The 57,671-nt window shown below is 43.5% G+C and carries 45 protein-coding genes and 1 other RNA gene (2 of these 46 running past the window's edge); 18 read left to right on the top strand and 28 right to left on the bottom strand.

Annotation, left to right across the window (positions count from 1 at the left end):
- From ccoS to ilvA, 8 genes are all read right to left on the bottom strand, one after another.
- Positions 1-217, bottom strand: the 5' portion of a protein-coding gene (ccoS, locus tag AAJP47_RS07315) for a cbb3-type cytochrome oxidase assembly protein CcoS (RefSeq protein ID WP_346717252.1). It extends 95 nt beyond the left edge of the window; the window shows 217 of its 312 coding nt (coding positions 1-217); it begins with the start codon at positions 215-217; its stop codon lies off the left edge, out of view.
- 127 nt (positions 218-344) lie between these two features.
- Positions 345-1,055, bottom strand: coding sequence for a YdcF family protein (locus AAJP47_RS07320; protein ID WP_346717253.1), 711 nt, complete (start codon positions 1,053-1,055; stop codon positions 345-347).
- A gap of 85 nt (positions 1,056-1,140) precedes the next feature.
- Complete coding sequence (gene murB, locus AAJP47_RS07325; RefSeq protein ID WP_346717463.1) at positions 1,141-2,247, bottom strand: UDP-N-acetylmuramate dehydrogenase; 1,107 nt, start codon at positions 2,245-2,247, stop codon at positions 1,141-1,143.
- Positions 2,248-2,382: 135 nt separating this feature from the next.
- Positions 2,383-2,880, bottom strand: coding sequence for a low molecular weight protein-tyrosine-phosphatase (locus AAJP47_RS07330; protein ID WP_346717254.1), 498 nt, complete (start codon positions 2,878-2,880; stop codon positions 2,383-2,385).
- A 179-nt stretch (positions 2,881-3,059) separates the two neighbouring features.
- Positions 3,060-3,470: an RNA-binding S4 domain-containing protein gene (locus AAJP47_RS07335; RefSeq protein WP_346717464.1), complete on the bottom strand. Its 411-nt coding sequence runs from the start codon at positions 3,468-3,470 to the stop codon at positions 3,060-3,062.
- Between the two features lie 148 nt (positions 3,471-3,618).
- The gene (locus AAJP47_RS07340; protein WP_346717255.1) at positions 3,619-4,269 is read right to left on the bottom strand and encodes an FMN-binding negative transcriptional regulator; all 651 of its coding nucleotides are present in this window, start codon (positions 4,267-4,269) and stop codon (positions 3,619-3,621) included.
- A gap of 28 nt (positions 4,270-4,297) precedes the next feature.
- Positions 4,298-4,678 carry an excalibur calcium-binding domain-containing protein gene (locus AAJP47_RS07345; RefSeq protein WP_346717256.1) on the bottom strand — a complete coding sequence of 127 codons (381 nt, stop codon included), beginning with the start codon at positions 4,676-4,678 and terminating at the stop codon, positions 4,298-4,300.
- A 118-nt stretch (positions 4,679-4,796) separates the two neighbouring features.
- Entirely contained in the window at positions 4,797-6,350 is a 1,554-nt protein-coding gene (gene ilvA, locus AAJP47_RS07350; protein ID WP_346717257.1) for a threonine ammonia-lyase, biosynthetic, read from the bottom strand.
- Positions 6,351-6,580: 230 nt separating this feature from the next.
- On the opposite strand from ilvA, the gene AAJP47_RS07355 reads away from it, so the two are divergent.
- The 4 genes from AAJP47_RS07355 to rpiA all read left to right on the top strand — a co-directional run bounded on the left by AAJP47_RS07355 (position 6,581) and on the right by rpiA (position 9,788).
- A complete protein-coding gene (locus AAJP47_RS07355; RefSeq protein ID WP_346717258.1) occupies positions 6,581-6,928 on the top strand; it encodes an ArsR/SmtB family transcription factor in 348 nt (115 codons plus the stop codon).
- 43 nt (positions 6,929-6,971) lie between these two features.
- Positions 6,972-7,409: an arsenate reductase (glutaredoxin) gene (gene arsC, locus AAJP47_RS07360; protein ID WP_346717259.1), complete on the top strand. Its 438-nt coding sequence runs from the start codon at positions 6,972-6,974 to the stop codon at positions 7,407-7,409.
- A gap of 41 nt (positions 7,410-7,450) precedes the next feature.
- The gene (locus AAJP47_RS07365; RefSeq protein ID WP_346717260.1) at positions 7,451-8,764 is read left to right on the top strand and encodes an arsenic transporter; all 1,314 of its coding nucleotides are present in this window, start codon (positions 7,451-7,453) and stop codon (positions 8,762-8,764) included.
- A 364-nt stretch (positions 8,765-9,128) separates the two neighbouring features.
- Positions 9,129-9,788 carry a ribose-5-phosphate isomerase RpiA gene (rpiA, locus tag AAJP47_RS07370; protein ID WP_346717261.1) on the top strand — a complete coding sequence of 220 codons (660 nt, stop codon included), beginning with the start codon at positions 9,129-9,131 and terminating at the stop codon, positions 9,786-9,788.
- A 247-nt stretch (positions 9,789-10,035) separates the two neighbouring features.
- Here rpiA and argF read toward each other — a convergent pair whose 3' ends face one another.
- From argF to dnaB, 3 genes are all read right to left on the bottom strand, one after another.
- Positions 10,036-10,959 carry an ornithine carbamoyltransferase gene (gene argF / locus AAJP47_RS07375; protein ID WP_087040565.1) on the bottom strand — a complete coding sequence of 308 codons (924 nt, stop codon included), beginning with the start codon at positions 10,957-10,959 and terminating at the stop codon, positions 10,036-10,038.
- Between the two features lie 186 nt (positions 10,960-11,145).
- Positions 11,146-12,264: an alanine racemase gene (alr, locus tag AAJP47_RS07380; RefSeq protein WP_346717262.1), complete on the bottom strand. Its 1,119-nt coding sequence runs from the start codon at positions 12,262-12,264 to the stop codon at positions 11,146-11,148.
- A gap of 336 nt (positions 12,265-12,600) precedes the next feature.
- Positions 12,601-14,004, bottom strand: coding sequence for a replicative DNA helicase (gene dnaB, locus AAJP47_RS07385; protein WP_346717263.1), 1,404 nt, complete (start codon positions 14,002-14,004; stop codon positions 12,601-12,603).
- Positions 14,005-14,317: 313 nt separating this feature from the next.
- Between dnaB and pdxA the strand changes: the two genes are divergently transcribed.
- Positions 14,318-15,433 (top strand): 4-hydroxythreonine-4-phosphate dehydrogenase PdxA, encoded by a 1,116-nt coding sequence (gene pdxA, locus AAJP47_RS07390; RefSeq protein ID WP_346717264.1) that lies wholly within the window; start codon positions 14,318-14,320, stop codon positions 15,431-15,433.
- 302 nt (positions 15,434-15,735) lie between these two features.
- On the opposite strand, the gene AAJP47_RS07395 is transcribed toward pdxA, so the two are convergent.
- From AAJP47_RS07395 to AAJP47_RS07405, 3 genes are all read right to left on the bottom strand, one after another.
- A complete protein-coding gene (locus AAJP47_RS07395; protein WP_346717265.1) occupies positions 15,736-16,161 on the bottom strand; it encodes a VOC family protein in 426 nt (141 codons plus the stop codon).
- 252 nt (positions 16,162-16,413) lie between these two features.
- Entirely contained in the window at positions 16,414-17,277 is an 864-nt protein-coding gene (locus AAJP47_RS07400) for a LysR substrate-binding domain-containing protein (protein ID WP_346717266.1), read from the bottom strand.
- Entirely contained in the window at positions 17,274-17,774 is a 501-nt protein-coding gene (locus AAJP47_RS07405; RefSeq protein WP_346717267.1) for a hypothetical protein, read from the bottom strand. Before AAJP47_RS07405 ends, AAJP47_RS07400 begins: the two co-directional genes overlap by 4 nt.
- A gap of 278 nt (positions 17,775-18,052) precedes the next feature.
- Between AAJP47_RS07405 and rsmA the strand changes: the two genes are divergently transcribed.
- Both rsmA and AAJP47_RS07415 read left to right on the top strand, forming a co-directional pair.
- A complete protein-coding gene (rsmA, locus tag AAJP47_RS07410; protein WP_346717268.1) occupies positions 18,053-18,916 on the top strand; it encodes a 16S rRNA (adenine(1518)-N(6)/adenine(1519)-N(6))-dimethyltransferase RsmA in 864 nt (287 codons plus the stop codon).
- 108 nt (positions 18,917-19,024) lie between these two features.
- Positions 19,025-19,861 (top strand): symmetrical bis(5'-nucleosyl)-tetraphosphatase, encoded by an 837-nt coding sequence (locus AAJP47_RS07415; protein WP_346717269.1) that lies wholly within the window; start codon positions 19,025-19,027, stop codon positions 19,859-19,861.
- Between the two features lie 82 nt (positions 19,862-19,943).
- Here AAJP47_RS07415 and AAJP47_RS07420 read toward each other — a convergent pair whose 3' ends face one another.
- The 8 genes from AAJP47_RS07420 to AAJP47_RS07455 form a co-directional block, all read right to left on the bottom strand.
- Positions 19,944-22,397 carry a site-specific recombinase gene (locus AAJP47_RS07420; protein WP_346717270.1) on the bottom strand — a complete coding sequence of 818 codons (2,454 nt, stop codon included), beginning with the start codon at positions 22,395-22,397 and terminating at the stop codon, positions 19,944-19,946.
- Positions 22,398-22,743: 346 nt separating this feature from the next.
- Positions 22,744-24,528, bottom strand: a complete 1,785-nt coding sequence (locus AAJP47_RS07425; RefSeq protein ID WP_346717271.1) for an acyl-CoA dehydrogenase C-terminal domain-containing protein — start codon at positions 24,526-24,528, stop codon at positions 22,744-22,746.
- Between the two features lie 369 nt (positions 24,529-24,897).
- Positions 24,898-26,691, bottom strand: coding sequence for an acyl-CoA dehydrogenase C-terminal domain-containing protein (locus AAJP47_RS07430; RefSeq protein ID WP_346717272.1), 1,794 nt, complete (start codon positions 26,689-26,691; stop codon positions 24,898-24,900).
- A gap of 391 nt (positions 26,692-27,082) precedes the next feature.
- Positions 27,083-28,798, bottom strand: coding sequence for a putative bifunctional diguanylate cyclase/phosphodiesterase (locus AAJP47_RS07435; protein ID WP_346717273.1), 1,716 nt, complete (start codon positions 28,796-28,798; stop codon positions 27,083-27,085).
- A 63-nt stretch (positions 28,799-28,861) separates the two neighbouring features.
- Positions 28,862-29,737: a 16S rRNA (uracil(1498)-N(3))-methyltransferase gene (locus AAJP47_RS07440; RefSeq protein ID WP_346717274.1), complete on the bottom strand. Its 876-nt coding sequence runs from the start codon at positions 29,735-29,737 to the stop codon at positions 28,862-28,864.
- A gap of 204 nt (positions 29,738-29,941) precedes the next feature.
- Entirely contained in the window at positions 29,942-30,790 is an 849-nt protein-coding gene (locus AAJP47_RS07445; RefSeq protein ID WP_346717275.1) for a methylenetetrahydrofolate reductase, read from the bottom strand.
- Between the two features lie 23 nt (positions 30,791-30,813).
- A complete protein-coding gene (gene ahcY, locus AAJP47_RS07450; RefSeq protein WP_346717276.1) occupies positions 30,814-32,238 on the bottom strand; it encodes an adenosylhomocysteinase in 1,425 nt (474 codons plus the stop codon).
- Positions 32,239-32,582: 344 nt separating this feature from the next.
- Positions 32,583-34,490: a TonB-dependent receptor domain-containing protein gene (locus AAJP47_RS07455; protein ID WP_346717277.1), complete on the bottom strand. Its 1,908-nt coding sequence runs from the start codon at positions 34,488-34,490 to the stop codon at positions 32,583-32,585.
- 389 nt (positions 34,491-34,879) lie between these two features.
- Here AAJP47_RS07455 and AAJP47_RS07460 point away from each other — a divergent pair, with 389 nt between their 5' ends.
- On the top strand, positions 34,880-36,835 hold the full coding sequence (locus AAJP47_RS07460; protein ID WP_346717278.1) for a mechanosensitive ion channel family protein: 1,956 nt from the start codon (positions 34,880-34,882) through the stop codon (positions 36,833-36,835).
- A 54-nt stretch (positions 36,836-36,889) separates the two neighbouring features.
- Here AAJP47_RS07460 and AAJP47_RS07465 read toward each other — a convergent pair whose 3' ends face one another.
- The 5 genes from AAJP47_RS07465 to AAJP47_RS07485 all read right to left on the bottom strand — a co-directional run bounded on the left by AAJP47_RS07465 (position 36,890) and on the right by AAJP47_RS07485 (position 41,428).
- Positions 36,890-37,588, bottom strand: a complete 699-nt coding sequence (locus AAJP47_RS07465) for a DNA-3-methyladenine glycosylase family protein (protein WP_346717279.1) — start codon at positions 37,586-37,588, stop codon at positions 36,890-36,892.
- A gap of 146 nt (positions 37,589-37,734) precedes the next feature.
- A complete protein-coding gene (locus tag AAJP47_RS07470; protein WP_346717280.1) occupies positions 37,735-38,466 on the bottom strand; it encodes a Smr/MutS family protein in 732 nt (243 codons plus the stop codon).
- Positions 38,467-38,577: 111 nt separating this feature from the next.
- Entirely contained in the window at positions 38,578-39,435 is an 858-nt protein-coding gene (gene trpC / locus AAJP47_RS07475; RefSeq protein WP_346717281.1) for an indole-3-glycerol phosphate synthase TrpC, read from the bottom strand.
- A gap of 72 nt (positions 39,436-39,507) precedes the next feature.
- Positions 39,508-40,641, bottom strand: coding sequence for an anthranilate phosphoribosyltransferase (gene trpD / locus AAJP47_RS07480; protein WP_346717282.1), 1,134 nt, complete (start codon positions 40,639-40,641; stop codon positions 39,508-39,510).
- Positions 40,642-40,804: 163 nt separating this feature from the next.
- On the bottom strand, positions 40,805-41,428 hold the full coding sequence (locus tag AAJP47_RS07485; protein ID WP_346717283.1) for an anthranilate synthase component II: 624 nt from the start codon (positions 41,426-41,428) through the stop codon (positions 40,805-40,807).
- A 989-nt stretch (positions 41,429-42,417) separates the two neighbouring features.
- Between AAJP47_RS07485 and AAJP47_RS07490 the strand changes: the two genes are divergently transcribed.
- The 3 genes from AAJP47_RS07490 (at position 42,418) to AAJP47_RS07500 (ending at position 47,260) form a co-directional block, all read left to right on the top strand.
- Positions 42,418-43,707, top strand: coding sequence for a cellulase family glycosylhydrolase (locus tag AAJP47_RS07490; protein WP_346717284.1), 1,290 nt, complete (start codon positions 42,418-42,420; stop codon positions 43,705-43,707).
- A gap of 1,195 nt (positions 43,708-44,902) precedes the next feature.
- Positions 44,903-46,312, top strand: a complete 1,410-nt coding sequence (gene glnA, locus AAJP47_RS07495) for a type I glutamate--ammonia ligase (protein WP_346717285.1) — start codon at positions 44,903-44,905, stop codon at positions 46,310-46,312.
- A gap of 228 nt (positions 46,313-46,540) precedes the next feature.
- Positions 46,541-47,260, top strand: a complete 720-nt coding sequence (locus AAJP47_RS07500; protein ID WP_346717286.1) for a DUF4124 domain-containing protein — start codon at positions 46,541-46,543, stop codon at positions 47,258-47,260.
- A gap of 167 nt (positions 47,261-47,427) precedes the next feature.
- Here the strand turns inward: AAJP47_RS07500 and AAJP47_RS07505 are convergent, their stop codons facing one another.
- Positions 47,428-48,141, bottom strand: coding sequence for an SIMPL domain-containing protein (locus AAJP47_RS07505; RefSeq protein WP_346717287.1), 714 nt, complete (start codon positions 48,139-48,141; stop codon positions 47,428-47,430).
- 273 nt (positions 48,142-48,414) lie between these two features.
- On the opposite strand from AAJP47_RS07505, the gene ffs reads away from it, so the two are divergent.
- The 7 genes from ffs to gloB all read left to right on the top strand — a co-directional run.
- An RNA gene (gene ffs, locus AAJP47_RS07510) (signal recognition particle sRNA small type) lies at positions 48,415-48,511 on the top strand.
- Between the two features lie 195 nt (positions 48,512-48,706).
- On the top strand, positions 48,707-49,303 hold the full coding sequence (locus AAJP47_RS07515; protein WP_346717288.1) for a LemA family protein: 597 nt from the start codon (positions 48,707-48,709) through the stop codon (positions 49,301-49,303).
- Positions 49,304-49,335: 32 nt separating this feature from the next.
- A complete protein-coding gene (locus tag AAJP47_RS07520; RefSeq protein ID WP_346717289.1) occupies positions 49,336-52,320 on the top strand; it encodes a M48 family metalloprotease in 2,985 nt (994 codons plus the stop codon).
- A gap of 183 nt (positions 52,321-52,503) precedes the next feature.
- Positions 52,504-53,442: a hypothetical protein gene (locus AAJP47_RS07525; RefSeq protein WP_346717290.1), complete on the top strand. Its 939-nt coding sequence runs from the start codon at positions 52,504-52,506 to the stop codon at positions 53,440-53,442.
- A 131-nt stretch (positions 53,443-53,573) separates the two neighbouring features.
- Entirely contained in the window at positions 53,574-54,716 is a 1,143-nt protein-coding gene (serC, locus tag AAJP47_RS07530; protein WP_346717291.1) for a 3-phosphoserine/phosphohydroxythreonine transaminase, read from the top strand.
- A gap of 438 nt (positions 54,717-55,154) precedes the next feature.
- Positions 55,155-56,987 carry an extracellular solute-binding protein gene (locus tag AAJP47_RS07535; protein WP_346717292.1) on the top strand — a complete coding sequence of 611 codons (1,833 nt, stop codon included), beginning with the start codon at positions 55,155-55,157 and terminating at the stop codon, positions 56,985-56,987.
- Positions 56,988-57,061: 74 nt separating this feature from the next.
- A protein-coding gene (gene gloB, locus AAJP47_RS07540) for a hydroxyacylglutathione hydrolase (RefSeq protein WP_346717293.1) crosses the window boundary here: on the top strand, positions 57,062-57,671 show its 5' portion. 170 nt of this gene lie beyond the right edge of the window; only the first 610 of its 780 coding nucleotides appear in the window; its start codon is at positions 57,062-57,064; its stop codon lies beyond the right edge, outside the window.

Consider the following 57,671-nt stretch of genomic DNA (forward strand, 5'->3'; position numbering starts at 1 on the left):
GCAAAGTTTCAGGCAGATCGTTTGTCTGTGACGTGGGGGCTGAATGTGCATGAGCCTGCATCGTCTGTCTGCGCTCTTGACGATCATCCAGTATGATGCGCTGGGATGCATTGTCCAAATCTTCAAACTGGTTTGATTTTACTGCGTATCGTACTGCCCAAATGGCCACCACAAACAGCATAAGACTTAAGGGAATTAATAAAAAGATACTGAGCATGATAACTCTCTTGAATAGCTGTTTCCTTTATTATTATACACCCATTACTGTTATAACGAGGGCTTGTGGCGATAAAAGTGAGATAGAAGAGCACTTGACAGGGTTTCTGTCAGAAACAGCTTTACCCTCATTCATCCTCTGTTTTTTTGGCGTTACCTCTTGGGGTCAGTAACTGCTGAGAAGTTACCTCTTCGGCATTGCGACAGTCATTCTGCGGGCGTATTACGTCGCGTAAGTAAGCTGCGACTTCATAAACGGCACGTCTCGAATGACTTAAGTTTTGAGCGGGTTTCATCCAGTCACGATTGACAGGCAAAGGCGCATTAATTGGTGTGCTATTGATACCATTTAAGGCAAATTGTCTGCGCGCGCGTGCCATATGATAGCTATCGGTAATCAGATAAACATGATATAGCGGAACGCGTTTGGCTGTAAAACGAGCGTTTTCGCAGGTATTCATGCTGGCGTTTTCGCTAATCAATCCATCAATACCGTGTTCGATGAGCCATTGTCCCAGCCAAGGCGCTTCAGCCCCGCTTAACACAATAGGCAAGGGTAAGTCGTGATAGGCACTAGCAGCGGTGCGAGCACGGTTAAGACTATAATCATTGAGGACAATGTGATTGTTATTGTCATTGGTAAGCCCGCCGCCCAATACCACATACGCGGTAGGTGGTGCGCTTTTAGCAGCAGCAGGCACGTGAGGTAACGGCAGTAAGGTAAACAGATAAACGATCGCTTGGGAGAACAATGGCGTAAACAAGCTAATAAGGACTAAAATAACGATCGTTGAGCCAAGTAAAAAGGTAATGTTAATGATATGCAGTAACCTCATCATGCGCTCGGCTGACCGCAAATAGTACTGCCACAGCCGCCTAGATAATGGTCGTTTAGACCGTGACCCTGACTTTGCTTTTGACGGTTTACGCCACATGCTCGTTATATCCAATAGAGCCGTCAGTATTTACCCAAACTGGCTCACGCGATAGCTGAATGGCAAATTTTTTATAGACGGCATCAGCAATATATTTTTGCGCGTCGGCCACATCGTTTTGGGTGGATTGATAAGGGGCGTGGTTAGTGAGCACCAAGGCTTGCTGCTGATGCGTGACAATGGGTGCAATACCGCTACCTTTTAAACCTGCCTGCTCAATGAGCCAGCCTGCGGCAACCTTTGTTTTATCATCAGCCATGGCGTAGCCAACGATAGTGGGATAGGTAGTTTGTAAAGTCGTGAACTGTTCTTGAGGGATAATAGGATTTTGAAAAAAACTGCCGCAGTTAGGGAGTTGTTTGGGATCAGGCAGTTTTTGTTGACGGATATCGATAATGGCTTGCATGACATCAGCTGGAACCGCTTGTGTACGTCCTTGCTGCTCAGCATAGCGCTGTGCCACGGTTTGCACATCGCCATAGCTGGCTAAGATTTTGGTTGCATCGGTATGTAACCGAAACCCAACGCCGCTAATGAGCCAAGTATTGGGTGCTTGTTTAAAAATACTATCGCGATAACCAAACTGACAGTCTGACGCGGTTAAATGGTGCCAAGTTTTAGTAGGTAAATGATAAGCTCGCACATATTGTAAGCAGTCTTCTAATTGAACCCCATAAGCACCGATGTTTTGTACAGGCGCCGCCCCTGTCAGACCGGGAATCAAGGCGAGATTTTCCAGACCATACCAGCCTTGATTGACCGTATACACCACCAATTCATGCCAGTTTTCTCCCGCCATGACCTCGATATCGACGTATTCTTCCGTTTTTGCCACTACGCTAATACCGCGCATTTTCGGTTGTAATACGATTGCTTTTAGCTGCGCAGGCAGCAACACGTTGCTACCACCCGATAGCACGAACAACGGCAAATGATCCTCTGTTCCTTCTCCATAACCTGCCATAAAAGTATCAAGCTGTGCTTCGTCAGTCAGTGTCACCACAGACTCAGCCATACAGGCCAATGCCATGGTATTGCCATGTGACAAATCCACGCACTGATTGGACAATAAGCGCTTTGGTAAATCGCTATCCATGGTGGATTGAGCATTAAAATCAAAGGGTAGAGTTGAAGTCATAACACAGCCTATATGGCAAATAAATAGCAAATCACGCGGCGTTTATTATAAAGGATAAGCACTATAAAGGTATCAGAAATATCGCCTTTATCCCTAGCAAGCTTTCCAACTTTCAATCCAAGCTTGAGCGCTTGACTCAATACGCTCAATCACGTCTTCGAAGTCATCATTATCGCCTGTATAAGGATCTGGTACGTCATCACCACTATAGGTAGGATCTTCTTCACTAAACAATGCCAGCTTCGCCAAACCCTCTTCTGAGCCTACCAAGCCGTCTTTGATGGCTTGCAAATCCGCCAAATTCTGCGCATCCATGGCCAAAATTAAGTCAAAATTGCGAAAGTCATCAGCATTTACCTGACGCGCGACCAATTTGTTAATTTTATAACCGTGTGATTTGGCATGTCGCTGCGAGCGCGCATCAGGGGCTGAGCCTACATGACCGTCACTTGTGCCTGCTGAATCTACTTTAATCGATAAGCCAGCAATTGCTGCTTGCTGACGAAAAATCTCTTCAGCAGTGGGAGAACGGCAAATATTTCCTAAGCAAACCAACAGGACAGATGATGGTGTACAAGTTTTTAACAGCATAATATGACCTTTCATAACAAAAAAAACATGCCATAAGAAACCCACGTAATGTGTGTGGCTCTTATTAACATGCAATCGATTAAAAACAGCTATCAGCGTAACGGTTAATGCCTTGAATGGCAAGGGCAGAGGCTGAACAATTGGGTCATCTGATAGCGTGAGGTGAGGTTTGGATGGTTTTAATCCTGCTTGCTTTTAAAACGCTGAAGGTCACGGCGCTCTTTTTTGTTGGGTTTGTTATCAGGACGGGCAAGATTGGCGAGTTTACGCTGCTCGGCATAATAGGCGCGGCGTGTCTCACTTTCCTCAGTTTCTGAATATAGTACTTGAGCGGCGGCCGCATTACCACGCTGCGCTGACAGTGCTTCCACAATAACGGTTTTTTCAGTCATGGCAGTGGCTGAACCTTGACGAATCGTTAACTCATCTCCCACCGCAATCTCTTTACTGGTTTTTACTCGGCTGCCGCCATAATGTACCCGTCCACTTTCGATGGCCTCTTTGGCAAGCGTGCGCGTCCGATAAAAACGCGCCGCCCACAGCCATTTATCAAGACGAATCTTGGCTAAGGCTTGATGTTTATTATCCATATTGTTTTTCATAATAGCCCCTCTGTATTGATTTTTATATCTATCTAAAACGAGACAATATCAATAATATTAGGGCAAATTTTATTTTTGCAAATGAATTTCCCTATTAATTACAATAAGGTAGCTGTTTTAATGGGGTCGTTTTGAGTTAAGGTTTATTATGATTGGCGACCTGTATAGCCATGCTTATTGCTTGATCCGTATTAAGCTTTTTTAGGCCGTCTATCACACCTGTAATGTTTTCTGCGGGTTTGTTTTGACTCAATTTGAATTGGGCTTGTATGGAGTCGATCGTAAGTTTAAAACCAATAATACCTCGGCACATCGCCTCGATATAGGCAACAGGTGCCTCATCCAATGACCAAGGACGATCTGAGATAGTTTCTTGTCGCTCGGTCATTGTGCTTAATAGCCACTTAAGCTTATCAGGTTCTTCAATCAATTCTATTTGAGACTGAATATGGACACTTTGGTAATTCCAAGTGGGTACTTCTTTGTGCGTTTTGGCTTTGGTGGGATACCAATTGGGACTGATATAGTGTCCTGACTCTTGAAAAATGATTAACCATGAAGTAGTTGGCAGCGCGTGCTGATAAATAGGATTTTTACGAGCAAAATGACCATAAAGACAGCCGCGCTCTTTATCAGAATCGCTGCTTTCGTTATACCAGAATAAAGGTATATGACAAGCTTCTATACCATTAGACGTTTGCGCGACTAAGGTCGTTAAAGGGTTTGACGCTATAAAGTCAAGGATACTGTCCATGTTTTCTTCGGCGAAAATTTCAGGAATGTGCATCAGGTTCTCGGTTTTTATTCGTCTACAGTTAATTACACCACTGCTTTTCGCAAGGTATACCATCATGGTTGCCATCCATCTTTGTATTAGGACAGTGATTACTAAAGTAGGTCGCTTCTGCGCAAGAGGTCATCTGTGAGCAATGCTGTCTGCCATCACACGCAAAACTTGGCGTTGCCGCTTGTGTACTGAGTATTGGCTCGACGACTGAGGTTGATGTTATAGATGAGTCTGAATCAACGTACGTTGGTGGTATGTCGTCAACATCAGAAGATGACAAAATATTAACAGTTGACGTATCAGTCGCAGCCTCAACTATAGAGCTACTTACGGCGCTTTCAGGTTGAAAAATTTTATAAGCCAAAAGTGCTAAAGTTAATAAAACGATGACCATCAATATGTTTTTCATCACGACCCACTGTTAATTAATGAGTGTTAAACGCCAACGGTTACGATCATATTATCGTGGCAGTTTTTTAATCGATTAAGAAACTGCCACGATAGAGGGTACTTTAAACTTATTTTGGCTACTTTAAAAACAAGTGATAAGCGATATTGTCATTAAGCATGGTGCAGTCATAGCCGATATCGAGAAGGGCGTCTTGTAATTGGCGCGAATTGCTTTCGGTGGCTTGCAAGCCGACCAATACGCGACCTTCAGCAGCGCCGTGATTGCGATAATGGAACAAGGTGATATTAAAGTCGTCGCCCAGTTTTTCTAAAAAAGTTAATAGGGCGCCTGGACGTTCTGGGAACTCTACTTTTAATAACTGCTCGTTTTCGATACCAGCATGACCACCAATCAAATAACGGATATGAGTCTTGGCAATATCATCATCTGTCAGATCATGCGTCTCATAACCATCAGCTGTTAATTGATTGCTAATGATCTGTCGCTCTTTTTCGCCTTCTTTTAGGGCGATACCAACGAAGATTGAGGCCGGCTCCATTGAGTCTGGTGATTTTTTGCTATTGGCACGGTAGTTAAATTCAGTGATATTGCGTCCATGTAGGCTACGGCAGAAGTTTAAAAAAGCACCCGTTTGCTCTGGAATGGTCACACCGAATACGGCCTCTTTTTTCTCACCAATCTCGGTACGCTCAGCAATATAACGCAGGCGATCAAAGTTCATGTTGGCACCGCAAATGATGCCAACGCAATTTTTGCCCTGTACATTGTGTTCTTCAATGTATTTTTTCATGCCAGCCACCGCCAAAGCGCCAGCGGGCTCAACGATGCTACGGTTTTCTTCAAAAATATCTTTGACAGCAGCGCAGACTTCATCATTGGTACAGGTAACAACGTCAGGTTCAACCACAGGCCCCGATTGATCGCTTTTTTGCATGCGTATCACATCAAAAGGTAACTCACCAATCTGAGCCACAGCCACGCCATCAACGAACAATCCCACTTGTTCAAGTTTCACGCGTTCACCTGTTTCAAGCGCTGCCTTTAAGCAGGCGGATTGATCGGCTTCTACCGCGATGACTTTGACATGCGGCGCGACTTCTCCTAAGAATACGGCAACCCCTGAGATAAGACCGCCGCCGCCCACAGCCACAAAAACGTAATCCATATTGCGCCATTGCTGCGTCAGCTCCAGACCAATGGTACCTTGGCCAGCAATCACCAGTTCATCATCATAGGGCGGAATAAAGGTCAAGCCTTCGCGCTCAGCACGATCGATGGCGTAACGGTTGGCTTGATCAAAGCTGTCGCCATGTAAATCGACGTTGCCGCCCAGTGCGCGCACCGCGTTGACTTTGATATCAGGTGTGGTGGTTGGCATGACGATGATGTTGTTCAGCGCTAACTCGCGGGCAGAGTAGGCAACGCCTTGTGCATGATTGCCCGCTGAGGCACAAATCACACCGCGCGCTTTTTGATCATCGCTCAACTGACTGATACGGTTATAAGCACCGCGCAGTTTAAAGGATTTGACCGGTTGCAAGTCTTCACGTTTGAATCGAATGTCATTGGCAAAACGTTGGGTCAGTTTGGGCGCCGCTTCCAGTGGTGTTTGAATGGCAACGTCATAGACGGTGGCTTGCAAAATGGCTCGTACCCAACGTGACAGCATAGTAATTCCTAAACAAAAGATAGATGAATGTAAAAAGTATCAATTAATATAAAAAATGAAATAGATTAGCCTATGCTGATTTTGATTGTCTTGCAAGACACAATTGCATTTTTTGCCGTGATTTATGGTTTTGATGGCGTGCCAGTAAAAACGAGCTACGTATTTTAAGAAAGATTCTGTATTAAATACTTGAAGTGTTTTCACATGTCTCTATTTTTGGACATATGGAAATGACTACTGCTATCGCCAGCTTTGCTGCGCTCTCTCAAGACACTCGTCTCAAAGCTTTTCGGTTACTTGTCAATCAAGAGCCGAATGGTTTGCCTGCGGGTGAAATAGCCCGCCAACTGGACGTGCCCCATAATGCAATGTCAGCGCACTTGTCTGTGCTGGCACGAGCGGGCTGGGTGGTCTCAAAAAGACACAGCCGTCAGATAGTGTATAGGGCCTCGTTGTCGCATATGGAAGCGGTCGTTCAGTTTTTACTACAAGACTGCTGTGCAGGGCATCCTGAGTTGTGTGCGTCGCTTATAGACAGTTTAAGTGGATGCGAAACCGGTAAAGCAGACAATTATTAATACATATTTTTATAAATAGTTCCGTAAAACAGACGAGGTTACTATGAAACCATCCGAAGCATCAAAACCATTCATTTTTCATAATCCTAACTGCGGTACTTCGCGCAATACATTGGCTATTATGAAAGCATCAGGTGAGCAGCCAGACATAGTGGAGTACCTTAAAACACCACCCACGCGTGACTACTTGGTTGAGCTATTGGCAAAAATGGAAATCTCTCCGCAAGAGTTACTACGTAGCAAAGAGCCGATTAGTGAGGAGCTGGCTTTGCATAATCCAGACGTCTCCGATGATCAAATTATCGATGCCATGATGGCGCATCCTATTTTGATCAACCGTCCTATTGTTGTCACTGATAAGGGCGCAGCATTATGCCGACCTTCAGAGCGCGTATTTGAATTATTAGAAAATCCGGTCAGCAGTTTTACGAAAGAGGATGGAGAGGTTATTCATAATAGCCAGCCCTTTTCTCATAATTAAATGGATTGTCTAGACTGACTTTGCTCAAATAAGGCTGTTCAATGCTTGCACTCATTATATTTATTGTGACTTTGGTTTTGGTAATCTGGCAGCCAAAAGGATTGGGTATTGGTTGGAGCGCATTGGGTGGAGCATTGATTGCCTTGGTCTTTGGGGTAGTGCAATGGTCTGATGTTGGGATCGTTTGGGATATTGTGTGGGATGCAACCTTTACCTTTGTAGCACTCATCATTATCTCGCTTATCTTAGATAAGGCAGGGTTTTTTGGTTGGGCTGCGCTACACGTGGCAAGACTGGGCAATGGGCAAGGGCGTTTGCTGTTTCCCATGATTGTGATCTTGGGTGCGTTTATATCGGCATTTTTTGCCAATGACGGTGCAGCGTTACTCTTGACACCCATTGTGATTGTCATTTTGCTAAGACTGAATTTCTCTCCGCCCTCTGCTTTGGCTTTTATTATTGCGACAGGCTTTATTGCCGATACTGCCAGTCTGCCATTGGTGACGTCTAACTTGGTCAATATTGTCAGCGCCAATTATTTTGATATTGGTTTTGGGCGTTATGCAGCGGTCATGGTACCAGTAAATATCGTCTCTGTGATTGCAACGCTTGGCGTGCTATGGCTGGTATACGCTCGCCATATTCCAAGGCATTATTCAATTGCCAATCTGAGCAAGCCTGCGTCCGCTATCGAAGACCCTTTGGTGTTCAAGGCGGCTTTCCCATTGCTGGCATTGTTGCTGATGGCTTATTTTGCCACTGAGTCGTTAGGGCTGCATATCTCTTTGGTCACGGGTGCCGCGGCCTTACTACTGATGGCAATCGCCAGTCGTTTTTGGCAAGGCGGTCGCGGAGTGGTGGTTTCTGTACGGGATGTCTTGCGTAACGCGCCTTGGCAAATTGTATTGTTTTCAATCGGTATGTATTTGGTTGTCTATGGCTTAGGTAATGCGGGGCTAACAGATTATGGCGCGCAAGTTTTAAATTGGTTAGGGCAGCAAGGGACTATTATTGCAACGTTGGGTACAGGGTTTTTGTCTGCCATTGTGGCCTCTATTATGAATAATATGCCATCGACGTTGGTCGGCGCTCTAGCTATTGATAGCGCCCAAGTACCCGCAGCGACTCGAGAGTTGATGATATACGCCAATGTAATTGGCAATGATTTGGGGCCAAAATTCACGCCCATCGGTAGTCTTGCGACCTTATTGTGGTTACATGTATTGGCAGAAAAAGACTATAAAATCAGTTGGGGTCAGTATATGAAAATTGGGCTGCTTATCACGCCGCCTGTATTGTTAGCGACGCTACTGGCTCTGGTCTTTTGGTTGCCTTATTTGTCAAACTCGTACTAATGGAATAATTTTTTTTGTTTGTCGTTCGCAGACGTAACAGAGGCTGCAAAAACCTTATGTCATGAGCGCTTTGTATTGGGTTTAAATAGAATAGACGCTATTAGAATGGGCTTTACGCTAACATTCTCTAAAGTCATCGGTTATAATAGCCGCGCATTTTAGCCTTTTGTAATGGCTTTTTATAACGGGTTTCTATGATGTTATCGTCAATTCACTTTAATAGCGATAGAATGCGGCAAGGATGAGTTTTACGTAGCCGCTGTATTAGCAGCACGCCAGTAAAATTTATACCAGTCGCACCTGATGATTGACGTCTCTATTTCATTTCAAACCGCCTGTACGTTTATTTTACCAAGGATTTATGATGAGTGACCAGCAAGCACAAAAGCAAGCCGCAGCCAACGCGGCTCTAAGTTACATCGAAGACGATATGATACTTGGGGTAGGAACGGGCAGTACGGTCAACTGTTTGATTGAGCTGTTGCCGACACTAAAGCTTGCTGGCGCGGTTGCAAGCTCGCAGGTGACGGAAGATAAACTACGTGCGCTTGGCATTGATATCATAGATTTGAACTTCGCTGGTACGCTTGACGTTTATATCGATGGTGCTGATGAAGTCAATGAGCATCTGCAACTGATAAAGGGCGGCGGCGGCGCACTCACTCGTGAAAAAATCGTGGCAGCGGCGTCAAATAAGTTTGTGTGCATGGTTGATGCCAGTAAAAGTGTCGAAACACTAGGCCGCGCGTTTCCGGTACCGATTGAAGTATTGCCGCAAGCTCGCTCCTATGTCGCGCGCCAGTTGGCTAAATTGGGCGGTGAGCCGGTCTATCGTGAAGACTTTGTCACTGATTATGGTAACGTGATTCTTGATACCTATGATTTGGATGTTAGCGATCCAGCAGCGCTTGAGCAGACGCTTAATAATATCGTCGGCGTCGTCTGTAATGGTATCTTTGCCGCCAATCAAGCAGATGTGCTACTAAAAGCGAGTAGTAATGGGGTGGAAACACTCATTCGTTAGTAGGTTATTGACTGTTTGACTAAAACGTAAAAAGGCAGAACACATTTACCGTGGTCTGCCTTTTTTATTTGCGACTATTTATTTTTTATATATTTCATAGCCAGTTTAAACTAAAGAAGCCACGTTTGATAAGCCACTACTGGTAACATTTTTCTTGCTTGCCGTTCGCAAGCGTGACAGAGACTGCAAAAAATGAATACCAGTAGCACTGTTTTCTTTTTAAAATAGATTGATGATGATCATTAGGTTAAGCGGGTAGCTTAATCTTGTCTTTTAATAAGAACTCCATTAAAGCTTTTTGCGCATGTAGACGGTTTTCTGCTTCGTCCCACACTACTGAACGGGGATCATCTAGCATGTCATGAGAGATCTCTTCGCCGCGATGCGCAGGCAAGCAATGCATAAACACCACTTCAGGATCCGCTTTATCTAACAATGAGGGCGTCACTTGATAGGGCGCAAAACGGCGAGCGCGGGTATTTTGTTCAGATTCTTGTCCCATGCTTGCCCACACATCGGTGACGATCAAGTTAGAATCCTTTGCCGCATCTTGTACGTTTTCGACTAGGCTTACACAATGAGAGAAGCGTTCCATCAGTTTTGGGTCTGGCTCAAAGCCGTAAGGCGCGGCTACTCTTAGCTCAAAACCAAACTGGTTGGCCGCTTGCATAAACGACGAGCACATGTTGTTACCATCACCGACCCAAGTGACGATTTTGTTTTCGATACTGCCGCGATGCTCATAGTAAGTTTGCATGTCAGCAAGTAACTGGCACGGATGAAATTCATCCGTCAACGCATTGATAATAGGAACGCTCGAGTATTCAGCAAAGGTCTCGACCTTTTCGTGACCAAAGGTACGAATCATAATGATATCGACCATACTAGAGATGACACGGGCGGAGTCTTCTAACGGCTCACCGCGCCCAAGCTGAGTATCATTTGGTGATAAAAAGATCGCATTACCGCCAAATTGACCCATACCTGTTTCAAAAGAGATGCGCGTGCGGGTAGAGGATTTTTCAAAAATCATACCAAGCGTACGACCAACAAAAGGCTGATAAATCTCGCCTGCGTGTTGCATCTTACGTAACTCGCTGGCACGTTTGATAAGGGTTTCTAGTTCTTGTTTGGTTAAATCAGATAAGGTCAAAAAATGGCGCAAACTCATAGTAATCCTAGCAATCAATCGCAGTCAGTGAAATGTTATCAATCTTCAATAGCATCGCATTAGTGCGCATACTGGCGTGACAACAAACTTTTAGTATAGCGCAATTACTTCCAATGTAAATGTTCAATTTATGAAGATTGATAAGTCGCTCGGGCAGTTAGTTCATTGATTGTATGCTTATAGTGGTTAGGCTTGTGTTCGCGCTGGCCGTATGCTCAAACGACATAATAACTCATAGCTAATGGTATTGGCATGGCTGGCTATTTCGTCAACATGCGGTGCTTCGCCCCATAGGATGACTTTACGGTTCAATAAAGGCAGCTCTTTGGGTATCTTGCTGACATCGATGACAATCATATCCATTGCCACGCGTCCAATCACAGCGCATGGGTAGCTTTGAGTACTGTCAGTATTGTCAGCATCTATGACAGATACATAAGCATCGTTACTGACCACACGTGGATAGCCATCGCCATAGCCGACGCTCACCAAAGCCGTTCTGGTATCTTGCTGTGCGATCCAGCGACTGCCATAACCGATCGCGTCATTGGCATTAACGGTTTGTAGGGCGATAATCTGGGCGCTAAAGTCCATAGCGGGTTGTAAGTCTAATTCTTGCGCACTTTTATCAATAACAGGAGAGCTGCCATACAAGATGATACCGGGGCGTACCCAATCATAATGATACTCTGAGAAATTAACGGTGCCAGCTGAGTTGCACAGTGACCCCTTAACCTCGGCGCTGACCGTTTCTCGTAGCAAGGTTAATACGTCGGTAAAACGCTGTATCTGTCTCGCATTTAGTGGATGGTCGCGGTTATCTGCGTTGGCAAAATGCGTGGTTAAAATCAGCTGATATCCTGCTTCGTGCAACTGTTTGGCGGCGCTCATAACCCCTTCAGCATTGAAACCCAAGCGATTCATGCCGGTATTGTATTTCAGCCACACCACACGGGTCGCGCTGTCAGCTGGCGGAACGTTGTCTAAAGCCCAGTGTAATTGCGGCGTATGGTGAATCACGCAGCTGATATCATGCTCAATGGCTTGTTGCCATTCATCCGCGGTAAACGCGCCTTCTACCAAACCAATCGTTTTGTCCCAGCCCAGTTGTCTCGCTTCTAGCGCTTCTGTCAAAGTGGCAACGCCGATACCATCTGCTTGATGCAGTGCTGGCAAGACAGCGGCAACCCCATGACCATAAGCATTGGATTTGACCATCGCAAGAACTTTGGATTGTGGCGCCAGTTTTTTGACTTGATTGAGATTGTGGGTAATGGCTTTTGGTTTGATAGTAATGGTGCGCATAATCGCCTTCTTTATTAGCAAAATGTCGAAATTAGCAGAACGATGGAATGAACGTATAAAGCCAGCGACACATCAATGAGGTTGATGCAACGCTGGCTGTTTTTGTAAATCACTTTCTCATTGGTATTCTTGGTTTGGCTCGGACGTGATCGTTGCCGCTGATTGGGTATATCCTGATTGTATATATATAGTCGATTTACTTTAAAAACGAGACAGTGCGCCTGGGATGAATTTTTCGTAGCCTCTGTGTTAGCAGCATGCAAGGAAGATTTATACCAGTCGCACGTAGCCTTTAATGACTGTATTCTATGTTGAACTGGCTATATATTCATCATATTATTCATCGTTCTCAAAACTGACGCTTTGATAATACTCTGGCGTTAGATTGATAAAGCGCGTAAATTGACCTTCAAAGCCCAAACGTATGGTACCAATGGGACCGTTACGCTGTTTACCGATGATAATTTCAGCCACCCCTTTGTGATCTGAGTTCTCATTATAGACCTCATCACGATAGATGAACATAATCAAATCCGCATCCTGCTCAATCGCACCAGATTCACGCAAATCTGACATAATCGGACGCTTGTTGGGTCGGTTTTCTAGACTGCGGTTAAGCTGGGACAAAGCAATCACGGGACACTCAAGCTCACGTGCCAGCGCTTTTAAGCTACGAGAAATCTCTGAGATCTCACCCACACGGTTGCCATCTAGGCTGGGTACTTTCATCAACTGGAGGTAATCGACCACGATAGCGCCCAGACGCCCATCATGGTTTTTGGCGATACGGCGGCAGCGCGAGCGCATCTCAGATGGCGGCAGGGCTGTACTGTCATCAATGTATAAATGCTTAGATTGCAGATGCTGAATGGCGTTCATCATTTTTGCCCATTCATCTTCGTTCATTTGCCCAGAGCGTAGATGTGTCTGGTTGATCGCGCCCCATGAAGATAGCAAACGCATGACGATAGATTCGGCTGGCATCTCCATCGAAAATACCACGACTGGCAAATCTTCATTGAATAAAATACCTTCTGCTAAGTTCATGGCAAAAGTGGTTTTACCCATAGAAGGGCGGGCCGCGACAATGATTAAATCACCTGCTTGCAAGCCCTGTGTTTTGTTGTTCAATTCAACAAAGGGCGTTTGTAGACCAATCATGCCATCAGGGTTTGATTTTAGCTCTTGAATTTTATCAATGACATTGGTCAATACCGCGGTAATGCCAACGGGACCACGCTGCTCAGCGCGTTTGTTATGCTGCTCATTGATACTAAATATCTTGCCCTCGACATTGTCCAAAATATCGCTCACCGTCTGATCTTTTGGATTGTAGGCAAGCGTCAGCATCTCGTTACCCGTGGTAATAAGCTGGCGCAAGGTAGATAGCTCACGTACGCGCTGAGCATAAGCGGTAAGGTTAAATAATGTGGCAGGACTTTGGCTCAAGATATCTGCCAAATAACTGTCGCCGCCTGCGCTTTTTAGAATTTTTTGAGCTTCCAGCCAGTCGTGTACCATGACCGTATCATAAGGCTCATTGACCGCTGCCAAATGCGCAATGGCATCGAAAATATACTGATGTCGGCCTGCATAAAAATCATCTTTGGTGACGATATCTGCAATTTTATCGTACGCCTCTTCGATACTCATCAAAGACGCAAGCAAAGCCTTTTCAATATCGATATTGTGCGGCGGTGTCTGATTGAGTAAGTCGTCGGTTTTTTCGGTATCTGCCATGAGTGCCTAATGTGTCAAAAGTCGGTATAAAAATATTTGCTATAAGAAGCGGTCGTCTCATCTATCTTTTTACAAGTTCTAAAGCTACAAGATATCAAGGTTTGTACATCCTGCGGCTACGCAAGCAGTATAAAAATGAGTCTCAGTGTGCGTGCGTAAATGCTACAATCAAGAGCGAAATTCTACCACATTATGACTGTTCTGACGGCTGCAATGATAAAATTATCTGGCGTTAAAGTTGTCATGCCATGGTGGTCAGTGAAGAATATGATAAAAATAATCTGACTAAAAATATAAAAAATCGGTGACTTACATGAAAAAAAATGATAATTACGCCCAACAAAAACAACCACTGTTACTGACAACGGGTGAACCCGCTGGTATTGGTATGGACGTGGTGTTGTTATTAGCGTTAGAAGATAAGTTACGAGATTTTTTGCGGCCAATTTGGGTTACCGCTGATGCGAGGGCCATGAAAAGGCGTGCGGATGAGCTTATCGCTGCGGGTGTGCTCAAAAGCTGCCCCGCTTGGCAAACCATCAATATCAATCCTGAAGAATTAAACACTGAGCATTTAACAAATCAGATATCGCAACAGAGCACTGATACTGACCATGCCTTTATTCTATTAAATATACCTTGTGCTTCGCCAGTCACTGCTGGTCAAATTAATATTGATAATTCAGCGATGGTGGCACAACAGTTAGCGATTGCTCATACATTGGCCACCAACAAAACCGTGGCGGCTATTGTCACCGGTCCATTGCAAAAATCCGCTTTGATAGATGCCGATATTAAGCTATTAGATGGCACGATGTTTAGTGGTCATACTGAGTTTTTTATGCAGCAAAGTGGCTGTGAAAAAGTAGTGATGATGCTGGCCAACCAAGCGATGAAAGTCGCGCTTGTGACCACGCATTTGCCATTAAAGGACATTCCTGCCGCCATCACTGCTGATAATGTGCGCCAAACGGTACAGATTGTCATTGATGATATGCGTGAAAAGTTTGGCTTAATGCAGCCTCGCATTTTGGTTTGTGGTCTTAATCCACATGCAGGTGAGGGCGGCCATTTGGGCGTCGAGGAGATTGAGATTATCAATCCTGTGCTACAAGAGTTTATCAAAGCTGGCGTAGACATATCAGAGGCAATGCCAGCTGATACTTTATTTACATCTAGACACTTGGCAAACTGCGATGCAGTGATTGCCATGTATCATGATCAAGGTCTGCCCGTACTCAAGTCACATGGCTTTGGCGATACGGTCAATCTAACCTTGGGTCTGCCTTATATTCGCACCTCGGTCGATCACGGTACAGCGCTTGATTTGGCAGGACGAGGCGGTGCGAGTGCTACCAGCTTATACCAAGCATTAATAATGGCAAATGAGATGGCAGACAGATCGGTTGTTAATAGACCTCTTACATAGGGCAGTACAAAGCAAACTAAGCCAAACTTAAGGAAACAGAACAATACGATTCTGAACTTATAAGCACACTTGAAGAAATCAAGCGTTTCAAACGACATCTTAAAGTGTACGGTTTCGACGACAAGGATCAGTATAAATTGGTGTACATTTTTGGATGTGAATAAGACATATGATCAATAAGTATAGATTTGCTAAGCCCTTATTACCTCAAGCTTTATAGCAGCTTGAGGTATTTTTTTTTGAGTGTATGGGCAATTGGATGGGATTAGCATGAGCCCTGCAGCTAAACGCCGACTGATAGATTATTTAGCGAACAATTGATCCATGTCTTTAAACGCCTTAAATTCCAATGCATTACCGCAAGGATCTAGAAAAAACATGGTCGCTTGTTCGCCCGTTTCTCCTTTAAAACGTACATAAGGCTCTATAACAAACTCAGTGCCAAAGTCCTTGAGTCTATTCGCCAAGTTTTCCCATTGGTGCCAAGGCAACACTACCCCGAAATGCGGTGCAGGCACATCATGGCCGTCCACGACATTGGTGTGCGCGTGATCTTGCGACTGTGTTTTTGGATGTTCATGGATCACCACTTGATGACCATAAAAGTTAAAATCGACCCATTGCTCACTAGAGCGTCCTTCTTCTAAATTTAGCACGTCTCTATAAAAAGTGCGGGCGGCTGCTATGTCGTAAACAGGAATGGCGAGATGAAAGGGGGATAAGCTCATAAGATCCTCTTAGTGTTTTTGAATGAAGTTAAATCATCATAACGGAGAATATTGAGCAAGAAAAACGCAATAAATATGCTCTCAGCCCTAATTTTTTTTGGGCTTAGTAATCAAATATACGAATATGGTCAAGGCCGATACAAAGAACCCAGTACACCTACGCAGTACTGGGCTAGATTCAGTCATTAACTGAACCGTAAGCGTAAAGGTATTAATCAAAAAAAGATGACTGCTATGGCAAAGCGATAGGATTTATAGCGCTAACACCTGTTTTAACGCAGTAATCTTTGGTTGCAGGCGATCTGCATAACGATAAGCAAGCACAATTTCTCTGACCAAGTCGTTATCGTCTAACTGATGAATTTTTACTGATGCAGCACTTCTGATCCATAATCCTGCATAAGGAATCAGTGCGACTCCTAGACCAGACTCAACCATCATAAATATGGCGTCAAGATCATCAAGTTCCATGATTTTATTAACATTGATGTCCTGTTGTTTAAGGAACTTATTCAATTGTGCGCCAGCTGACGACTTGAGGCTATAGTGAATAAAAGGGTGCTGCTCAAGCGTTTGTTGTAAGCCATAAAACGGCCATTTTTTTGGGCTAATAAGTACATAAGGCTCAGTAATAAGAAGATCAATACTGATGTGTTTAGGCAAAGTAAATGCTGGCTGTACGATGATAGCGGCATCTATATCACCTGCTTCTAATTTTTCAATTAACTCTATAGAGCGCCCAGGGATGATTTCTGTTTGCATAAATGGTGCCAGCACATTAATAGCCTTTAGCGCTTCAGGTAATATACCAACCTGTACAGAGCTGATAGCACCAATCTTAAGCTGACCATAATAACTAGCAATATCAGTATCTGAGGGCAGCTGCATCGTTGCATAAAGTACTAAAATTTCTTTGGCGATAGGCAGAACACGCAAACCCTGTGGATTCAGCGTGACTGCTCTAGCAGAGCGGGTAAATAGCGATAGCCCCAAAGCCTTTTCTAGCGCCTTCATTTGCGCGCTGATTGCAGACTGTGTCAGATTCATCTGCCGAGCAGTTGCAGCAAAACTGTCTAACTCGCAAACGGCGACGAAAGTTTTAAGTTCTCTAATCATTGAATAGTAACATCTAGATGATTAGGCCATGGCAAATCACTTCTGCCATACTCCCAGCTTCCTTGGTTGGCATAGTAGACAAGGCCTTTATTCTGAGGTAAAAGTACACCAAAAGTATCTTCCTCCTTGTGACTGGCTAAAAACTCTATCCGAATATTGTTATCAAGTATCATCGCTATGTCCAGAGTATTTATGACTGTGATGTCGATTAATTTCCCAAAATGAATTTGCTGCAATATGCTATCGGGCTCTTCATAGTCATCATAGTCATTTTGACCTTCAAGAATCATTTTATTGTCTCTAAAAACTCTCCACAGCTTGTGATAACAACCGAAACTCCATTCACCATAAAAAGGGTCGGCCATTTTGGGTTTATTGTGAGAGATTCTCTTTCCAAAATCTATACTAATGCTATTACCAAAACGTACTCGCTTTCGACAACATACTTCGCCCATACTGTCTTCAAGCAAAGGTCGTATTTCTTTAAACATATACATATTCTAAGCCTTTAATAAAAACTATACTATGAAAGACGCAGTATTTAGTTAGAGTATGGGCAGTTTGCAGCTCGCAAATACTTCCATAACGTCCATTATGACAAATGGTTTGAAAACAAAACACACTTCACTGATTGTACTAAATTTAAGATGGTTTATAGATAAAATATCTCGAAAATACGCCCCAATTATGAGCTGTGCTATAATCTGACGTTATAAAAAGTACTTTATCATTACTGTGCTGTCTCTCTTTTATCTTTTACTATTAAGACTTGTTTATGGCCAACTCTACGTTTGATGCTCAAACCATCTCCAACAGCTTAAAAGCTGCCAAACACCAACCGCGTAAACGCTTTGGTCAAAACTTCTTGCATGATACCAGCGTCATTCGCCAAATCGTGGACAGCATTCGTCTAGAACGTGATGACAATTTGATCGAAATTGGGCCGGGAATGGGCGCATTGACTGAGCCTTTATTGGCTGAAGTAGACGCCATGACGGTGGTTGAGTTGGATCGCGATTTGGCAGACAGCTTGCGTATTCGTATTGGTGCCAACAGCCATCCGAATTTTACGATTATCAAAGACAATGCCATGCATGTTGATTATCGTGAGCTATACAGTGCAGAACGCGGTAAACTTCGTGTGGTAGGTAATTTGCCTTACAATATCTCGACGCCGATACTGTTTCATTTGCTCAGCTATGCTGATGTGATTCAAGACATGCACTTTATGCTACAAAAAGAAGTGGTTGAGCGTATCACCGCTGACGTCGGTAGCAAAACCTATGGTCGTCTGTCGGTTATTATGCAGTATCACTGCGATACCGATTATTTGCTAACGGTACCGCGTGGTGCGTTTAACCCACCGCCAAAAGTAACCAGTGCTGTTTTCCGATTGACGCCGCATGTGAGCAAACCTGTCGTAGCAGAGGACGAAGATTACTTTGCCATTGTCGTACGCGAAACTTTCAATCATCGCCGCAAGACATTGCGTGCTATTTTTAAGAATTCGACATTGTTACCAACGCTAAGTGAAGAAGATTTTGCGGCTTGCGATATCAATCCACAAGCGCGCCCTGAGACGTTAAGTGTCAAAGACTTTGTACGATTGAGCAATCGTGCGAGTCAATTAGAAGGCTAAACAGTCTTTGATAAAGATAGCGCCCTATTAAGCGCTTTTTAGAGTCGGTTTTTGTCAGATTGAATAATTTATCAGATTGAATGATTAGATTTAAGGTTGTGAGAAATTATGAGTTTTCGTCATCAATATGTCATCGGTGACCTACAAGGTTGCTATGCTGCTTATCGTGAATTATTGACGTTGTTGGATTTTGATCCTGCTCAGGATAAATTATGGTTCGCTGGTGATTTGGTAGCGCGCGGTGAGGATTCATTAAACACGTTGCGTGATGTCAAAGCTTTGTGTGAGCAAGGGGCGGCGGCAACGGTACTGGGTAATCATGACCTTAACTTGATTGCTGTGTGGCGCGGTGCGACCAAACTTAAGAAAAAAGATAAAACCGCACCGATTTTTGCCGCCGATGATTGTGATGAGCTACTTGAATGGTTAAGGCATCAGCCATTATTGGCTTATCCTGACGAACAGACGGTACTCGTGCATGCAGGTATTCCGCCGCATTGGCGTATTGATGAAGCGGCAGATTATGCCAGAGAATTAGAGTCGCAACTACAGGGCAGTTTAGAACAGCTTGATGCATTATTGCCAAATTTATATAGCAAGAGCGCTGATAACTGGCACTCAGATATCGAAGGGTTCACTAGACTGCGAGCCATTGCCAATTATCTCACGCGTATGCGCTTGTGCAAACAGGACGGCACGCTTGAGTTTGAATTTTCGGGAAGTTTGAATGAATCCATGCCGGAGGATTTTTTGCCGTGGTTTGAATGGCATGTGCCTCGCACGCGCAAGATATTGTTCGGTCATTGGGCCGCGCTGCAAGGCGAGGTCGATCTGCCTTATGCCCGTGCACTTGACGGTGGCTGCGTTTGGGGCAACTATCTTTTGGCATATAGGCTAGGGGATGGGGAAGTGATCACGTCAGGCGGGCAGTGTCCGCTACCATAATTGGCAATTAAACATTCATTATTTAATTGCTCAATCATCCGCAAGATCAGCAGTTCTCTAAAACCACCTTTTCGCTGCCTGTTTAATTGGGCAGCTTTGGTGGTTTTTTAGGTTTGGGCAAAGGTGTTTTGGCGTCACCCACGGTTTTACTATCTGGGTTATTGGCGCTCAATTCATCATCCACCGTTTTATCGTGACTACTGTCTGAAGTATTTAGCGTTTTGGTTGCTTGGTCATATTGAATATCGCCCGTATAAGGTGAGCTATTCAATTCTTCATCGACCAAACCATCATCAAGATCCACGACTTTTTTTGCAGAAGCATGAGGTTGTACATGGTTGCCCTCAGGCTGGTTATCATAGTATATATCTGTGTTGGTTTGCTGCCCTTGCTCATTGGGTTGCTTAGATTCTGGCAATATTCTGACATCAGACAACCGTCTTACGACATAATTACTAGGTATCGCTTTGCCGCCTTTTTGCATGGTGGTATCATCAAATATCATGTGCCCTTGACTGTCAATACGAGCGTACTTCATGGGTTTGTCACGGGGCCAGAAAAAGTCAGAAGGGTGGCTGATAATGTGACCAAAAATCAATTTTGTGAGACGACCCCATTCAAAGAAACGCACTTCTTTAGAGCGTAATGCCACAAACAACGCCAGTGAAAAGCTGACCATCAAGTTGACGATACCGATAAGCGCTACCCCCAGTATCGAGATTAAAATAACACTCCAGCTTATTTGATCGGCAGAGATATTAAACAAACCATGGGCTAAGTTTGCAGAAGCAAAGGCAATGTGACGAATGTCGATTGGTAAGCCGAATATATAGCCAATCGTCGCGGTACTTCCTAAGAAAACCCCGAATAAAAAGTTACCCATGATCGCGCCTAAATTGGCCTCTACAAAGTCGCCCAATCGTTTGAGCCATGACGTTGGTAACATGAACTTAAGAAACCTATGACGCTGAATACGAGCACCTACATGGTTGTAGACCGCTAGATTGTCATAATAGCCTGCTATCAAACCAGATAAAAACAAATAAATACCCGCAATCGCTGCGTGAGGGATTGCTAAGGAATGAAATGGGTCAAGGTCATGAAGCAGATGCCCCGCTTTTTCAGTACCAATCATCGGTGCGCCCGTATACTGTAACCACGCAAAAGAGATGATAAGAGCGACCGGAATCGCGAGCATCACGTTACCCATGATCGCGATAAATTGAGTCCGCAAAATATCGACAATCAACTCTGACAGTTTGGTTAATTGGTGCGATTTTTTACCAGAGCTTTCAGAGATAGTAGAGGCGATAGCGGCCGCTGTCATAGCAGGCTGCTTGGTCGCGACTGTACCGCGAATCACATGAATAAAAACGAAGCCCAGACCATAGATCATACTGTTGATAAAAGCGCGACCCATGGGTGCAAGCGCCAATTGATAAGCCAGTATTTTTAGCGTGGCCATAAAAGCAATGACAAAGCCGCCGATAGACGCTTTTTTGAACATCTGGCGATAGCCCGCTCTATCGGTACTGATATAGTGCTCGCCAACACGGCTGGCGTTTTCAGTCACTTTGCGCGATAGCAATTTTGTATTGTTATCAATCAAATACATGATGCTATAGCGGCGATTGGAGGTCGTAATCAGCGTTTGGATCAGCTCAATCACCGCGCCATCACGCTTTTGATTACTCTCTGTGAGCAGTTCAGTTAAGATACGGATACGCTGTAAGCTTTGATCCAAACGTAGCATCATATTGGTCAAGCGGATAGAGATGCCTGTTTTGTAAATGCGTTTGCGTACTGTCGCCACGATGTCTTCACATTGCTCAATCATGACCAGTAAGGGCGCAGGATCAACCGCATGCTCAGGGGTCGTATCGGTTAAATTATCTAACTCATGCGCTTGCCTGTACTGATTGACAAACAATACTGCTTCTTGGTTTTGAGCAACAAAAGACGCGGAATAATTCAGTATCTGCGGATAGGATTCCATTAAATCGGGATGCAAGCCTATACCTGTAATGCGATAGGATAAAATGATAATGGCATTTAAAATACTGTTTTTTGCGGTGGCGACCAAGTCTAAATGCTTGGCTTCTACTCGCAGCAGCGCAATCAGATCGTCCCATTTTTCTTTATCAATGCTGGCAAGCCAACGTTCATCAGAGCGTTTATTAAATAAATAGCCAACCAGCTCAACGACCGAGTCCTCTTGAGGCAAAAGCGGCAAAAACCGATGACCGATCAAACGACGTAAGCTGTTGAAAAACCCTTGGTCTGACATAATGCCAGTATCGGTATAAAGCGATATCTGACGGTACTGGATAATTAACTTTAAAACAAAGCTAGAGAGCCCATCGCCATATTCTGGATGCTGCTGGAGAATATCAATCAATGACTGTATATGGTCATTGGCCAGTTCCGTCTCCTTGTCATCCACACGTAGCTCATCTATCAAGCGTTTGAGTATCGCAGGATCAGGTACATCACTTAAGGCGGTAATTTGCTGTAAAATGCGTTTTAGTTCTGACACGTCGCATCCTTTATTATGATTATTTCAATGGCTTTCATGACGCGATATGGATCATTGTAAAATGGACTAAAATGATCGACATGGCTAAAAATCCGGTAATGTTGTACGTAATTTGGACGACACGTTCACTTGCGCTATTTTAATCATAACCATGCGTCGATAGTTAATTATTTTGTTAGCAGTTATTTTGTTGGTAACTCTATTGTCAACAAAGACATTCGTTATTGCGGATATTAAAAACGGTGTTGACAAAAAAAAGGACAGTAATGTCACTGTCCTTTTTATTAGCATACTTATTACAGTACCATATGTTATCAAAGTACTATCAATGGTTAATCATACCGACTTAACTGGCAGGCACATTGAAGTAATCAAGATCAAAGTTCATCATCGGATCACTACCAGCTTGAACCATTTTGGCATGAGCATCAATGCGTGGCAAGATACGGCCCACAAAGTAGTCGGCAAGCTTGGCTTTATTGGTATAAAACTCGCCCTCTTTGCCATTGGCCGCTTCCACCATCAATGCAAACATATATGAGTAAGACAGATAACCAAAGGCGTGCATGTAATCAACGGCGCAACCATTGATCTCGTTTTTGCGCTCACCAATATTATCAAGGACGGTTTTGGTTAGCGTCTCAATCGTATCAGCAGCCTCAAGTGTGGCTTGCTTGATGCTATGATCCGCTTGCATGCTATTTACAAAATCACGAATCTCATCTAAGAAGTTCATGATGTATTTACCGTTATTTTTCGCCACTTTACGACCCAATAGATCAAGGGCCTGAATACCATTGGTACCTTCATAAATCTGAGCAATGCGGGTATCACGAACGATTTGTTCCATTCCCCATTCACGTATATAGCCGTGACCACCGAAAACTTGCTGGCAATCTACAGTAGCCTCAAGTGCTTTATCAGTCAAGAATGCTTTAGCCACTGGTGTCAGAAGGGCAACGCGCGCCGCCGCCGCTTGTGCTGCTTCAGGATCGGTACTAAATTTCTCTGTATCGAGGTTTTTGGCCACGTACATAGCAAAACAACGTGACGCTTCTGTGTTGGCTTTGGCATTTAACAGCATACGACGCACGTCGGCATGATGAATAATGGCATCAGCAGGCTTTTCTGGGCTTTGTAGTTGGGTGTCGCTACGGCCTTGTCCGCGATCATTGGCATACAGCGCAGCATTTTGATAAGCAAGCTCTGAGCCGCCCAATCCTTGCAGACCCATGGTCACACGCTCATAGTTCATCATAATGAACATAGACGATAGGCCTGTGTTTTCTGCGCCAACCATCCAACCTTTGGCACCATCAAAGTTCATCACACAAGTCGCAGAGGCTTTAATGCCCATTTTGTGCTCGATAGAACCCACTGCCAATGTATTGCGTTCGCCTAAGCTACCATCTGCATTGACCAAAAACTTGGGTACAACAAACAATGAGATGCCTTTTGAACCTTCTGGCGCGTTGGGTGTTTTTGCCAATACCAAGTGAATGATATTATCAGTTAAGTCGTGCTCACCGCCTGTGATAAAGATTTTGGTACCAGAAACACTATAGCTACCATCATCATTAGGAACCGCTTTGGTTTTGATAATACCCAAATCAGTACCGGCGTGCGGTTCTGTCAAGCACATGGTACCTGACCATTCGCCGCTATACATTTTTTCTAAATAAGTCTGCTTTTGCTCTTCAGAGGCCGCTGCATTCAGACAAAGCGTCGCGCCAACGGTCAAGTTTGGGTAAAGAGCAAAGGATTGATTGGCAGTAAAAATCATCTCTTCAGCAAGCATGGTGACCATTTTAGGGAAGCCTTGGCCGCCGTATTCAGCGTTACCACTTAAGCCAACCCAGCCTGATTCTGCATATTGCTTATAAGCGTCTTTAAAGCCTGTAGGGGTGGTCACAACGCCATCACCTTGAAAGGTTGCTCCTTCTTCATCACCGCTTTGGTTGATAGGTAATAAAACGTTTTTTGACAGTTTTGCCATTTCTTCCAAAATCATATTGACCGTATCAATGTCAACATGCGCTAAGTTTTCGTTATTCTGCCAAAATTCTGGCGCTTTAAAGACGTCCTTTAAGATAAAGCGCATGTCATTCAGAGGGGCATTATAAACAGCCATAAACATTCCTTTGGTTCAAATGGATAAAATTGGAGTTGTTAAGATTATCAACGGCTCTTTTGGGGTAATCTTATTGATTTAACAGTAGTGGCTAATAGTCAAAGTTTAACAAATAAGCAGGTGAGCTGGGGTGTTTCTTCGTGAATTGTGCGTGCACCAAAAGTTAACAGTGGCTATTGAAGTCTTGAACAGGTTTTTATGATAGTGGGCAGTATCACAACATAGTTGATAAAAAAGACGCATAGTCGATAAAATAGGAACACAAAATAAATCAGCAACACACTTTTGTATGTTGCTGATAGGAAAGAGGATAGGGGCGTTAATTTATAAAAAGAAGCTTACAATCATTAACTTTTTAAACATGACTGCTTAGAAAGCAAATTGATCGACATCCATCGTCATGTATGGCTCAACACCTGTGCTGATACGTTGTACGTGTGTGGTGGTACGTGGCAACAATTTAGCAAAGTAGAACTGAGCAGTTTTGATCTTGGCATCATAGAATGCTTTTTCGCCACTACCGTCTGCAATCGCGGTTTGAGCAACAAGCGCCATACGCGCCCATAAGTAGGCAAGCGTGACATAACCACTAAAGTACATATAATCGACCGCAGCACCGCCAACGGCATCTGGGTTTTCGGTGGCCTGCATGCCAATACGTGACGTGAGATCACCCCATTCTTTGACGTGTTTGGCGAGCGGACGAATAAATTGACCCATCTCGTCGTTTTCTTTGTTGTCTTCACAGAATTTTTGAATGATTTTTACAAAGTTGGCAAGCAGTTTACCTTGTGAGCCTAGTACTTTACGGCCAAGTAAATCAAGCGCCTGAATCTCAGTGGTGCCTTCATATAGACAAGCGATACGAGTATCACGCACGTTTTGCTCCATGCCCCATTCACTGATAAAGCCGTGACCACCATACACTTGGATACCATGGTTGGCGGCTTCTAGACCCGTTTCTGTCAAGAAGGCTTTGGCAATCGGTGTCAAAAATGACAGCATTTGGTCAGCAAACTTAAGCTCGTCACCTTCGCCCTTTGCCACAGTATCAGCAAAATGTGAGAGGTAATAGACCAATGCACGGCCACCTTCTGCAAACGCTTTTTCGGTCAATAGCATGTTGCGGACAGCAGGATGAACGATAATAGGATCAGCGACTTTATCTGGTGCTTTTGCGCCTGATAGTGAACGCATGGCTAGGCGGTCTTTTGCATAAGTTAGCGAACCTTGGAACGCATACTCAGCAGCAGTGAGACCCTGAAGGGCAGTACCGATACGAGCCACGTTCATAAAGGTGAACATACACTGTAGGCCACGGTTCTCAGGTCCAATCAGATAACCTGTTGCGCCGTCAAAGTTCATGACACAAGTGGCAGAAGCCTTGATGCCCATTTTGTGCTCGATTGAGCCACAAACAACTTTATTTTGTTCGCCCAAGCTGCTGTCTTCATTGACAATGACTTTAGGAACGATAAACAAGGAGATGCCTTTTGTGCCAGCAGGCGCACCTGGTAGACGAGCCAAGACAATGTGAATGATGTTATCGGTTAAGTCGTGCTCACCTGCTGAGATGAAGATTTTTTGACCGGTGATGCTATAAGTACCATCTTCTTTAGGTTCTGCTTTGGTACGAATGATACCTAAGTCAGAACCTGCATGGGCTTCAGTCAAACACATGGTGCCTGACCATTCGCCCGTGACCATTTTTTCTAGGTAAGTTTGTTTTTGTTCGTCCGTACCATGGTGTTCGATAGTCTGAATCGCGCCATGCGATAGACCAGGATACATAGAGAACGACCAGTTAGCAGTACCTACCATTTCATTGATAACAGTAGACAAAGAATACGGCATATTCTGACCACCGAATGCTTCTTCCGCCGACAATGCTGGGAAGCCAAGCTCACAGTAAGCTTGATACGCTTCTTTAAAGCCTTTTGGCGTCGTGACCACACCGTTGTTAAACTGACAGCCTTCAGCATCACCGCTTTGGTTCAATGGCGATAGCTCATTTTCAGAGAAGTTAGCCGCCATCTCAAACAGGCTGTCCATCAACTCACGATCGGCTTCTTGGAATGCGGGCAATTTTTTGTAGTGGTTTTCGCTATCGAGTAACTCGTGCATTACAAATTGAATGTCACGTAAGGGCGCTTTATATTGCATAACTTCCTGTCCTTTTTTAAATATAATCGATAATAGCCAATATTGGACATTTGGCGACGCGACCACTTAGCGCATATTTTTGACTCATTTTTATTCAGCGAAGCCAAATAAATGAGAGCTAATAACGCAAAGTGATTCGATTATCGATTAAATAATTATGTATTGAAAAGAATGGTAATTGTCAGAGTCGAATTGGGACTTGAAGAGATCTAACAAATTCACTATAAAAGATAGGCTTTCATAGGCGATTATACAAGTTTGGTCACAGCACTGATAAGTCATGAACCTATCTTGCATCGGGTATTAAATTCTCATCAACAATAAAAGCATGTGGTGGTAAGTTGCTGAAAAAGCTAGTGATATTAAGTGTCTTAAAGCAAGCTTAGCCAAACTACTGGAAAGACTCGTACTGCTTAATTAACATCTCAGTTGCCACTTCAGCCGTCACAGGTTTTCCTAGCCAGTAACCCTGACCATGTCGACAGCCCATGGACAACAAAATATCACGCTGACTTTCAGTCTCGATGCCTTCAGCAATGACTTGCATATCAAGCGCCACTGCCAAGTCTAAAATGGCTTTTACAATCGCATGCTGCGTGCGATCAGTCTCAATGTTTGTGATAAAGCTTTTATCGATCTTAATAAAATCAAACGGATACTCTTGTAGATAACTCAAAGAGGCATAGCCTGTCCCAAAGTCATCCAAAGCCAAGAAAATCCCCAGATCTTTGAGCGCATTTAGTTGTTTTTTGACATTGGCATGGCGTTGAATCAAAGAGGATTCAGTCACCTCGATATGGAGCTGATATTCAGAGATATTGTATTGCACGAACAAAGTGTTCACCATCTCAAAAAAATCAGGATGACTAAATTCAGCCGCATCGGCGTTGATACAGATATGTTGACAAAAGCCTTGCTGTTTCCAAATCGACAGCTGCTTGACAATGTGAATGGCCATTTGTGAAAACAGCTCAAATGACAGCTTATGAGTGAGAATAGCGTTGATAAAATGGGTGGGGGTTAGTAGTCCACGGGTTGGATGTTGCCAGCGTACTAAAGCTTCAAATCCAGTAATAATGCCAGTAGCCAGCTCAAATTTTGGCTGATAATAAGGCACAAACTCGCCTTTGATGGTGGCTGCTCTGAGCTCGGTTTCTAACTTTAAGCTATCATCGGTTGATTTTTCAATAGCCGCATTGTACCAGCAGATATCATCACCACCTTGCTGTTTGACATAATGTAGCGCTTTTTCAGCTTTGCTCAATAGTCCTGTCGAGTCAGTACCATTTTTAGGAAAATAACTCACACCAGCAGAGATATGATAATAGATATTGGCCTCTACTGCCTCATTTTCATCTAAAGAGAGGGGGCGTTCACACATTTGCATCAAGCTGTCTAGCTGGTGGCGTACCATATTGGCGTCATTGCATTCAAATACTAGGGCAAAATCTTCACCCCCAAAGTGTGAAAAACAGCGTAAGTTATCCAGTTTCAGCTCTTTGACGCGTGTTGCAAAACTCTTTATCAGGGTGTTGATGCCATCAGACCCTAAAAGGCTCGTCAGACTTCGATAGCGATCAATGTTTAAACGTACAATGACAATTTCTTGATAGCTGTCCAACAACAAATCACTGGTTAGACTTAAAAACACTTTGCGGTTCGGTAAACCCGTCAATTGATCGTAATTAAGCAAATGCGCCACCTGTCTTTGGTCTTTAACGACCGCCGACACATCACGCACCATGCAAACATAATAATGGTTCTGTTCGATACAAATCTTGCGATAGATTGAATGACATTCAATCGTCTGTCCATAGCGGTTTGGCATCGAAAAGTGGTTTTCATAAAAACCATTATGGTCTAATTGATGAATAATATCTGACAAAATCGCTTTTTCTTCTTCTGATAAAAACTGGGCTTCATAGATGCCAAGCGGCCGCCCTAGTATAAATGCTTCGCTATAACCAATAATCATCTCATAACTGGCATTGACTGCTAAATAACGAAAATTAGCATCTAGAATGAATATGGCATCATCAAGTTGCTCACATAATTTTGCCAGCAACTGCTGCTTAGCAGGGTTCGAAATAGGCTTAAAATTAGGCATAATTAGACTCACAACGTCAAAGTTGACTAACATATGGACTTACGTGTATGAGGTGCTGGCAAGCTAATAACTCAGCGCATGCAAGGTTGCGAGCGCAACGACTGGCGCTGTCTCAGTACGTAAGACTCTTGTACCAATTTGCCAAGGCGTAAAACCTGCCTCAGAGGCTTGCTGACATTCCTCACTGCTAAGACCGCCCTCAGGCCCAATCAATAACTGGATATAGGCGTTTTTTTGCTTAAGAACGTGTGCTAACGATTCGGGCATGGCAGGTTGTCCTGCGGCGGGCACACTAAGCTGCAGACGCAAATCGGCTGCTTGCTCTAGCGCTTGATAATAATAATCTTGACTAAGCGAAGACATGATAGGACTGACCACAGTTTTGATATTTAAAGCGCTAACGTTTGGGTTACTTAGCCAATCATTGATAGAGACAGGCGCCATAATAAGGGGCGGACGGTTAAGACCACATTGCTCACACGCGGCAATAGCCACTTGTTGCCAGTGCGCCAGTTTTTTTTCTACTTGGGCAGGCTTTAGATTCACTTCACCATGATGACTGCTTAAGAGCTGAATGGCAGTGACGCCAAGCTCGGTTGACTTTTGAATGGCGTAATCCATGCGCTCACCGCGACTCACTACTAAGCCAATTTTGGTAATCAATGAATTGCTGCGATCATCAGAAACATGCGCAAGTAAAATGGCAGTGGCGTGTTTTTTGCTGATGGTTTGTAGCTGTACCTGGTACTCACCACCGAAGCCATCAAATAAAATCCCTTGATCGCCGATATTGGCACGCAACACACGGCACCAATGATGCACAATGTTTTCAGTCAAAGTCACACTGGTGCCAATAGGCAGAGTGCTAAGCGGCGGGTAGAGGGTTTCTGCCTCATTACTAATATCATCACTACTGGTAGCATAAAAAAAACGTCGCACAGTCGCTTAGTCCTATATCTTTAATAATAGTATGGTTAAATATCTTATCAGAATATCGTTCCGCTGGGTAAAGGTATTGTCGTTAATAGACTGGATATTTCTTTTTGGTTATCTTATGGGACAATCAAAAAATCGTAATGCCAACCATAAAAAAACTGGCGCTCCTAAGAACGCCAGTCATTAAGTTATCAATACCGAGCCAAGTTAAACCGTCAATCCTAATGCTTCAACCAAGCGTTTATTTGGTTCAACTTTGTTCATTGTATAAAAGTGCATTGCTGGAATGCCTTCATTTATCAAGCGCTCACACAAACGATAAACCACATCAAATCCAAATTCACCAATGGCTTTGCGATCATCGCCAAAATCAGCCAACTGTTTACGCACATAACGTGGAATGTCAGCCCCGCAGCTATCGGCAAAACGCACCAAATTGCTAGAATTGGTAATTGGCATAATGCCAGCAACCAAAGGCTGAGCCATGGTATCGATACCGCGTTTCTCTAACGTATCACGCAAATAAAGATAGCTATCCGCATTATAAAAAAACTGCGTGATGGCTGCATTTGCACCCGCTTGGTACTTGTTCACCAAATTATTAACATCAAAATCAAAGCTACGTGCTTGTGGATGCATCTCTGGGTAAGCGGCAACTTCAATATGAAAGTGGTCACCTGAATGTTCACGAATAAACTTAACCAAATCTAACGCAAATGGTAGCTCGCCCATGCCAACTTGACCTGAGGGCAAGTCGCCACGAAGCGCAACGAGACGTTTGATACCCAACTCTTTATAATGATCGAGTAACCCTGCGATTTCAATTTTATCATCACCGATACAAGACATATGCGGTGCAATTTGAGTATCGCCGCGGGCACACAGCGCTTGCACAATATCCAACGTGCGGCTACGAGTAGAGCCACCTGCACCATAGGTCACTGAAAAGTAAGCTGGTGACAGGGTGTTTAACTCATCAAAAGTGTTCAGTAACTTCTCATGTCCCTGCTCAGTTTTGGCAGGGAAAAACTCAAATGAGAAAACAGGCTTACTCATAGTCGTGCTCCTCAGTACTTTAATTAATATTTATAAGCGTCAGGTTTGAACGGACCTTCGACAGGCACGCCCAAATACTCAGCTTGTTTTTCCGTCAGCTTAGTCAGGGTACCGTTAAAGCCTGCAACCATCGCTGCTGCTACTTCTTCATCCAGTTTCTTCGGCAAGACTTTGACGTATAAGTTATCAAAACGCTCATCAACTGGCAGCTCAGCGAATTTTTCTTCGAACAGATACATTTGTGCCAATACTTGGTTGGCAAATGAGCCGTCCATCACGCGTGATGGGTGACCGGTGGCGTTACCTAGGTTTACCAAACGACCTTCAGCAAGCAAAATCAAGTAATCGTTTTCATCATCCGAGCGGAAGACTTGATGGACTTGTGGCTTAATCTCAACCCAGCGCCAGTTGTCACGCATGAATTGGGTATCGATTTCGGTATCGAAGTGACCAATATTACAAACCACTGCACCAGGCTTCAACGCCGCTAGCATGTTTCTGTCGCAAACGTGATAGTTACCAGTGGTAGTGACGATCATGTCAGTGTTTTCGAGCAGATGGGTATTGATGTTGTCTGCGCCGCCTGTATTGTCGCCATTCAGGTAAGGAGAGACGACCTCAAAACCATCCATACATGCCTGCATCGCACAGATTGGGTCCACTTCTGAAACGCGCACGATCATGCCTTCTTGACGTAAGCTTTGCGTAGAGCCTTTGCCCACATCGCCATAACCGATAACCAACGCGCGGCGACCACCAAGGAACATATCAGTGGCACGTTTGATGGCGTCGTTTAAGCTATGACGGCAGCCATATTTATTGTCGTTTTTAGATTTGGTAACTGCATCGTTGACGTTGATGGCTGGTACTTTCAATGTGCCCTTGTTCAACATATCGACTAGACGGTGTACGCCCGTGGTCGTTTCTTCTGAGATACCGTGGATGTTGTCTAGCAATTCAGCATAATCTGAATGAATCAGCGCGGTTAAATCGCCACCGTCATCCAAAATCAAGTTGGCATCCCAAAGTTGACCAGATTCTTCACCGCCAACATGGACTTGTTGGCGTAGGCACCACTCGTACTCTTCTGCGGTTTCGCCTTTCCAAGCATAAACAGAGATACCAGCAGCAGCAATGGCGGCCGCAGCGTGATCTTGGGTTGAAAAGATATTACATGAAGTCCAACGTACTTCCGCACCCAGTGCGACGAGCGTCTCGATAAGTACAGCAGTCTGAATCGTCATGTGGATACAGCCAGCGATTTTAGCGCCTTTAAGCGGTTGCTCTGCTTCGTAACGACGACGCAAGCCCATCAGGGCAGGCATTTCGGCTTCAGCAAGGGTGATTTCACGGCGGCCGTAATCAGCAAGGCTGATATCAGCGACTTTATAGTCAGTGAAAGAGGGATCGATCGTATGGGCAGATGGGGTGTTAGACACTGCGTCCATAATATGCTCCTATCAGTGGTTTGATTTATGATAAAAAGAATAAAAACGCAGGTGCCGTTATTTGCGCTGTTGATACTCAAGATGGGTTTTCAACAGTTAACCGAGCCTAACATAAGGGTTGAACAGTAGGTTTTATCATATAAACACGACTATTAATACTTATGGCGCAACACCTCTCGGAGGTCGTTATTGTAATAGATGAGGCCGAGCTTGTCACCTATTGGATAGCGTAAATGATAGGCCGTGACTGTATAGACAATTTGTTATTTTACAGTCATAAAAAAAGGCCACCGATAAGTGACCTAATTATTGTTAACCGTTATTGGCTTTTATACGCTCAAAGTTTAGAACCAGTTGTAGGTTAGTGAGGTAAAGTAGTTGATGCCGTCAGTATTATAACCAGGTAGAGTGATATATTTTTCATTAGTAATATTGTCTAAGCGAGCGGTCATCGTCAAGTTTTCTGTTAGCTGATAGTTACCGCTAACATTTAGTAAACCATATGAGTCTACCAACTGCGATTCTACATTATCGACGCCACTATAGTAATTATCTACGTATTCATATTCAGCACGTATATCGAAGCTTGGCAGACGGTAACCAGCGTAGATTAAGCCTTTATGTTCAGGACGAATAGCAAGGAAGTTGCCATCGTTAATTCCATCGCTATCGTCTTTGGCCTTTTGGTAGTCATAACTACCGCCAAATAGGTAACTATTTAGCTCCCAATCTGAAGTCAGCGTTATACCATTGATTTTTGCTTGCTCAATGTTCTCATAATTTCCGCCAATATATTCACCTTCACTATCATATATTGCGTTAAAGTTAATCAAATCATCAACTTTATTATGATAGCCAGTTAAACGTGTAGACTGTAGTAATGTCTTATATTCTATAAAGGCTTCGTAGTTATCACTAGTTTCTGCGTCTAAATCAGGGTTACCTGAGTCTGGATAATACAACTCATTGAAATCAGGAGCTCGGAAACCTTTAGCGTAGTTAGCCCCAATACGGAAATTGGTATTAAGATGATAAGCACCCCCTAAGTTGTAAGTAGTTTCATTCCCATACTGTGAATTATCATCAAAACGTATGTTGGCTTGGGTATCAAATTGCTCGTTTGTCAATAAGTAACCTAAAAATGCACTTTTCACATCACGGTCATCGGTATTATAACCAGTAGCTGTCGTATCAAGACTTTGGTTAAGATATTCTAACCCATAGACTCCTTGCCCAACCGATAATTTGTGTTGACCTACTAAACTCACTTGATCCTGCTTGGTATTAAACTCATCACCAAACTTGTTATCAAGCTTATCAATAGAATGACCATATTGTAATTTTACTGATGACTCAGGGCGATAGCGCCAATCAACGAATGCCTGTGCTGCGCCATTCTCTTGATCAGAATAATCATCTTTGTTGGCTCCATTATCGAATTCAACGGTTGATTTGCTGTATAAAGCGCTAGTACCTGCTGACCACTGTTCATTGATACGCTGGTTCAACGCAATGCTAAAACCATCACTCTCGAAACCGTCATTGTCTTTATTATAACCAAATGTACCAGGTAATTTAGCATTGAAACCTTTAGTTTCGTTGTGACTAGCAGAAAGACTAAGTGCTGTACCATTTTCATTAGTAAGCTGAGCAGTTGCTCCATAAGTATAATGATCATTTGATCCAGCACCAGCAGTCACTGAGAAATTACTGTTCTCAACATTAGCGCCTTTGGTAAAGATTTGAATGACGCCGCCCATGGCATCGGCACCATAAACGCTAGAACCTGAAGCACCGTACAATACTTCAATACGCTCAATTTGATCAGCAGGCAGTAAGCCAAGGGTTGCACTCCCAGTACTTAAAGAACTATAGCGAACTCCATCAATAAGCACTAAGATCTGCTTGCCTTCGTAGCCACGCATGTATATTTTTGATACTGAGCCCATCCCACCATTGCTATAGTGGCTAATTCCTGGCTGACGCTTTAAAACTTCTAATGCGGTTTGACCCTGATAGCGTTGCAATTCTTCGCTATCGATGACGCGAGTCTGAGCAATGACATTACTGGTTTTAGTGGGCGTACGCGTTGCAGTTACAACAATTTTATCAAGCTCAACTTTTGGTAGCTCATTATCGTTAACGCCATTTATATCGTTAGGGGCGGCGTGTGCGCCAATAGCAAACATACCAAGTGCGCTTAGGATACTTAACCGAAGATAAGTGGTCGAAGATGGACGCGATAAAACCATTTTTAATTCCAAATTAATCAAATAAGGGTGTTACAGAATAGAAAGTGAAGAAGGTAAACATTACAAAAAATAATAACTTCACTACACGCCGCCATTATCTACAAAAGTGCCCCATTTATAAACCACTTTAACCTAACATTTCTTCACCCTAGGATGAATAGTTTTCATGATGAACGAGGTTTTAATCCTTGAAATATCTAAATCACGGTTTATTGAAACTATTTTGCGTAATATGGATCAGATGATCAAAGTGTATATCGACAAATAACAAAGATGACTATAAAAAGGCGCAATCAAAAGCACTGCTGTTATAAATAATTGCTATCATAGTGGCAGTTTTTATCTGTCTATTTCTAATTTAAAGTATCCATTAAGCTAAGAGGTTTGTTTTGTCTATTAAGCGTCATTTGATTTTCAAGAGTGAGCTGTCTTCCTCATGCCCAAACATAAAAGCACCATTTATCATGATGGTGTTTTTGATTACGATGATGACTTCATTGCTGCCCAGTACTTCTTTTGCTGCTGAAATTGGCTCACTTGGCATGGGCGGGGGCAGTGAAGAGCCTGAAAATACTCAAGCCCCAGATTCATTTGGACGTGATACACCTCGGCATACCGTGCAGGGGTTTATCAGCGCGCTTAGTGAAAATGATTATTTACTGGCGAGTAATTATCTGAATTTATCAAAATCAGACAATCCAACGACCATCGTACGGCAATTCAAACAAGCACTGGATGCTGGCGGTCGTTTTCAGACTGATTTGCAGATCAATAACACGCCCGAGGGTAACCTAGCTGACCAATTGCCACCAAGCCAAGAGAATGTCGGCGTTATCAATGTGGGTGATAAAAGTGTGGCGTTGATATTAGAGCGGGTCACCTCCAACCAAGGAGAACAATACTGGCAGTTTTCGAGTGAAACGCTCAACTCAATGCCAGAAGTAATAGAGAATACTGAGCCTACTTTGGTTTCTCGTTATACGCTGGATTCTTTAGAAGGTAAAAAGCTTTTTGGTTATCAAATGGCTGATTTGGTTGCTGCATTAGCAATGATTGTCAGTAGCTTTGTGATTACCTACATCATGGTATGGCTGCTTTATCATCTATTGCGTATTATATATCCACGCGTACGCGGAGTACCGCTACCGTTTCCTAATAAGGTTGTATTGCCTCTTACTGTCGTCATTATGGCACTGAAACTGTCCGATGCGATGGTGTATGCTGGCGTGTCAGTGACGCTACGTGAGCCGATTAATCGCTTTACTGAGATTGCTTCTTGGCTTGCATTAACGTGGTTGTTACTGCGAGTAATCGATGCCATATTCACGCGCGCGGTCAATTTAAGTTATAAGAAAAACTATACGGAACGAGTCTCAATTTTGGGGCTGCTGCGTAAGGTCGTCAAAGCGCTACTGCTCATATTTGCGGTTATTGTCATCTTCGGTAATCTAGGATTTGATTTGACAACAGGTATTGCAGCCTTGGGTGTGGGTGGTATCGCCTTGGCACTAGGTGCGCAAAAGACGATTGAAAACTTGGTCGGCAGTGTCGTTGTGGTGGCAGATTCGCCCGTACGCATTGGGGATTACTGCAAGTTTGGGACGTATGAAGGAACGGTCATTGATATTGGTATCCGCTCATCGCGTGTGCGTACCTTATCACGCACAATTGTTACGGTACCAAATGGTGATTTTTCATCGATGCAAATTGAAAACTTTACCTCTCGTGATATGTTTCAATTTTATCATAAGCTGTATCTCAAACGCACCGCTGATATTGAAGTGGTCTTTAAGATGGTCACAGACTTGAATGAGTTTTTGAGCGAGCATGAACTGACCAATCAAGAATGGAATCAAGTCCATATTTCAGAGCTGCGTCAAGACTGTTATGTCATTCAATTGCAAGCGTATCTCAATGCCAATAACGTAATAGACTTCTATGACAAACAAAACGTGGTATTTGTCGATGTGTTGAATCAAGTGGCGAGATACAAGGTTGAACATGCACTGCCAATGCAGCAACTTATCCTTAACCAAAATGAAAGTAAGTCCAGTGAAGAAGAGGATGCTGCAAATACTGCTGAAGCATCATCAGATGATGGCAATCCTGATGAGCTTGAAACCGATGCTGGCGATAATAATGGTAACTCGCAACCGGTCGATTTGGACAAGGAGCGCGACGAAGCCAAAGATGGCAAAAAGACCAATAAGCACAAACTAGGAGCAAAAAACGGTAAACACAACCATACGCTCAGAGCTTTGAGAAATAAAGGCCGTTTATTGAAAAAAGGTACCTTTAAGCATACCAAAAGAAAAACGGGCTTTTCTATATGGAATCAGCCTTAATTACGTATTAAGTAAGGTTTTTGTAGACGTTTGATCGAGTGCTATAGAGCAGTCTTATAAAGGAATGGCGGTTTTATTGCGCAGCTCGCCGTAGTAAGACCAAAGTAGTAGGCTGGCCGCGCTTCGATGGGGCGACCAGTCTTCGGTCAGATTTTTCAGTTGTTTTGGGGTTGGGCGTGCGTCCAAACCGAGTAGCTCCATCGCCGCGACTTTAATCGCCAAATCATCGACGGCTAGTATGTCCGCTCGCTTTAATGAGAACAGCAAATACATCTCAGCCGTCCAGCGGCCGATGCCAGTGACGGCTGTTAATATTTTGACGACTTCCTCATTGGGCTGAGTCTCTAATGCGGCAAAATCTATATCATGCTCGACCAATGATCGCACATAGCGCGTTTTTTGTTTGGACAGTCCTTGCAGCCGCAACTCTTCATCTGATGCGTCACCAATTGCCTGCGGCGTCGTCAGATTTGTATCAACCAAGCGTTGCCAAATACTGGCCGCCGCGGCTACCGATAGCTGTTGTCCCACCATCGCTCGCATGAGTTGCTCAAAGCCGCCAGCATTGTGTCTCAAACTTGGCGTGCCAATTTGCTCATAGACAGCGGCAAATTTTGGTTCAATAGCAATCAATGCGGTGATGTGTTCGCCTAATGCTTGCAGGTTTTCAATAGTATCGATGCTTTCTGTTGCTGTGGTATCTGTTGCTGTGGTATCTGGAGTATCTGTGTTATTTGTGGTATTTATACTCATAATCGTATCGCTTGAATAATAAAAAAGTGCGTGAGGACAGTATAGAGGGTTATTTTATTTAAAGGCAATAATGCGCCAAGCGTAAAATTTATCAATAAAAAAGGACTGCTTATTTGCAGTCCTTTTTTATACCCGTACAGTGTGATTTATTCGCCATCAACTTTGGGTTTTTTGAGCAGCACTAAAACTGCACCGTTGCCACCATCTTTTGGCGGCGCTGAACAAAACGCCAATACTTCTGGCAATTGACGTAGCCAACCATTGACGCACGTTTTTAGAATGGCTTCGCTGCCTTTACCATGGACGATTTTTACCATCGTCTCATTATTTTGTTTGGCTTGGCTGAGCAGTTGCGTCATGGCATCGCGCGCTTCTTCGATGGTACAACCGTGGATATCTACGGCATCATACCAACGCAGCTTACCTTTTTTTAATTGATCAAAGATCTTATTTTGCAACGTTGGTTGTTTGTAAGACAAATAAGCTTCGCTTGCGACAGGGTTTAACAGCGCCTGCATATCCGATAGGCCGGCACCCAAATCACTTGCATCGCTACCTTGAGCAGCAGCACGTTTTGATAAAGTTGTGGCATCAGGTTTGCGTGCCTTTGCCGCGCTGGCAGGAGAGCGAACGTTTTTATCTTCAAGTTGGCTAACGCCATGCATTGCTTGCATAAACAGTACTTTGTCATCGTCGACATGTTCACTATCTAACTGTTTGACGGTTTTTTTGACCTGCTTTTGGGTTGGTAGGGCAACAGGCTCTGTCGGCTTTTGGTTTTCACCTTCAGGCGCATTGGTATCACGCCCTTTGCTCAACTGGCCTTTTAGCTCTTTGAGCTGGTCTTGCATTTCTTTTGAAAATAGAGAGTTTGACATAAAAGTTAACGTATCTTTGATGGGAGGATGAATGGGCGCATGCTACATGTTTACCTGTACCGTACTAAAATTGGCTGCTCGGTTTATTGGCGCCCAGCTGTTTGAGTTACTTTACCCGTCTGCTGCGACGCCTGCAAGTAAGGATTGTAACGCTTGTCCAGGATGATCGGTTTTCATAAACTGCTCACCAATTAAAAAGTGCTGAATATCATGATCTAGCATCAAACGAATGTCATCGATGCTATGAATGCCGCTTTCAGTAACAATGAGCGGTTTTGGTGCTGTATCATCTGTGGCCGTGCTTAGCGCTTCAACCAATCTGTTTTTTAGATCAAGGGTGGTTTTTAAGCTAACCTCAAAGGTATTCAAATCTCGGTTATTAATGCCATAAATATTGTGCTCTGAGTAAGGCAATTGCAGGGCGCGCTCAAGTTCATCTTTGGTATGTACTTCTATCAATACATCCATCCCAAGCTCGATACTTAGAGCATGCAGCTCTTGTACTTGCGCATCGTCAAGGCAAGCCATAATCAATAAGATGCAATCAGCACCCATCAGGTAAGACTGATAAATTTGATAGGTATCAATCATAAAATCTTTACGCAGTACCGGTAAGCTTGCGGCATTAGAGGCTTGAATAAGATAGCGATCATCACCTTGAAAGTAATCACGATCGGTTAATACGGATAGGCAACTGGCACCCGCTTGCTCATATTGCTGAGCGAATAGGGCAGGCGCAAAATTGTGATTGATAATACCTTTAGACGGTGAAGCTTTTTTAATCTCAGCAATAATACCGATGTCTGCTGCGCGTAGGGCCGCTGCAAAACCGCGGCGTGGTTTGGTATCTGCTGCGACTTGTGCTTGTAAGTCTTTAAGTGATAGCGCTTCACGAGCCGCTTTGACTTCTTCTGTTTTGGTCGAGACAATGCGCTGTAATACCGTAGGGATTTTTGTGTTGGTGGTCATGCTGGTGTCCAAATGTCGTTATGGGTAAATAAATAATAAGAGCAAGGCTGACAGGTTTTAGGGAGGCGCGGTCTAACCTTTAACCAACTGCTGCGTGTATTTAGCCAAAGATTCAAGCTTAACCAAAGCGTCACCATTTTGAATGATACTTTGAGCTCGGCTTACTCCATTCGGATAGTTGCTGGCAAGCCCTGCCGTATATATCGCCGCGCCTGCATTTAAGGCAATCATATCGCGAGCCTTTAACACAGAGCGGTCATTGGTTTCTGTACCTGATAAAGCAGCACAAATCAGCTCAAGACTTTGCTTGGGAGAATCAACATCAAGCCCGATGAGCGTTTGTGATTCGATGCCTGCATCTTCTGGCATCATCTCATAAACCGATACCTTGCCGTCTTTTAATTCCGCGACAGTGGTAGAGGTGGCCAGGCTGATTTCATCCAAGCCATCTTTTGCGCCAACGACCATCACATGACGAGCACCTAAGTTTTTCATCACTTTAGCAATAGGCTCACAAAGCTGAGCCGTAAAGACGCCAATGACTAAGTTTGGCGTGCCAGCAGGATTGGTCAACGGCCCCAAAATATTAAAAATCGTACGCGCTTTTAGCTCACGACGTACGGGATTGGCGTAACGCATGGCGCTGTGATGATTGGGCGCGAACAAAAAGCCAACGCCTTCAGTTTCAATGCATTCTTTGGTTTGTTCAGGTGTGAGCGCAAGGCTGATTCCCGCTTCTTCAAGTAAGTCTGAGCTACCAGACTTGGTAGAGACGCCGCGGTTACCATGCTTCGCGACTTGTGCGCCTGCTGCTGCCACGACAAATGCTGAGGCGGTCGACACATTAAATAAGTTGGCGCCATCGCCGCCTGTACCGACGATATCAACCAAGTAATCACAGTTTTCTGGAGTGATATTGGATGCCAAATCTCGCATGGCACTGGCAGAAGCGGTAATCTCATCAATGGATTCACCTTTCATCCGCAGCCCCGTCAAAATAGCGCCCATCATGGCATCGCTACATCGCCCTTGCATGATAATCAGCATCACTTGATACATCTCATCGAAAGTTAAATCGATGTGCTGAAAAATTCTACCTAAGGCTGTGGTGAGTAGCTTGTGAATCTCTTCATCAGACAGTCGAGCAACGTCATGTTGAGAGATGCTATTTGAGTTAGCGGTTTCCTCAGTTTTGGCGGTATTCATTATTATCTCGCTTTTTAGTTTTAGATATAGGTTCTTATTTATAATTTTGCAGTGTATAGGGTTGGTTTTGGTTTTATTATGAACCGTTTGTATGACTCGCTGATTTTTCCAATGACTGTTACTTAACTACTTTTATTCGATAGCTTGCCAATTTAATCGAAAGTTAACCAACTTGCGGTAGCTCATCCGTCGTTAGCACTGACAAATGATGAGTCTGCAAAAAGTTATTAAGCAGCTGATAGCCCGCTTCACTTAGGATAGACTCAGGGTGGAATTGTACCCCTTCAATGGCAAATGTCTTGTGACGAATGCCCATGATTTCCTCAATACTGCCATCGCTGTTTTGTGTCCATGCGGTCAGATCTAGGCAGTCGGGCAGACTGGCTTTATCAATGACGAGTGAATGATAACGCGTGACTTGCGTAGGAATAGGCAAACCTACAAAGATGCCTTGATCATTATGATAAATGGCAGATAAGCGCCCGTGCATGATTTTGCCAGCTCTGACCACTTGACCACCAAAAGCTTGTCCAATTGCTTGATGTCCTAAGCAAATTCCTAGTATAGGCACAACACCTTTAAAGGTTTCGATAACCTCAAGCGATATACCCGCACGATCTGGATTACAGGGTCCAGGGCCAATCACGATCACATCAGGTGCCAATGTTTGAATTTGCTCAATGGTGGTTTGATCGTTACGCCAGACGGTGATGTCCTGCTGTAATTCACCAAAGTACTGTACGATATTGTACGTAAAGCTATCGTAATTATCGATCATCAGAATCATTGGATTATCAACTTATTGATTTTTTACAGTTTTAGAATGAGACAGGTTTGTATGCCTGTATGCGGCTCTCAACATTCAACGTCAAGCAAGGCTAATGATGCTATCTGCTACCTTAAGACGCTGTTATCTTACCACTATTTTGTCATCTATCAAATTCAGGGTATTTGCAGAATTACCTACTACCAGAATTGCCTACTACTAGATGGTATCGCGCCTAATCGACTAGCAGTCACGCATCAAGCTAAGCCTAAGGACTATTATTCTTGCTCTACAGCATAATAGATAAAATCAATATAGTGAGTTCGGTATAAAAACGATACAGCGGGACGTGTATGAATTTTTTGCAGCCTCTGTCAGCAACGGTACAGCAAGCCAGAAAAATTTATATTAGTTCCGCATCATAAAATAACGTATCTGTTTTATTTAGAATCGACTATAGCTTTCTATCACATCAGCGCATAAAAAATTTACATTCTATTTATTAGCTATAAAGAATATATAGGATGATTTTATAAATTTGGACTATAAAATATATATTAATCAATAATATTTAAAAATACGTACATAATCTTATAGCAGTTGAGCAGATAAATATAATTAGTGACAGTAATATAAATTTATTTCTTAATAGTAATGGTATGGGTAGGGCATTAAAAATTATCTGAAAATAATTGTTTAAATTATATAAAAAGATAGTTATGCTATCTTTGTCTTTTAATTTTAATTTTAATTTTAACTATAGTTGATCCAATATAAAATAAATACAGCGCTATTGAGTTAAATTTTACGCCGCCTCTGTCTACGAAGGCACAGCCAGCAAGAAAAATTTTTTTCAGTAGCGCATCATAATGGGGATGCTTTTTTTATTTAGGATTGACCATACGTCAAGCTGGTTAATTTAATAAGAGTAACCAGCGAATATGAATTTTAACGCAATTAAAAATATCCAAATTTATATCTAATAGATAAATTAAATTAAGGAAAATGCGATGAAAGTTTCATGTATACCTAACAGGGCGCTATCTATAGCCACCAATCTAACCCTCGTTTTATTGTTAGCATGTTCAACCTCAACCTATGCGGCTGTTGACAAGTTAAGTGTTAGTGGCAACCAAATATTGGCTGGTGGTGAAGCAACCAGTTTTGCTGGTACAAGCTTATTTTGGAGTAATACGGGCTGGGGAGGAGAGAAGTTTTACACCGCGCAAACGGTGGCTAATGCCAAAAAAGAATTCGGTGCTAACATTATCCGTGCCGCTATGGGTCACGGAAAAAATATCACAGGCGGTTTAAACGACGACTGGGATAGCAATATTAACCGCCTAGACACAGTGGTTAACGCAGCAATAGAACAAGATATGTACGTTATTATCGATTTCCATAGCCACGACGCACATACCGACACAGCAACGGCCATTCGGTTTTTTGAGTACGCCGCTACTAAATATGGCAGCTATGACAATGTCATTTATGAGATTTATAATGAACCATTGCAAATTTCGTGGACAAATGAGGTAAAGCCCTACGCCGTCACCGTTATTGATAAAATTAGAGCGATAGATCCTGACAATTTAATTGTTGTAGGTACGCCTACTTGGTCACAAGACGTCGATGTTGCGTCGCAGAATCCGATAGATCGTAGCAATATTGCTTATACCTTACATTTTTATGCTGGTACACACGGCGCTTCACTCAGAAGTAAAGCACAAACCGCTTTAAACAATGGTATCGCATTGTTTGCTACTGAATGGGGTACTGTCAATGCTGATGGTAACGGCGGCGTAAATAATAGTGAAACTGACGCATGGATGGCTTTTCTTAAGTCAAATAATATTAGCCATACAAATTGGGCTTTAAATGACAAAGACGAAGGTGCCTCCACTTTTCTGCCAGGCGGTAGATGGGACTCCCTTAGCGCTTCAGGTCAAAAGGTTAAAAGTATCTTGCAGAGCTGGGATAGTAATACCTCTACACCAAGCCCAAGCCCTAGTGGCGACAGCGATGGTGATGGGGTAAGGGACACTCTTGATCAATGCCCCAATACCCCTACTGGCACGCAAGTAGACTCTAATGGCTGTCCTATAACAAGCAACACAAGCTGTAAAGATATAAAAACCTACCCAAATTGGGTAAGAAAAGATTATCCAAGCGGTCCTTATACCCATAACGAAACCGACGATAAAATTCAATACCAAGGTAAAGCTTATAAAGCTAACTGGTATACAAGTACCATTCCAGGTAGTGACAGCTCTTGGACCTTTCTAACAAACTGTCGCTAAGTTAATATAAATCACGATAAAACTAGGTAGAGCCAAACCGTTTTGCCTAGTTATTTTTTTGATTTTTTAGTATTAATATGTCGTTAATTGAGCTTAATTAAAAATACGGCTTCTAAGTTAAAAACTTTAGCAAGTTTGAATGTAACGTTTGTAAAAATATAAATTGTGTAGCGACCTTATAAAATCCTTACTTAGTACTTTGACCAAGTTAATTTGACCAGTATTAACTTTTTAAATCTGCATGACCAAACGATATTGACGTATAGATATTAAAGTCCATCTAATATAAAAAAGGCACAGCAAGCAAGAAAAATTGGTTCCAGTCTCGCTCTATCATGTCTTGTATCTATTTTATTTAGGGTTAACTACATTTTGAACTGACTATAACTTTATATGGATGACAAAAATCGATTTGCTTCGTTTATGTATAGTCGATCCACTATAAAAAATACAGCAATACTGGCGTACATTTTGCGTCGCCTCTGTCAGCAACGGCACAGCAAGCGAGGAAAATGGTTGCCAGTATCGCATGAGCATATGCGTATCTTTTTTATTTAGGACTAACTGAGATACCTCTGCGTTTACAAATTTTTTGACGAATCCGATGATAATAGTTGCACCTAAAGTGAACGTTTCAACAGTAATTTTACTTTTATATGCACTATTTCGGTGCTATTGGGTCAATATTAGTGATTGCTAAGAAGGGTAGATTAAGAGAGAATTGATTGAATAATAGCTTCGGTAAATAACTTACGCAGTATAAGTTTCTGTAATTGTTGATAATAAATAGTATTTCACACGTATGTATTAGGATCATAAAAATACATTGGCATGGCCTTTGCAGCATCATAGTTACGATTGTTGATGACTATCAAATGGTTTAATAATAATTATTGACACGTGCCGGAGGCCTTCGGCATCATAAGTCAGGTTGTTAGGATAGAATAAAAAGTGACTAGAGTAAGATGAGCGTGCATTTAGCCATCGTTCATACTTTAAAATGGTCAGTGTTCTGACTTGAAGGCGGCTTTATATGAGCCTCTTGACTAACAACATTAATAGTGCTGATAATGATAAGTAGAATATGGAATAAACTATTTCACTTTTGAAGCACCGCTACCAGTCATTCTTAAACCAAAAAGTACAACAATATCTTTGAATCGCAATAACGTGATCTACACAACGGAGACTATTTATGTCGAACAAACTACTAGACCTTATCCAATCCTCTAATGCTAAATGGGTCGACTTCCGCTTTACCGATACACGCGGTAAAGAACAACATATCAGTTTCCCAGCGTCTACCGTAGACGAAGAAGTCATGGAAGACGGTAAAATGTTTGATGGCTCATCCATTGCGGGTTGGAAAGGCATCGAAGCGTCAGATATGATCTTACGTCCAGATCCAGAAACCGCTTTTATTGACCCGTTCTTTGACGCGGTTACCGTGGTTGTCACTTGCGACATCATCGAGCCGTCAACACTGCAAGGTTATGATCGTGACCCACGTTCTATCGCTCGCCGTGCTGAAGAGTATTTAAAGTCTACTGGTATTGGTGATACTGCCTATTTCGGTCCTGAGCCTGAGTTTTTCGTATTTGATGACGTGAAGTGGTCAGTCGATATGTCAGGTGTTAGCCATAAAATCACTGCAGAAGAAGCCGCTTGGTCAACTGGCGAGTCTTATGAGTGGGGCAACATGGCGCATCGTCCACGCGTTAAAGGTGGTTATTTCCCAGTACCACCAATCGATAGCTCGCACGATATGCGCGCTGTGATGTGTGAGCGCATTGAAGAGATTGTTGGTGAAGGTAGCGTCGAAGTACATCACCATGAAGTCGCTTCTTGCCAGTCTGAGATTGGTGTGGCGTTCAATACGATGGTACGCAAGGCCGATGAAGTTCAGCAATTAAAATACGTCGTCCACAATGTTGCGCATCAGTTTGGTAAAACAGCCACCTTTATGCCAAAGCCAATCGTTGGTGACAATGGTTCAGGTATGCACGTACATATGTCAATCTCAAAAGATGGCGTAAATACGTTCTCTGGTGATGAGTATGCAGGTTTGTCTGAAACTGCTCTATATTTCATCGGCGGTGTAATCAAGCACGCTCGTGCCTTGAATGCCATTACCAATCCATCAACGAACAGTTACAAACGTTTGGTGCCACATTATGAAGCACCGATCAAATTGGCTTACTCAGCATCTAACCGCTCAGCGTCTATCCGTATCCCGCACGTGAGCAGTCCAAAAGCAGTTCGTGTTGAAGCGCGTTTCCCTGATCCAACGGCGAACCCATACCTAGCGTTTGCTGCGCTATTGATGGCAGGTCTTGATGGTATTCAGAACAAGATGCATCCAGGCGAAGCGGCTGATAAGAACTTGTACGATTTGCCACCAGAAGAAGAAGCGCAAATCCCAACCGTTGCTGAAAGCTTAGACGTGGCTCTAAAAGCGCTACGTGATGATCATGAGTTCTTATTAAAAGGCGATGTATTCACTAAAGACATGTTAGACGCCTTTATCGCGTTGAAAGAAGAAGAAGTACAACGTCTAAACGTTACTGTACATCCTGTTGAATTTGACATGTACTACAGCTGCTAATTACTGGCTTAACATTAGTACTTAATCAATAAATAAAAATCAGTTGAGTTAACCTCAGCTGGTTTTTTTATGTGTATAACAATCACTCATTGAAAGCGAAGACAAGGTTTAAAACGAAGGCGAGGTTTTTATACATTCATTACTGATTTAACCAAAAAAGTAACGCATAATACATGGCAGGGCATTAATAAATACTGAAAGAATAAACACTGACTGGATTGACTGATCATGACTTCACTATCGAAAAATGGCATTTTTAATAAGGCGCTAACGCACCTCCTATTGTCTGGTGCCGTTATCAGTACCGTCAGTCTTTATACAACGATAGCGACTGCTGCGCCTATCTATAAAGTCGTTGATGAAAAAACGGGTCAGGTAACCTTTACGGATCGTCCACAAGGCCATGCGCAAGAAGCTGGCAAGCAAGTCAGTCAAATGAGTATTACAACTGGTAATGAAAGCAGCCGAGCAAATGAGAGTAGTGCCAGCAGTCAATCCTCTGATATGCAGCAAGTACCGGCGAGGACGGTTACAAGTACCAAAGCAGATATACCAGTCAATTATCAATTGGCCATGGTTGAACCGAGTGAAGAGCGCGCTTATCGTCGTCCTGCCCAAAGTATCAACGTGAGTGTGCAAGTCAACCCCAGTCTACAGGCGGGCGATCGCATCAGTATTTATTTGGATAATAATGAGGTGGCGCAAGGTTTAATCAGCACCATCGGAACCGTTAATGTTCTACCGGGGGAGCATGAGATCAAAGCGGTGATAAAAAATGAGCGAGGTGAGGTATTGCAGCAAGTCGCGCGTACCGTATATGTGATTCAAAACACGACTGCCTTACAAAATAAAAAGAAAATGGCAAAACAGCTTTTGGCCTATCAAAATTTACCGTGGCATCAAAAAGTGATGCTAAAAATGCGCCAAAAACAAACGGCTAATCCTTAAATCGGTTGCTAATAGTAGACGATGGCTATGATTGTCTGCGTTTAACTGGCCGAATATTGAATACATTTAGCCGAGTATTGAATGCATTATATATAAAAGGCAAGCACTGTTTATGGTGCTTGCCTTTTATATATAATGCATTCCGTTTTTTTTGTCTGTGTACTGCGTTATTTGTTCAACTCAATCGTACCGTTAGCCGTCACTGAAATGGTACTGTTACCTGCTTCAAAGTTTTGGCTTGGTACGGCATCAGCAGACTCTGATTTCATGGCCATAGCGCCGTACATTGGACGCGGGTAGTTGTTACCCGTGCTTAGATTGACATTGACCACACGGTAGCCACGAGCATCCCATGCACGTGTGAGGTTCTTAGCTTGCTGCTGAAAAGCGCGAGAGGCGTCGGTCATTAGTTTTTGTTCTAATGCATCCTTTTTGGTATCTGATACACTAAAAGTCAGATTGTCCATGACCAGCGTTTCTTGCAAATCTGCAATCAATTGGCTTGTTGCTGCAAAGTCTGTGCTTTTTAAGTCTATATTGGCCTGTCCTGTCCAGCCAATGATCTTGTCGTTTTTATCATAGCGAGGGTAGGTGGTTTGCTGCCCTGTGCTAACCGTCACACTAGGGTAGCGCTTGGCAATTCTGACCGCGTTATTGACGGCTGTATTAAGCGTGGTCGCTAGTGTCTTAGCATCTGTTGCTTGCGCTTTTTTATACAAGCTGGCGCGTACTTCATCGTTCTGAACTTCTTCTTTTACTTCTGTTTGAAAAGTAAGCTGGTCATAGCCTGTGGTTTCTGCATGTGCGCCGCCCATCATGGCAGTCAATAAAAAGGCAGTACCTGTTGTTAGCGCTGCTCGGTTAAGTAAAGTGCTTTTCATAGAAATCTCCCAAATAAACTACAATAATAGTTGTAAGAATCTTACTAAGATAAGATTCACTGTGATTTTAGAAGTTGTTCATTTTAGTTGTTAGATGACGTTGTTAGATAACACGTGTGCCCAACTTCATTCCCTAAAATAGCAAAATTTAAAAAGGCTGCTGTTAGAATTTTGTCACCTAGGTTACCGCTTTTTATAGGATACAAAACAAACAGTTTTATAAAAGGGGTTGCAATGCTAAAAAATTCTTGTATAATTTGCGACTGGTGGCTCCATTGGTAGCCTCGCAACATTGTTCTATGAATCCCGCCAGGACCGGAAGGTAGCAACGGTAATAGTCACAATGTGTGCCGAGGATGTGCTGATGGAGTCGCTTTTTTTTGCCTAAAATTTGGCAACTGTTTCGATAAACTATTAAAAATACTGCTAAGTAATAATAAGCTCTTCATTTTAAAGGGCTTTTTTTTGCAAAATTTTTTGCCCATTTCTAATAATACGGGGATTAAGATAGGTTAGAATATCAGGTACTAACTTTTGTTAACCCTCAACGTTTTGGAATGCCTTTATGAAACTGTTTGCTTGGCTGTTTGTTGCCGTTATCGTGCTGGTGGTCGTGTTTGGTGTTTCGATATTTAATAAGCTGGTACGCGCTCGCAACCAAGCAAAAAATGGTTTTGCACAAATTGACGTACAGCTAAAACGCCGCCACGATTTGATTCCAAACCTTGTTAAGGCTGCAAAGCGTTATTTGACGCATGAGCAAGACACGTTGACTCGGGTCATTGGGGCGCGTAACCATGCTCAAAACTTACAAGATTCAAAGCAGCATCAACCAGATTCGCTCGAGCATATGGCATTATTTGCCAAAGCAGAAGACATGTTGTCTAAAGCATTAGGGCAGTTTTCCGCTGTCGTGGAAGCCTATCCGGAACTAAAAGCTGACAGTATGATCAAAGAGCTGATGGATGAGCTGACCAACACCGAGAACCGCATTGGTTTTGCGCGCCAGCATTACAACGACAGCGTTATGTTCTATAACAATGATCGCGAAGTATTCCCAAACAATCTGATTAGTACCACCTTTGGGTTTCGCCCTTTAAGTCCGCTGATTTTTGAAGACAGAAAGGCGATTATCCAAGCACCAACGGTTGATATGAGCTGATGCGTTCGCTTATCGTTAGGTCAGATTTATAAATGGACTTTTTTAGGGCACAGCGGACACGGACCCAGCGCAGCTTATTGCTATATGGGCTGTTCTTTCTCGTGGTACTGGCTCATATGGCAGTGGCTATCGCGGTCATGGCACTGCTCCTGACATTGTTTAATGGCGGTATTTCCTATTGGGTGCTGATACTGGTGACTCTGTGGACACTAGGCAGCTTTCTTATTGGCAGCTTGGTAGAGTACCGCCGACTAAGAGCGGGTGGTCGTGCCATTGCTCAGCGAGTAGGAGCGGTTAGAGTTTTTATTGACCGTAGCCAAGAGGCTTGGGAGCAAAGTCGCGGCGTTGCTCATCAGCATGAGCCTGAACAAAAAGTTCATTACCGTCACCAGCAAATTGCGGTGCGTGATCAGCGCGATTTGCCGCCTGTCTATCGTCGTTATTATGAGATTGCCGAGCAGCTAGCCATCGCTTCGGACTTACGTATGCCGATTCTGTACGTACTGGCCAGTGAGCAAGGTATCAACGGCTTTGTCGCTGGTCGCCATAGTCAAGATATGGTGCTGGTGGTGACCCAAGGCGCGCTGGATAAGTTGTCAGATGAGGCGCTGTACGGACTCATTGGTCACGAGTACGGTCATATTCTGCATGGTGATGCCGCCTTTAACCTAAAACTTATGGTGGTGCTTGCAGGCCTACAATTGTTATATGATTGGAGTGATCCTATTAATCCTATGGGCTCTGGTCATTCTCGTCGTCACAATAGGCAGAATAATAACCCCATAGCAAGCACTGACACACAGACGTTCGATATTAAGACATATGATGATTGGGCCGCCTATTGGAAAACTCAGTCTCAAAAGCAGCAGCACATCGCTAAGAGCCAATCAATGTGGCTGCCGAATAAAGCGGCCACTGGACGGCCAGCATTGCCTAGTATATGGACATTAATAATAAGCGCGTTAAGTTTTTCGAGTATGGCCAGTGCTCAGCTGATTAAACACAGTTTCAATCGAGAGCGTGAGTTATTGGCTGATGCAACCAGCGTGCAACTGACGCGCTCGCCTGCGATTATAGAGACCTTAAAAGCCGTTCATCAAGACGCGCTTGGCTCACGATTGATAGGCGTCGCTGATATCAATGGACTCAGTCATTTCTTTTTTGCTAGCAGTGGCGCTGATTTAGGCGAGGTGTCATGGTTCGCCACTCATCCGAGTTTACCTGAGCGTATGAGTGCTATCAATGCCAGCGCTTATCAGAGTTTTGCCACACAAATTGCTAATGAAAAGCGTCTCAATCAACAAAAAATAAAGCAGCTTTATGAGCAGCGCCGATTGTGCGACTGGGGGACAATAAAGGAAAATAGCCTAAGCAAAAATACACAAACTAAAACCATTCACACAATCGATAAAAAGCAATCCACATATCCAAAGTTAAAAGCTGATACGGATACTAGTAGCGCGCTTAAGTCTGAAACAGGACTTGAGTTTGTTTTAGAAGAAGAGGTGATTGTAGAAGGGCGTTTGCAGGTAGCAGACCAAGAAGCGGACGCGCATAAGTTACTCAAGCCGTGGCAAGCAAAACCTGACAGTAAGTTGCCAGCGGCTTTAATCAGTGCTGAAAACGTACAAACAAGGTCGATACCGCACTATATTCTTAATCACAGTCACCATCCATTGGGCGCGCAAGCGCTAATTGAAGCGGTGATGCTATGCCATCAAGGTCATACGCTTTCAACGATGGCGAGATATGATCTGACAATGATTTGGCACACCTTTTCTGATGTACCAAGTACTATTTATAAAAGTGCTACCGCTAAACATGATACTACCAAAAGCGAGACTACTATAAATGACTCAATCGTAGAGTCTGTTGCCCCTCATGAGCAAGTTTTACCGCACAGAATAGATGCTGAATTATTAGAGAGGGTGGCATGTCTCGACCGTCGTTTGGACAGTGCGCTGATTATGCTTGCAATCAAACAATTGCGTCAGCATGATCTGTCTGACGATGCGATCAGTACACTTCGCCTAAAACAACAAAACCGTCCCAGCCATCAATACCATCAGCATTATGTTCAACACAAAAAATATCGAACGATGCTCGGTCGTTATCAGCAAGGCATGATAGCGTTGTTTGAAAGGCAACTAGAAGCTGATCTCAGCAAAAGCTTTGCCGATAAAGTAACGGGCGATGCAAATGACTCAAGTGACTCAAGTTCACGACGTTCAAGTTCACTAAGTTATAGAGATAAGCACGGATTACTATTTACTGGTTTGGAGCAGGATACGCTTCGAACCTCTTCGATCTTATCCTTGTGGCAAGCACTACATTTGCTGAAATTACTGCCTGCGCTGTCTACCGTATTAAACGATGAGCAAGGATCATGGCAGCAAGTATTACAAGTAGGTAAGGACAAGCTTCTGGCTCAGCTTGATCCTTCTGGTTCTATATTTGACAGTCTAGGTGTGGCTCGGCAATTGATGCTCATATTATTGGCTTATCGCTTATCCAAAGACATCAAAGGTCAGATGATATCGGCACAGAAAAGCTCGTTACTCGGTTATAATGATGCCAGCGTGACTCACTATATTGTAGACTTAAGACGCCATGCACGCTTGATTGATATTGATTTATCCGCTGTTAGTGAGGCCGATTTGCAATGGCTGTTATTGACAGCGCAAAATCTTAATAGTGTGCAGCTATTGGCTTTGATAAAAACGTTGCCACCTTTTGTAGCGTCTGATAAAAGTGTCAAGAATGGCGATAATTCTCAGCAGAGGCAGCAGGATGGTCGTCAAATAGACTATAATGCCCCAGTGCCTCATATACCTCATATTCATAGCAATCATACTGACACTATTATGAGCGAGGATAATTATACTGTTAATGACTACCAGCGATGGCTAAGTACATTGCATACAGTGATGTTACACGATACGATAGTCAGTCAAGATGAATATGATTGCTTAATCCTGCTAGCCGAGCACTGGTTAGGGGTTCGGCAGTTGTTTTAAGAGATTTTAACTAACAGTGACATATAAAATAGCTGATACTGGTGCTTATAGTCAGTCCTAAATAAAAAATATACGCATATGAATATGCCAGTATTGCTATATTTCTTTTATAGTAGATCGACTATACATTGGTTGCTAAAAAATCCGTCACCCCGTTTGAGACAAGTAGGACAGTAGATATTTATGAGTGATACCCAAGACCCGCTAATTGTATTGCAACGTCGCGTGCAGCAGCGTCAAATTTTGGCAATGATGGGTATTAAGCAGTGGGTACAACCAACCTCAGAGACGACCAACGTTGCTGATATTTCTGCCCCGACTATCCTTGTCTCAGACACGCCCGAGTCTTCTGTACCCTTGCATACGAGCGCTAGTCAGCCAAGCATCAATGATTTGGGCGATGATGTCTTAAACATTAACGATTTAAACGCGAATGATACAAATTTAGTTGGTTTGAACCCTGATATGGCGGGCATTCCTACTATAGACAATGAGTCTGTAGATGTAACATCAGACATCGTAGATGAAGATGTCATTAGTAATATTAGTAGCAGTATTAGCAGCTACTATGACCATGCGTATGAGGATACGTCTGACAGCCTGACAGACTCAAATAAAGAGCAAAGCCCAGTCACCTATAGCTTTGACACAACTGTCCCTAATATTGCGACGACGCCTACAAATATACCAGCAGCGCAAGCATCGGCGCTGGTTGAACCAACCGATTCTATCGAATCTCGTCATGATACCTTTCTTAAAGTTGCGCCCTTTGATTTGCAAGGCGGTCGTTATGGCAATTGGGTCGTGTTGGTTGATATCCAAGCCCTTAATAATGAAAGCCAAAAACTGTGGGACAATCTCACACAAGCACTCTCTATCACTTGTGAGACGACATCGTTTCCCATCTGTGATGGCATGGATACAGCAGAGCTTGCCAATGCCAGCTTTGCAGGTTATGTGTTCAAGGTAGGTCGAAGTGAGGAGATCCAAGTTGCTGCCTTGACGGCGCTGCCTGAAGGTCTTGAACACCCCAATCTTACCGAAGTACCTACCTTGGATAAGATGCTCACTGATAGCAGTTTGAAGCGTCAACTTTGGGAACAAATTTCTGATCAGTCATAAATGTTTGCGTGATTTACCCGCTATATAATATGACAGTGAATCAATATAAAAAGTCCGTTTAATCACGAAGTTTCAACAATCATTTAACAGCCATTTAATAACGATTAACCCTTTACCTTAGGATGATAGCCATGTCTACGAACTCAGTGCCCACACAGACAACACCTACGAGCGATGCGACGCACCATCGTTTACCCAATTTTTCTGCAGGACCTGCCACGATACCGACAGCGGTATTGTCACGTGCGCAAGAAGAGTTGCTCGACTGGCAAGGTCGCGGTATGTCGGTGATGGAAGTGAGTCATCGTAGTAAAGAATACATGGCAATCACGGACAAGGCCGAAGCCAAATTGCGCTCGTTGATGAGCATTCCAGACAACTATAAAGTGCTGTTTTTACAAGGCGGTGCAAGCTTACAGTTTTCAGCGATTCCTTTGAATCTATTGAATGGTGGCAAAGCCGATTATTTAACCACTGGTACTTGGTCAGCTAAAGCGATTAAAGAGGCACAGCGCTACGCCGCTCTGGGTCTTGGTGAGATTAATTTGGTGGCAACGGGTAAAGACAGTAACTTTACGGACGTACCAGCGCCAGACAGTTGGAATAACAGCGACAATGCAGCGTATTTTCATTACTGCGCCAATGAAACCATTCATGGCTTGCAGATCTTTGAGCCACCACAAGTTGATGCCCCGCTTATTGCTGATATGTCATCTTGCATCTTATCGCAGCCAATCGATGTCTCTAAATTTGGTATGATCTATGCTGGTGCCCAAAAAAATATCGGCCCTGCCGGATTGGTGATTGTGATCGTTCGTGACGATCTATTGGGACAGGCAAGTGAGTGGTGTCCGCTGCTGATGAACTATGCGCATCAGGCAGATAAAGAATCTATGTCGAACACGCCGCCGACGTATTCTTGGTATTTGGCAGGATTGGTTTTTGATTGGTTAGAAGAGCAGGGCGGTGTGGCTGCTATTGGCAAAATCAATCAGCAAAAAGCGGATCTACTGTACAAGACCATTGATGACAGCCATTTTTATAGCAATTCTGTGGCGACCCAATATCGTTCAATCATGAATATCCCCTTTAACTTGGCTGATAGCAGCTTGGATAAAGTATTCTTAGAAGAATCAGAGGCTGCTGGTCTTTTAAACTTAAAAGGTCACCGTGACGTTGGCGGTATGCGTGCCAGTATCTATAATGCGGTGTCGCTAGAATGGGTACAGCAGTTGGTTGACTTTATGCTAGCTTTTGAAAAGAAGCACGCTTAAGATCATAGATTTTCCAACATAAAAAGACGCAACATCGAGAGGTTGCGTCTTTTTTTTATTGTTTTTTTATGATGTTTGGATGGGTGTTTGATTGACTAAAGAAATCTATAGTTAATCCAAGATAAGCGTGGTACATACCGTCAAACTATTTTACGGGGTATTTTATGGGGTGTTTTACTGGTATTAATTTTTTCATTGGCTGCTCCCAAATATGACAAAGTCTTCAAAAAATTGATCCTAGTAAACGTAGTCTTTTTAAAGTAGATCGACTATACACCATACTCAATATGGCAAAGTATTAGGTTAAAAAACCTAAGTTTGCTATGATAAAATTTATTTTACGGATTGTTTTTAGTGACTTCTCAATGAGTTTTCAGTCATTGAATACATTCTCATTGCGTCCATTGGTTTAGCATAGAGGCTTGTCATCACCTTATTATGAACAAATATGTCATGTTAAAAACCGTCTTGCTTGCTATAGCTATTGGCTGGATTCCAGCCAGCTTAGCTGTGCCTGTGACGACGACAGCGCTTGGTCATAATAGCCCTACCGATTACATTAATGCGCCTCATCTGCCTTATGCCAATCCAAAAGCACCAACAGGCGGCACGCTCTCACTAGATGCACGCGGCACCTTTAATAGTGCCAATAAGTGGATGACCACAGGCGTGGCGATGATTGGTACCGATTATCTCTACGACACCTTAATGACAGGTTCTTTGAACGAAGCTTTTACTATGTATCCGCAGCTGGCAAATAAAGTCACTTACGATCCAGAGGACACCAGTTGGATTATCTATCATGTTGATCCAGCGGCGCGGTTTTGGGATGGCTCAGCTGTGACCAGTCGTGATGTCAAAGCAACATTTGATGCGTTATTAAACAAAGGGCCGATGTACATTCGCAGTTATTTGGGTGACATTCGTGAGGTTGAGATTATTGACAAACAGCGAGTGAAGTTTGTCTTTGCCTCCAGTGAGAATAAAGAGATTTTATTAACGGTTGGTCAGTTTCCCATATTTGCAAAATCGTCTATTGATGCTGATTTTGAAAAAATCACTCTGACGCCCCTTATGGGTAGTGGGCCTTATAAGCTTGGGCGCGTCGATGCAGGTCGTGCTGTCAGCTATGTGCGTGACCCCAACTATTGGGGACGTGATTTGATGGTCAATCGTGGTCGCTATAACTTTGATATGATTAAGTTTGTGTATTATCAAAGCGACGAGATTGCTTTTGAAGGCTTTAAATCGGGGCAATATCGCTTTCGCGCTGAAAATAAAGCTTCCAATTGGGCAACGGGTTATAACTTTCCTGCTGTCAAGGCTGGCATGATCAAAAAAGAGACGATCAGCAGTGAAAATCCAGTGCCAATGCAAGGCTTGGTCATGAATTTGCGTCAGCCAATCTTTCAAGACATTCGCGTCCGTCAAGCGCTAACAGCCGCTTACGACTTTGAGTGGATGAATAAGGCTTTATTTCATGATCAATATGAACGTCTACAAAGCTTTTTTTATGGCTCGGAGCTTGCCGCCACGGGGACGCCTTCGAGCGAGGAGATGAAGGTACTCGCTCCATTATTGCCTGAGCTTGAGCCCATTCAGCGTCAAGCGGTATTGGCAGAGTGGCAATTGCTAACCAGTGATGGCAGTGGTTTTAACCGCAAAGGTTTGCTTGCGGCGCGGCAATTACTGTTAGATGCTGGGTTCTATTATAATGATATGAAACTGTATCAACCTGATGGGCAACCTGCCAAGATAGAGGTCTTGATGACAGGGGAAAGTAACAGCCGTGTGCTACTCCCTTATATTCGCAATCTAAAACGCTTAGGGTTTGATGCGACCCTACGTCAAGTTGATGGTCCGCAGTATTACGAGCGAATGCGCCGATTTGATTATGACATGGTGATCGACGTCTTTGCCCAAAGCTTATCCCCTGGAGCAGAGCAAACGGGATTTTGGGGAAGCGCGGCCGCAGACCAAGAGGGCAACCATAATACCATCGGTATCAAAAACGAAGTGATTGATACAGTGATTGAAAAATTGGGCAATGCAAAAAGTCGTGACGAGATTGTCCTTTACACACATGTGCTTGATCGCCTATTGCGCGCAGGTCATTATTTGGTGCCGTTGTATGGCAAGTCGGGCACCAATGTCGCCTACTGGAGTCAATACCGTCATGCTGATAAGCTGCCGACCAATGCCGTTGGTATCGATTATTGGTGGTCGGATAAAGCAGCCGAGGTACGAGTTAACAACTACTTAAAGCGATAAATAACCTCTCATTTAAACGATAAACAATCACTAAAAATATTAGCAATAAAAATAACCACTGGTAAGGATTTACTATGAGTATCCATATTCACCCCATAAAAGCATTTGATGATAATTATATTTGGACCTTGATTAACGACAGTAACAAGCAGGCAATTGTGATTGATCCAGGTCAAGCAGCCCCTGTTATAGCGTACTTGGAAGAACACGATTTAGAGTTGACCTCGATTTGGACCACCCATCATCATCACGATCATACGGGCGGTGTCGCAGAACTACAAGAGTCTTATCCGATGACGCATTTGGTGGCACATGCTGAGCACAATGTGGAAGAAGACCAGACCATAAAGCATGACAGTACGGTGAGTGCGTGGGGCTGTGCGGCGCAAGTATGGGAAGTGTTTGGTCACACCGCAAGCCACATTGCGTACGTATTGGATATCGACGGTCTCAAGCACTGCTTTTGCGGTGATACCTTATTTAGCGGAGGCTGTGGTCGTGTGTTTACTGGTACGATCGAGCAGTTGTATGACAGCTTTACGCGTTTAAATACCTTGCCTGCTGAGGCGCTTTTGTATCCTGCCCATGAATATACGGCCAGCAATTTACGCTTTGGTTTGTCGATTGAGCCTGCCAATGAAGCAATGCAGCAAGCGCTGACGCAAGCGGAAGAAAAAACGGCGC

This window comes from Psychrobacter halotolerans, assembly GCF_039680845.1.
GTDB lineage: Bacteria > Pseudomonadota > Gammaproteobacteria > Pseudomonadales > Moraxellaceae > Psychrobacter.

Excerpts from the sequence above, each read along its gene's own strand:
- AAJP47_RS07320 (WP_346717253.1), bottom strand. The coding sequence starts at position 1,055 with ATGATGAGGTTACTGCATATCATTAACATTACCTTTTTACTTGGCTCA.
- murB (WP_346717463.1), bottom strand. The coding sequence starts at position 2,247 with ATGGATAGCGATTTACCAAAGCGCTTATTGTCCAATCAGTGCGTGGAT.
- AAJP47_RS07330 (WP_346717254.1), bottom strand. The coding sequence starts at position 2,880 with ATGCTGTTAAAAACTTGTACACCATCATCTGTCCTGTTGGTTTGCTTA.
- AAJP47_RS07335 (WP_346717464.1), bottom strand. The coding sequence starts at position 3,470 with ATGGATAATAAACATCAAGCCTTAGCCAAGATTCGTCTTGATAAATGG.
- AAJP47_RS07340 (WP_346717255.1), bottom strand. The coding sequence starts at position 4,269 with ATGCACATTCCTGAAATTTTCGCCGAAGAAAACATGGACAGTATCCTT.
- AAJP47_RS07345 (WP_346717256.1), bottom strand. The coding sequence starts at position 4,678 with ATGAAAAACATATTGATGGTCATCGTTTTATTAACTTTAGCACTTTTG.
- ilvA (WP_346717257.1), bottom strand. The coding sequence starts at position 6,350 with ATGCTGTCACGTTGGGTACGAGCCATTTTGCAAGCCACCGTCTATGAC.
- AAJP47_RS07355 (WP_346717258.1), top strand. The coding sequence starts at position 6,581 with ATGACTACTGCTATCGCCAGCTTTGCTGCGCTCTCTCAAGACACTCGT.
- arsC (WP_346717259.1), top strand. The coding sequence starts at position 6,972 with ATGAAACCATCCGAAGCATCAAAACCATTCATTTTTCATAATCCTAAC.
- AAJP47_RS07365 (WP_346717260.1), top strand. The coding sequence starts at position 7,451 with ATGCTTGCACTCATTATATTTATTGTGACTTTGGTTTTGGTAATCTGG.
- rpiA (WP_346717261.1), top strand. The coding sequence starts at position 9,129 with ATGAGTGACCAGCAAGCACAAAAGCAAGCCGCAGCCAACGCGGCTCTA.
- argF (WP_087040565.1), bottom strand. The coding sequence starts at position 10,959 with ATGAGTTTGCGCCATTTTTTGACCTTATCTGATTTAACCAAACAAGAA.
- alr (WP_346717262.1), bottom strand. The coding sequence starts at position 12,264 with ATGCGCACCATTACTATCAAACCAAAAGCCATTACCCACAATCTCAAT.
- dnaB (WP_346717263.1), bottom strand. The coding sequence starts at position 14,004 with ATGGCAGATACCGAAAAAACCGACGACTTACTCAATCAGACACCGCCG.
- pdxA (WP_346717264.1), top strand. The coding sequence starts at position 14,318 with ATGAAAAAAAATGATAATTACGCCCAACAAAAACAACCACTGTTACTG.
- AAJP47_RS07395 (WP_346717265.1), bottom strand. The coding sequence starts at position 16,161 with ATGAGCTTATCCCCCTTTCATCTCGCCATTCCTGTTTACGACATAGCA.
- AAJP47_RS07400 (WP_346717266.1), bottom strand. The coding sequence starts at position 17,277 with ATGATTAGAGAACTTAAAACTTTCGTCGCCGTTTGCGAGTTAGACAGT.
- AAJP47_RS07405 (WP_346717267.1), bottom strand. The coding sequence starts at position 17,774 with ATGTATATGTTTAAAGAAATACGACCTTTGCTTGAAGACAGTATGGGC.
- rsmA (WP_346717268.1), top strand. The coding sequence starts at position 18,053 with ATGGCCAACTCTACGTTTGATGCTCAAACCATCTCCAACAGCTTAAAA.
- AAJP47_RS07415 (WP_346717269.1), top strand. The coding sequence starts at position 19,025 with ATGAGTTTTCGTCATCAATATGTCATCGGTGACCTACAAGGTTGCTAT.
- AAJP47_RS07425 (WP_346717271.1), bottom strand. The coding sequence starts at position 24,528 with ATGGCTGTTTATAATGCCCCTCTGAATGACATGCGCTTTATCTTAAAG.
- AAJP47_RS07430 (WP_346717272.1), bottom strand. The coding sequence starts at position 26,691 with ATGCAATATAAAGCGCCCTTACGTGACATTCAATTTGTAATGCACGAG.
- AAJP47_RS07435 (WP_346717273.1), bottom strand. The coding sequence starts at position 28,798 with ATGCCTAATTTTAAGCCTATTTCGAACCCTGCTAAGCAGCAGTTGCTG.
- AAJP47_RS07445 (WP_346717275.1), bottom strand. The coding sequence starts at position 30,790 with ATGAGTAAGCCTGTTTTCTCATTTGAGTTTTTCCCTGCCAAAACTGAG.
- ahcY (WP_346717276.1), bottom strand. The coding sequence starts at position 32,238 with ATGGACGCAGTGTCTAACACCCCATCTGCCCATACGATCGATCCCTCT.
- AAJP47_RS07455 (WP_346717277.1), bottom strand. The coding sequence starts at position 34,490 with ATGGTTTTATCGCGTCCATCTTCGACCACTTATCTTCGGTTAAGTATC.
- AAJP47_RS07465 (WP_346717279.1), bottom strand. The coding sequence starts at position 37,588 with ATGAGTATAAATACCACAAATAACACAGATACTCCAGATACCACAGCA.
- AAJP47_RS07470 (WP_346717280.1), bottom strand. The coding sequence starts at position 38,466 with ATGTCAAACTCTCTATTTTCAAAAGAAATGCAAGACCAGCTCAAAGAG.
- trpC (WP_346717281.1), bottom strand. The coding sequence starts at position 39,435 with ATGACCACCAACACAAAAATCCCTACGGTATTACAGCGCATTGTCTCG.
- trpD (WP_346717282.1), bottom strand. The coding sequence starts at position 40,641 with ATGAATACCGCCAAAACTGAGGAAACCGCTAACTCAAATAGCATCTCT.
- AAJP47_RS07485 (WP_346717283.1), bottom strand. The coding sequence starts at position 41,428 with ATGATTCTGATGATCGATAATTACGATAGCTTTACGTACAATATCGTA.
- AAJP47_RS07490 (WP_346717284.1), top strand. The coding sequence starts at position 42,418 with ATGAAAGTTTCATGTATACCTAACAGGGCGCTATCTATAGCCACCAAT.
- glnA (WP_346717285.1), top strand. The coding sequence starts at position 44,903 with ATGTCGAACAAACTACTAGACCTTATCCAATCCTCTAATGCTAAATGG.
- AAJP47_RS07500 (WP_346717286.1), top strand. The coding sequence starts at position 46,541 with ATGACTTCACTATCGAAAAATGGCATTTTTAATAAGGCGCTAACGCAC.
- AAJP47_RS07505 (WP_346717287.1), bottom strand. The coding sequence starts at position 48,141 with ATGAAAAGCACTTTACTTAACCGAGCAGCGCTAACAACAGGTACTGCC.
- AAJP47_RS07515 (WP_346717288.1), top strand. The coding sequence starts at position 48,707 with ATGAAACTGTTTGCTTGGCTGTTTGTTGCCGTTATCGTGCTGGTGGTC.
- AAJP47_RS07520 (WP_346717289.1), top strand. The coding sequence starts at position 49,336 with ATGGACTTTTTTAGGGCACAGCGGACACGGACCCAGCGCAGCTTATTG.
- AAJP47_RS07525 (WP_346717290.1), top strand. The coding sequence starts at position 52,504 with ATGAGTGATACCCAAGACCCGCTAATTGTATTGCAACGTCGCGTGCAG.
- serC (WP_346717291.1), top strand. The coding sequence starts at position 53,574 with ATGTCTACGAACTCAGTGCCCACACAGACAACACCTACGAGCGATGCG.
- AAJP47_RS07535 (WP_346717292.1), top strand. The coding sequence starts at position 55,155 with ATGAACAAATATGTCATGTTAAAAACCGTCTTGCTTGCTATAGCTATT.